The organism is Allorhizobium paknamense (assembly GCF_030815125.1).
Taxonomy (GTDB): Bacteria; Pseudomonadota; Alphaproteobacteria; order Rhizobiales; family Rhizobiaceae; genus Allorhizobium; species Allorhizobium paknamense.
Genome location: NZ_JAUSWH010000001.1, coordinates 1 through 56834, shown reverse-complemented (window position 1 = coordinate 56834; position 56834 = coordinate 1). Strand labels below are relative to the sequence as shown.

Here is a 56834-nt window from a genome sequence, read left to right as displayed (position 1 = left end):
CAGATGATGCGCGTCATCTCATCGCCGTCGAGATCGACGACCGGGTTTGCAACCTTGATCTTTTGCATAAATCTTCCTCACGCTTGGGAGCGGCCAAATGCCGCCCGGCTGTCTGGTTTGACCGCGTTTGCCTATAGCATTCTCAGCGGTGAAGGCAAACAGGAAGAGGCCTGCTTGCGTGAAATCCTGAGGTGCAGGGAATGCATTTCTCAAGACGGCGTGTTTCCAGGTTTTAAGCCCTGAAAATTGGCAGGGCCTTTTGATTTTTGCCGCCGTTTGTGCCAGTGAAGCGCCGGTTTCAAGAAATGGGCACGAACGCAATGGCAGGGACGAATAGCGAGCGCCGGATGATTGCCGAGGGACCGGCGATCATTCTGGTGGAGCCGCAACTGGGTGAGAATATTGGCATGGTGGCGCGCGCCATGGCCAATTTCGGGCTGGCGGAATTGCGGCTGGTCAATCCCCGGGACGGCTGGCCCTCGGACAAGGCGCGCTCCGCCGCCGCCAAGGCCGATCACGTCATCGATGGCACGCAGGTGTTCGATACGCTGGAGGAGGCGATTGCCGACCTCAATTTCGTCTATGCCACGACCGCCAGACAGCGCGACGGATTCAAGCCTGTGCGCTCCCCCGTGACGGCGGCTGAAACGCTGCGCAGCCGCTTCCGCACCGGCGAGCGCACCGGCATCCTGTTCGGACGGGAAAAATCAGGCCTGACCAATGAGGATGTGGCGCTGGCGGATGAGATCGTCACCTTTCCCGTCAACCCCGCCTTCGCCTCGCTGAATATTGCCCAGGCCGTCCTGCTGATGTCCTATGAATGGATGAAATCCGGCATGGACGATGTGACGGCAACGCCCTTCCAGGAGGTGGAGCAGGCGCCTGCCACCAAGGATGAGCTGATCGGCTTTTTCGAGCATATTGAAGAGGCGCTGGATGCGCGGGGCTATTTCCATCCGATCAACAAAAAGCCGAAAATGATCGACAACCTGCGCGCCGTGCTGTCCCGCAGGGCCTTTACCTCGCCGGAATTGAGCGTGATGCGTGGGGTGATCTCCTCGCTGGATCGCTTCCAGCGCCGCAGGCCTCATCCAGAGGCCGCGCAAGCAGGTGAGGGGCGGGAACCGGGGCATGACGACGACTGACGAAAAGCCGGTGCTGGTGTTCGATTCGGGCATTGGCGGTTTGACGGTGCTGCGCGAGGCGCGGGTGCTGATGCCGGAGCGCCGGTTTGTCTATGTCGCGGATGATGCGGCCTTTCCCTATGGAGACTGGGCGGAAGAGCCGCTCAGGGCGCGGATCGTTTCGCTGTTCGGGGTGCTGTTGCAGCGCCACCAGCCGGAAGCGGTGATTATTGCCTGCAATACAGCCTTTACACTTGCCGGGGCCGCCTTGCGGGCGGCCTATCCCGATATGCGCTTTATAGGCACGGTTCCGGCGATCAAGCCGGCGGCGGAGCGGACGCGATCCGGCCTGATCACCGTGCTGGCGACACCGGGTACGGTCAAGCGCGCTTATACACAGGATCTGATTGCTTCCTTTGCCAGCCGCTGTGCCGTGCATCTCGTCGGATCCCAGGGCCTTGCCCGGCTGGCGGAAGCCTATATTCGCGGTGAGGCGGTGGATGAGGCGGCCGTGCTGGCGGAAGTATCGCCGTGCTTTCAGGAGCAGGACGGGGCCAAGACCGACATCGTGGTTCTGGCCTGCACGCATTATCCCTTTCTTGCCAATCTCTTCCGCAAGCTTGCCCCTTGGCCGGTGGACTGGCTGGACCCCGCCGAAGCCATTGCCCGGCAGGCACGACGGCTGGTGCCCTGGACGGAGGAGGCAACCCATCCCGATGCGCCGGATGTGGCGATCTTTACGTCGGGACGCAGCGATTTCTCCACGCGGCGGTTGATGCAGGGCTTCGGTCTGACGATGACGCCGGAGATTTTTGAGGGTCAAGGGATGGCCTCTGTCACCAAGGCCGATATCGCAGGTTGAATATTGCTTGCCGAAATCTTGGTTCCGGCATTTGGAATGTGGCCGGAACTTGTGCTACAGCTTGAAGCCCGCCGCCATTGTGCGGTTCCTATGAGACCTAAAAACGCTTGTTTGCTGAAATCCTTATTGTTGTGCTGCTCACCTTCCTGAACGGCGTGCTGGCAATGTCTGAGCTTGCTGTTGTTTCCGCCCGCGCGGCGCGTCTGAAAGTTCTGGCCGAACAAGGCCATCGCGGTGCGGCAGTGGCCATCAGGCTCGGCGAAAATCCCGGCCGTTTTCTGTCTACGGTGCAGATCGGTATTACGCTTGTCGGCGTGCTCTCCGGCGCGTTTTCCGGTGCGACGCTGGGTGCGCGCCTGACCCAATGGCTTGTAACGCAAGGATTTTCCGAACCGCTTGCCAATGCGCTTGGCGTGGGGTCCGTGGTCGTTCTCATTACCTATCTGTCGCTGATCATCGGAGAGCTGGTGCCGAAGCAGATCGCGCTGCGCAATCCTGAAATGATTGCCGCCCGCGTGGCTGGTTCCATGCTGGTGATGTCGAAAATTGCCGCTCCCCTGGTCTGGTTGCTCGACAGTTCCGGTCGGGCCATGCTGGCGCTTCTCGGGCAAAAGGGTGCGGCATCCGGCACCGTCACGGATGAGGAAATCAAGACGGTTCTCGCCGAAGCGCAAAGCGCCGGTGTGATCGAATCCGAAGAATCGCAGATGATCTCCGGCGTCATGCGCCTGGCCGACCGCACCGCGCGCGGCCTGATGACCCCGCGCCGCGACGTTGAAACGATCAATACCGAAGACACGATCGAGGAAATCCGCGAAAAGCTTTCCGGCTCGCAGCATTCGCGCCTGCCGGTGCGCAACGGCAATTCCGACGAGATTGTCGGCGTGTTGCTGGTCAAGAATTTCTATGATGCTTTGGCCAAGGGCGCGGAAGTCGATATTCTGGCGTTGACCCATGAAGTGCCGATCGTCTCGGATCTGGCAGGCGCCATCGATATCATCCAGTCCATCCGCAAAACCACCATGCATATGGTGCTGGTCTATGACGAATACGGGCACTTTGAAGGGATCATCACCTCCGGCGATATTCTGGAAGCCATTACCGGCGCCTTTCAGGAGGATGGCGAGGATGAGCCGGCGCTGGTCATGCGTGAGGACGGCTCCTATCTGGTGGCGGGCTGGACGCCCATCGATGAATTCGTGGATCATATCCGCGTTCCGGTGGAAGACGATCCGGATTTCACCACCGTGGCCGGGTTCGTGCTCGACGAACTGAAACGCATTCCGGCGCTTGGCGAAAGCTTTGTAAAGAATGGCTGGAAATTCGAAGTGGTAGATCTCGACGGGCGGCGCATCGACAAGATTCTCGTATCCCCCGTACCGGTGGAAGAGCCGGATTGACGGACAGAGCAGGCCGCAGCGATGACGCTTATTCATAACGAGCGGACGAAATTCGTGGCCAATGCCTTTGATCGGGCTTCCACATCCTGTTTGACGGTTGGCGTGTTTGCGCCCATCGCCGCAGCGCTTTACACGCCGAGCAATGCCGTCTCGCACGTCCTTCCTTTTATTATTTCGGCGATCTGTTGGCTTTTTGCCGCCGCCGTATTACATTTATCAGGAAGACGTATTCTGCGGAGACTCCAATGAACGAATTGCAGATATTCGCGTTCGTGGTGCTGCCGCTGTCGATCGCAGCGGGTGGATGGGCTTATGCCTGGTTCTGGGAGCGACGCGACCGGGCCCGCCGCCGCATGCATCCGGGTGAATGATCCGGTTTCCCGGCAGTTTATTGCCTGTGGGTTTCGTGAAAAGCAGCCACTCTTTATGATGAAGATATGCTAAACACTGACGTCATTCATGGACAGTGACGGTTGGCGTTTGAAAGGGTGTTGGCGTGCAGGTCGGGATCGATATGGGAACCGTGGCGGGCGGTCAGCCTGCCAAGCTCGATATCGAAGAGCTTCTGGCAACCCGCCTTCTGGTGCAAGGCAATTCCGGTTCGGGAAAATCGCATCTGTTGCGGCGGCTGCTGGAGCAATCCGCGCCTTGGGTACAGCAGGTCATCATCGATCCTGAAGGCGATTTCGTTACGCTTTCCGATAAATACGGCCATATCGTCGTGGATGGCGATCGTACCGATGCGGAACTGATCGGCATTGCCACCCGTATTCGCCAGCATCGTGTTTCCTGCGTGCTGACGCTGGAGGGGCTGGATATCGAGCAGCAGATGCGCGCTGCCGGAACCTTTCTGAACGGACTTTTCGATGCTGAGCGTGAGTACTGGTATCCGGTCCTCGTTGTCGTGGATGAGGCGCAGATGTTTGCGCCATCGGTCGGTGGTGACGTTTCGGAAGATGCCCGCAAGCTCTCGCTGGGCGCCATGACCAACCTGATGTGCCGTGGCCGTAAGCGCGGTCTGGCCGGTGTTATTGCCACTCAACGTCTGGCCAAGCTTGCCAAGAACGTGGCCGCCGAGGCCTCGAACTTCCTGATGGGCCGCACCTTCCTGGACATCGACATGGCGCGCGCGGCCGATCTGCTCGGCATGGATCGCCGTCAGGCGGAAATGTTTCGCGATCTTAAGCGGGGCAACTTTGTGGCTCTCGGTCCCGCCATGTCGCGGCGTCCGCTGCCCATCGTCATCGGCCCGGTGGAAACCTCGGCCCGTTCGTCGAGCCCGAAACTGATGCCGCTGCCGGAAGCGCCGCAGGATGTGGAAGACCTGATCTTCACGCCCGATCCGGAAGAGTTCAACCGGCCCGTTGTCCGCCGCGCACCACCGGCACCGCGGCCCACAACAGATATTCTGGCGGAGCTTTCCAAGGCTACCCCTGCCGCCAGCGGTGAGGACATATCCGCCCCTCGCGCCCCGGCGCAGCCCGAATTGTCACCGGAAGAGCGGGAAGGGCGGCTTGCCGCCGTGCTTGCCGAAATTCTGGAAGATCCGCAGGCAGCCTATCGTACAGATTCCGTGCTCTATCAAGAGTTTCTGGTGCGCGCTCGCATGCGCCGCGTGACCGGCCCTCCCATGCCGATGGGCGAATTCCGCCGCCGGGTGGCCGTTGCGCGGGCCGGTGTGGACGAAGAGACAGCAGCATCGGAAAGCTGGCAAACTGCGCTGTCCTTGTCGCAGCGCGTGTCGGATGACCTGCAAGGCGTCTTCCTGCTGATGGCCAAGGCCGCCATTCGCAATGAGCCATGCCCTTCGGATCTGCGTATCGCCAAAGCCTATGGCACCCATTCCGCCCGCCGCGCGCGGCGACTGCTCGGCTACTTCGAGGAACAGGGCCTTGTCGTGGTCCACACGGATTTTTCCGGCAAACGCATTGTCGCCTTTCCCGATCTGGAAGCAGAAACCCTCCCGGGCGATCCAAACGCCACCGACGACATGGATATGAAAACGGCGGCGGAGTAAATATTTATAAAGGTATGCCCTGAACGCACGAGGGCTTTTGAGATTGTAGCAAGTCCACTGAATACGTTTGTACCGGACGTTGAGGTTAAGATTCGGCTGTGCTCATGTGTAGATGCAACCTGAGCGTTTTCCGTTTATTAAAGGAAATAGGTTTTCATCAGCTCACTTCAAATTTTGGAGGTGTTGATGAAGCTTAGCGTTCCGCCAGCTATAATTCAGATTCTTTCAGAGAATCCGAATAGAATTTTCAGTACTTATGAAATCGCCGATTGCCTTCGATCTAATTTCCCGGACCGCTGGGATATTATCAAGGAAAAAATTGCTGATAAGCCCGCATATACAGCTTACGCAGCAGTTGGAAATTTGCTTTCTGGTATGCAGAGGCGGGGGCAAATTATCTCGCATAAATATCAAGCTGCGCCTAAATTCTCAAAAACAAAAAGTTTGCAGACTTGGAGTCTAATAGGCGCGGATGGTTCGCAAAAAAGTCAGCCATCTGACAATTGTTTTGTTAAAGAAGCTTACGAGGAAGGATCTCCTTTTGTATGTGAGATCACTCGGTATGAACGAAATCGAAGAGCTCGCGATGCTTGTCTGAAATACTACGGATATAAGTGCGTCGTATGCGATGTGCTCCTTGAAGAGGTCTACGGCGCGCGGGGCAAGAACGTAATTCAGGTTCATCACATCAAGCCTATGTCCCAAATTCGTAGGGGGTATAAAGTCAACCCCATTAAAGATCTACGACCTGTATGTCCCAATTGTCATACGATCATTCATAACGGAGATGAAGTTCTATCGATTGATGAAGCCAGGTCCCTATTTCACGGCAAATAAGCTATTCTTTAACGGCCCGGTCCGCCCAGACCTTTACCAGTTCCACAATCGTGCGGCTGGACGTTTCCATGTCCTGCACGCTCACCCATTCCAAAGGGGAGTGATAGGCGTGGCCGCCGGTGTAGATATTGGGGCAGGGCAGGCCCATGAAGGAAAGGCGTGAGCCGTCCGTGCCGCCGCGAATGCTGGTGAGTTTCGGCTCGAGGCCGACGCGGCGTACGGCTTCGGCCAGATTGTCCATCACCTCGGGATGCTGATCGAGCACCATCTTCATGTTGCGATACTGCTCGCGAACCTTGAAGCTGTAGGAGGAGCCGGGATAGGCCTTCATCACCTCGCGGGTGATGTCTTCCAGCAGCTTTTCCTTGGCATGCAGGCCCTCCACTTCGAAGTCGCGGATGATGAAGCTGATCGTTGCGCCCTCCAGCGCGCCGTCGATTCCGGTGGGATGGATGAAGCCCTGCCGTCCCTCTGTGGTTTCCGGCGCCTGATCCTTTGGCAGGCGTGCAATGATGTCGCTGGCGATGCGGATGGCATTTTCCATGCGCCCTTTCGCCGTGCCGGGATGGATGGCGACGCCGGTGATGGCGATATCGACGCCGTCGGCTGAAAAGGTCTCGTTCTCGATTTCGCCGACCGTGCTGCCATCCATCGTATAGCCGAACGCCGCGCCGAGTTTCTTGAGGTCGACCTTGTCGGCGCCCCGGCCGATTTCCTCATCCGTGGTAAAGAGGATTTTGACCGTGCCATGCGGTATTTCGGGATGCGCCATCAGGAAGGCCGCCGCCGTCATGATTTCGGCCACGCCTGCCTTGTCATCTGCGCCAAGCAGCGTGGTGCCGTCGGTGGTGACGATATCGTGGCCGATCTGGTTCTTCAGTTCGGGATTGTCGCTGACGCGGATGACCCGGCTGGTATCGCCCGGCAACACGATGTCGCTGCCCTGATAATTGCGAACCACCTGCGGCTTGACATTGGTGCCGGTAAAATCCGGTGCGGTGTCCATATGGGCGCAGAAGCAGATGACCGGAACGGGCTTGTCCACCGTGGCGGGGATGGTGGCATAGATATTTCCATGTTCATCCATATGCGCATCGGCAAGGCCAAGGGCCTGGAGTTCCGAGACGAGAACGCGGCCCAGATTTTTCTGCTTTTCCGTCGAGGGCTGGCTTTGTGATTCGGGATCGGACTGGGTGTCGATCACCACGTAGCGAAGAAAGCGGTCCAGAATCGTATCGGGCATAGGCATGGTCCATAAAACGGGGGCTTTTATTATCAGGCTTTTACAAGAGATACGCACACTCCACCCATTCCACCCGTTCATCAAGTCATAAACGCGCAACCGGGCACAAAAAATCCTCTCATTTCTCTCTCGTGTTCTGCGTGTATTTTTCTGCTGCCGCGCAGCAATGGCGGGTCAGATTTTTAATGTGTGGAAACCGCACATTTTTGGGGGTATTTGATTATTGAGCGGACAGAAAAATACTTGACTTAAGTCATTTAATTGACTCAAGCCATTATAAATAATGCAATTTAAAATCCATCACCGTATGCGGTTCCGGGAATTTCAAGATCACATCGAATAAACAATATGTGATGAAAAACGGAAGTGCATCGCACAAAAAGCCATATTTCCGACCACTCCGCGCGACATCTTTTGGTTGTACATGTGGGTGACAATCGAAGCCGGCCAAAAGCCTTCGGGCGCACCGGCGTAGAAAAGGGAATTTTGTGATGAGCGACTTTGTGAAAAGACTTTCCAGTTTCCGGGAAGAGGTTTTCCCAACTCATTCGGGTCTCTACCGCAAGCTGGCGCGAGAAGGCCAGCAGCCACAGGCGCTGATGATTTCCTGCGCCGATAGCCGGGTCATGCCGGAGGTCATCACCCAGTCCGGTCCGGGTGAACTGTTTGTCTGCCGCAATGCCGGCAACATCGTTCCTCCCTTTTCCACCATGAATGGCGGCGTTTCCTCGGCCATCGAATATGCCGTGGTGGCGCTGGGTGTGCGGGATATCATCGTGTGCGGTCATTCCGATTGCGGCGCCATGAAGGGTCTGTGCAACCATGATCTTCTGGCGCCCATGCCGAATGTCGCGGCCTGGCTGCGCCATTCTCAGGCGGCCTATTCCATCGTCTGCCAGGCCTATCCCGAAAGCCTGCCGGAAAGAGACCGCGTGCGGGCCGTGGCCATGGAGAATGTGGTGATCCAGCTTGACCATCTGCGCACCCATCCTTCCGTCGCGGCCAAGCTTGCCACCAATGATATCACGCTGCATGGCTGGTTCTTCGACATCGAAACCGGTGAGGTGCAGGTCTATGATGGTGTGGAGCGGCGCTTCCAGGTGGTTGCGGGCGAGAAGCCGATGCCGGTTGCCGTAACGGGCCGGGCTACGCCGCATATCATGGACGATCCGCTGATGGCGGCGGAGTAGCATCATGACGGCAAAAGCTAACTCCGCCCTGACGCGGGATATCGCGTCCTCCATCGTTGTCTTCCTCGTGGCCATTCCTCTTTGCCTCGGCATTGCCATCGCCTCCGGCGTGCCGGTGGCCATGGGGCTGGTGTCCGGCATTATCGGCGGCATCGTTGTCGGCGTCATTGCAGGGTCGCCGCTTCAGGTCTCGGGGCCTGCGGCAGGTCTTGCTGTCATCGTTTTCGGTTTTGTCGAGGAATATGGACTGGCCCTGTTGGGGCCGGTGCTGATCGTTGCCGGCTTTTTGCAGATGCTGGCCGGTTATCTGAAGCTTGGCTCCTGGTTTCGCGCCATTTCACCAGCGGTCGTTCACGGCATGCTCGCAGGCATCGGCATTCTGATCGTGCTGGGGCAGGTGCATGTGCTGATGGATGCCAAGCCCGCCGCTGGCGGCGTTGAAAACGTCGCGGCCATGGATGAAACCCTGGGCAAGGTGCTGGGCGGCGGTATGAGCAATCATAGCATCGCCCTGATTGTCGGCCTCATCTCCCTTGTCGCCATGGTGGGCTGGGAAAAGCTGCGGCCCGCGCGGCTGAGGCTGGTGCCCGGGGCGCTGATTGGCGTTGCGGCAGGGACGGTCATCACCGTCGCTCTCGATCTGCCGATTGCAAGGGTCGTGGTGCCTGCAACGCTCCTGGAAGGCATCACTCTGCCAACGGCGGAAAGCTTTGCCGGTCTGCTGCAGCCGGGCGCAATCGCCACGGTTCTGGTGATTGCGGTGATTGCCAGTGCCGAAACCTTGCTGTCCGCCGCGGCGGTGGACCGCATGCATGACGGCGAGCGCACCCGCTTCAACAAGGAACTGGTGGCGCAGGGTGTGGGCAACAGTCTTTGCGGTCTGCTCGGTGCACTGCCCATCACCGGGGTCATCGTGCGGTCATCGGCCAATATCCAGGCCGGGGCCGCGACGCGGCGATCCACCATTTTGCACGGTATCTGGATCCTGTCTCTGGTGGCGCTTCTTCCGCAGCTTCTCGGCATCGTGCCACTAACCGCACTGGCGGCGGTGCTGCTGGTGACGGGCTGGCGGCTGGTGAGCCTGCAGCATGTTCGGCATCTCTTCGCCCATCACGGCTGGGTGCCGGTGGGTGTCTGGGCGGCCACGGTCAGCCTGGTCGTGGTGCAGGATCTGCTGGTGGGGGTGGCTGTCGGGCTTTTCCTGTCGTTGGCGGAAATCGTGCCCTTCCTGCGGCGCAAGCTGCATATTCACCAGCAGGAGGATGATGAGGCCATTTTGCTGAAGCTGAAAGGCGTGGGCACCTGCCGGGATGTTCCGGCCTTGCTCAACACGCTGGAAAGCTTGCCGGATGGCAAGAAGGTCTGCATCACCTCCGCCGGATTGCGCTATGTGGACCATACCTGCGCTGAAACCATTACCGAATGGGTGAAGCGTGAAAGACGGGCAGGGCGGCCTCTGGAGGTTCAGGCCCCGCCAAGTCCCGCGCCGAAGGTGGCACCCTTGGTAGAACGGCTGTCGGCAGAGGCGGCGTGACCAACACGATATCGAGAAGGGCGGCTTTCGGGCCGCCCTTTGCTTTTAGAGCGTTTCATTGTTTCACGGAAACATTGAAACGCTCTAAATGTTTGTTTCTACGCATTTCCGGACGGAAAACCGGTTTCCACTTTCCCTGGAAATGCTCTAAGCACTTGGATGAAATATCGCTCAAACCTGCTTTTGCGCTGCCTCGGCCACGTCATCCACCACTTCCGTTTCCGGTCGGTCGCCGCCATCGGCATGCTCCGTCTGCCAGCGTCCGTCGGCAAGCTGATAGCTGATTTCGGCGTCCTGACCCTCCAGGTGCTGACGTTCGGCAGCGGAGCGCGCAGCCCTCAGGGCGCTGTCGTGATCGGGAAAGGTTTCCGACCACACGTCCCGCAGCCGATAGGCATAGCCGCCGTCATGTTCACCGACATGATAGGTAATCTGCATTGAGCGATCCTCCTTGTTGTTCATCCCGTCAACAGGATCGGCAACGGCTTTGTTCCCGCAGGTCTATGCAAAAGAAAACGCCCGGCACCGTGGATCGTGCCGGGCGTCGGAACTACGGTCAAGCGCGCGGGCGCGAGCCCACCAGCCCGTAAAAGGCGATGTAGACATAGCAGAGGATCGGCATCAGGAAGGCCATGTGAATGCCGATGGAATCGGCCAGTCCACCCTGAATGACCGGCAGTATGGCCCCACCGACGATGGCAAGGCACAGAATGCCCGATCCCTGGCTGGTATGATGGCCAAGCCCCTTCAGCGCCAGGCTGAAAATGGTGGGGAACATGATGGAGTTGAAGAAGCCGACGGCCAGCACCGTCCACATGGCCACGTGGCCGGTGGTGAGCACGGTGATGAGCAGCAGGGCTCCGGCGCAGACGGCATTGATCGCCAATGCCTTGCCATCGCCGATATAGCGCATCGCAACCGAACCGATGAAACGCCCGACCATTGCGCCACCCCAGAAATAGGAGACGTAATGGGCGGCTTCCTGCTCCGAAAACCCGGCAATCGACGGTTCCGCGAGAAAGTTCACGAGGAAGCTTCCGACGCTGACTTCACCGCCAACATAGACGAAGATACCAATGGCCCCCAGCACCAGATGGCGGTACTGCCAGGCCGAGCCGCCGGTTTCACCCGCATGGGCCGGATCTTCCTCGCCTTCGACGGCGGGCAGTTTCAGCGCTGCAAAGATGGCGGCCAGAACCAGAAAGGTGGCTGCCAGCAGCAGATAGGGAAACTTCACGGCATCAGCCTCGGCTTCCACCGCCTTGGTGGCGGAAGAAAGAATGAGGATGGCGCCAAACAGCGGCGCAACCGTCGTGCCGAGAGAGTTGAAGGCCTGCGTCAGCGTCAGGCGGCTGGACGAGGTTTCCGGGGGCCCGAGCACGGTGACATAGGGGTTCGCCGCGACCTGCAGAATGGTGATGCCAGCGGCCAGCACGAAAAGCGCGCCGAGAAACAGCGCATAGATGCGCAGGCTGGCGGCTGGAATGAAGAGCGCGCAGCCAATGGCCGCAACCAGCAATCCGGTGACGATGCCCCATTTGTAGCTGATGCGCTTTACCAGCGCGCCAGCCGGGAGCGATACGATGAAATAGGCGCCGAAGAAGCAGAACTGGATCAACATGGTCTGCGTGTAGTTCAGCTGGAAAACATTCTTCAAATGCGGGATGAGAATGTCGTTGAGGCACGTAATGAAGCCCCAGAGGAAAAAGAGCGAGGTGAGCGCCACCAGCGGACCGGTATAGGACCGGCCGGACGTGGCTGCGGTGCCGGAGGAGGGCGCGGCACCCGTTTGAATTCCTGCCATGTGTTCGGTTCTTTTCTTGTGCGGCCCCGTGGGAGGAAGGGCCGCAGGTTGACGACATCGGCTGCAACGTTGGTTCAGCCAAAACGTTTCATGCGGCGGGCGACACGGTGGGAGGACCTGTCGCCGGCTGCGAGACGGGGACATACGCTTTATGAAAGGTTGCCACATCTGGAAGGTGACTTAGCGCGCGGGCATGATCTTCTCAAGAAGCGGAGCCGTTAAAGCTGTTTGCTTTTGCAGCTATTGTTTTTCGAGTTTTGCGCCGGAGGAAATAAATCCATCGAATGCTGGGAGGCGTGCCACTGAACCGTCATGAAGCCGTGCGCAATTTCATGTCTGTTCGATTCCTCCGCATGATCTAAACGAAATCGGCCTTGGCGCACTGTTCGATCATGCCTTCCTCATTTAAGGAGTTTTCATGCGTTCAGCCTTTCTGTCCCTGCCTTTTCTCGTGGCTTCAATGAGCTTTCCCTCTGCCGGACACAGCCAAGATCGTGCCGTGTGGCAGGATACGCCGGTCACGCGGCTTCAGGCGGAGGCGCTGTTGCAGGATCTCAATGCCCGGCTTTTGAGCCATGACAGCGCCACGCTGACGCTGGATCATTGGTGCGCCCGGCACGAACTTGCTCCCGGTCAGAAAATCGTGGCCGAGCGTGTGAAGGATATGGACAAGCCTGCCGGTGAGGAGGTGCGCGCCGCTCTCAAAGTTTCAATGGATGAGCCCGTCGGCTATCGCCGTGTGCGCCTCAAATGCGGTGACCATGTGCTGTCCGTGGCGGATAACTGGTACGTGCCCTCGCGCTTGACGCCGGAGATGAACAAGGTGCTCGATAGCACGGACACCGCTTTTGGCCGGGTGGTTCAGCCGCTGCATTTCCAGCGGCATACGATCAGCGCCGAGCTTCTTTGGCGGCCTCTGCCGGAAGCCTGGGAAATGGGTGCACCCATAGAATCCGAGAGCGGCCCGCTCCATATACCGGATGAGGTGTTGCAGCACCATGCGCTGCTGTCCGTGCCGGATGGCACGCCCATCAGCATGGTGGTGGAAACCTACACCAAGGAGGTTCTGGCTTTTCCTCCGCCCAAGCTGGTGGAGAAAAAGCCCTGAGGAATACCAAGCGTCATTGAAAATGACGCTTGGTATTCCCTTTCGAATATCTCAAGCCTTTGATGCATTTGAGATATTCGAAACTCTTTCAAGGCGGGGAGGCTGACGCATCTTCGAACCTTGATATACTTCCGCAATTCCTCGGGAATTGCGGTGAGACAAGCAGTTGGAGCGTTTTCAGGAGAAGTGGAAACCGGTTTTCCGCCCGGAAATGCGTAAAAACAAAGAGTTAGAGCGCCGATCTGATTCAATCAGATCGAAAAGCGCCGTAGAGGAGGCGTCTGATCATGGTTGAAGGCAAACACTATCCGGTGGATCATCTGGTGCTGCCGGTGCGCTCCCTGTCGGTGGGCAGAAGCCGCCTCAGCCAGCTTGGCTTTACTGTGGCTGCCGATGCGCAGCACCCCTTCGGGACAGCCAATGCCTGCGTTTTCTTCTCCGACAAGACCTATCTGGAGCCATTGGCCATTGGCGATGCCGCCATGGCCGCGGCGGCGGTGCAGGACGGCAATGTTTTCGTTGCTCGCGATCAGGCCTTCCTGACAGCAAAGGGCGAAGGGCTTTCGGCCATCGTGGCGCTGACGGATGATGCGGAGGCCGATCATCAGGCCTTCCAGGCCGCCGATCTTTCCGGTGGGCGGGTGCTGAATTTCGGCAGGGTGATGCGCCTTGCCGATGGCCGGGAGGTGGAGGCGAGCTTTCGGCTGGCTTTCTCCACCCATTCGCAGGCGGAGGAACTGCTGCTTTTCACCTGCCAGAGGATCAATCCGCTGCCCGCTGACCGGGGCAGCCTTGAGGCGCATGCCAATGCGGTCACCGGCATCAAGCGCATCGAACTTCAGGCTGCCGATCCGCAAGCCTATGTCGAGTGGTTCCGGCTGGTATTCGGTGCCACGGCACATGCTACGGCGGATGGGGCCACGGCGGATGAGCCCATGGCGGATGGGGTGGTGTTTGAAACGGCAAACCTGCCGATCCACCTTGCGCCGAGAGGCCGCGCCGGGCCGGAAGCGACGGCGCTCGTTCTTGCGGTCTCCGATCTTGAGGTGACAGCGGAAGTGCTGGCTGCTAATGGCGTGCGCTATGAGCGAGAGCCGCATGGGCTTTCCGTATCGCCGCAGCCCGGTCAGGGTCTGCGCTTTGTATTCGAGGAGAAGTGAAGATGACCTCCCCCAATGCCACCGTCACCGTCGGCGCGGGCGACAAGACCGTTTCCTTCAGCAATTCCAAGCGTTTTTCGCTGATTTGCGGCCCCTGCCAGATGGAAAGCCGGGAGCACGCCTTCATGATGGCGGGCAGCATCAAGGAAATCTGCGACCGGCTTGGCATTGGTCTGGTCTACAAGTCCTCCTTCGACAAGGCCAACCGCACCTCGCTGAAGGGCGGGCGCGGCATCGGTATTGAAAAGGGGCTGGAAATCTTTGCCGACCTGAAGAAGGAGTTCGGCTTTCCGGTGCTGACCGATATTCACACCGAAGAGCAATGCGCCATCGTGGCGGAGGTCGTGGATGTGCTGCAAATTCCAGCTTTCCTGTGCCGCCAGACGGATCTTCTCGTTGCTGCCGCCAAGACCGGCCGCGCCATCAACGTGAAGAAGGGCCAGTTCCTCGCCCCCTGGGACATGAAGAATGTGATGGAAAAGATCACGCTGTCCGGCAATCCCAATGTCATGCTGTGCGAGCGCGGCGCCTCCTTCGGCTACAATACGCTGGTTTCCGACATGCGCTCGCTGCCGATCATGGCGGGCATGGGTGCGCCGGTGATTTTCGATGCGACTCACTCGGTGCAGCAGCCGGGCGGGCAGGGCGGTTCCACCGGTGGCCAGCGCGAATTCGTGGAAACCCTGGCGCGCGCAGCCGTCGCCGTCGGCGTTGCCGGGCTTTTCATCGAATCGCACCAGGACCCGGACAATGCGCCGTCGGATGGCCCCAACATGGTTTATCTCGATAAACTCGAGGCTCTTCTGGAAAAGTTGATGGCCTTCGACGCCGTCACCAAGGCCGATTAAAAAGCCTCCGGAGACGGGCGGATTCATCCTGAATTCGCCCGTCTCCAGGTTTTTGGGCATCGTTTGTCTTTTCGGGAGAACCGGTTTCCCCTTTTCCCTGACAAACTTTAACCGATTTATCCCGGCACAAAACGGCAGAAGATCATTTAAATCGATTAGCTTTTGTCTTTTTACCGGTCAAACCGTCATTGTAATTTCCGTTTCATCGGATAAGACAAGGGACCTGAAGGCGGCGATGCCGCCCACACCGGGCCTTGGCCTTTCATTCAGCAGGGAGCGAACATGACTGCCATCACCGATATCATTGGCCGCGAAATTCTCGACAGCCGCGGTAATCCGACCGTCGAGGTCGATGTCTATCTCGAAGACGGCAGCATGGGCCGTGCGGCGGTTCCCTCGGGCGCATCCACCGGCGCGCACGAAGCCGTGGAACTGCGCGATGGCGGCAAGCGCTATCTCGGCAAGGGCGTGGAAAAGGCTGTCGAAGCCGTCAACGGCGAAATCTTCGACGCGATCGGCGGTCATGACGCTGAGAACCAGATCCAGATCGACAACATCATGCGCGAACTGGACGGTACGCCCAACAAGTCCCGCCTCGGTGCAAACGCCATTCTCGGCGTCTCACTCGCCGTCGCCAAGGCTGCCGCCGAAGCCTCCGGCCTGCCGCTCTATCGCTATGTCGGTGGCCCGAACGCCCGCGTTCTGCCGGTTCCGATGATGAACATCATCAATGGCGGCGCGCATGCCGATAACCCGATCGACTTCCAGGAATTCATGATCATGCCGGTGGGTGCGGAAAATATCCGCGACGCCGTTCGCATGGGTTCCGAAGTGTTCCACACCCTCAAGAAGGAACTGGCTGCCCAGGGTCACAACACCAATGTGGGTGACGAAGGCGGTTTTGCTCCGGGTCTGGAAAGCGCCCCTGCCGCGCTCGACTTCATCATGAAGTCCATTGAAAAGGCTGGCTATCGCCCGGGCGAAGACATGTATCTGGCGCTGGACTGCGCCTCCACCGAGTTCTTCAAGGACGGCAAATACGTGCTGGAAGGTGAAGGCCGCACGCTGGAGCCGGAAGCCATGGCCGACTATCTTGCCGAACTGGCTGGCCGCTACCCGATCATCTCCATCGAAGACGGCATGGCCGAAGACGATTGGGATGGCTGGAAGTCGCTCACCGACAAGATCGGCTCCAAGGTTCAGCTGGTTGGCGACGATCTGTTCGTGACCAATTCGGCTCGTCTGCGTGATGGTATCCGCATGGGCGTTGCCAATTCCATCCTCGTCAAGGTCAACCAGATCGGTTCGCTCTCTGAAACGCTGGACGCCGTGGAAACCGCACACAAGGCCCGCTACACCGCCGTCATGTCGCACCGCTCGGGCGAAACGGAAGATTCGACCATTGCCGATCTCGCCGTCGCCACCAATTGCGGTCAGATCAAGACCGGCTCGCTGGCCCGCTCCGACCGGCTCGCTAAATACAACCAGCTGATCCGCATCGAGGAAATGCTGGGCATGCAGGCAAGCTATGCCGGTAGCTCCATCCTGAAGGGCTGATAGTCTGGTCTTTTTCAATCACTGAACAACCGCCGCGCTCCCCAGGGATCGCGGCGGTTTTTTGTTGCGGATACGTCATGGTCAACGAACGGTTAAGGGTTCCGCTCTAATGTTTGGGTTAAGGGAGCCGTCTTCCCTCCGCTGCGCGGCTGGCGCAGTGGCAAAGGTCATGCGTACAAGGTCGCCGGGGCATGTGGACACGCCATCACAAGAACAGAAAATTCGGACGTCTCATCCTTCCCGCCATCACCGTCGCTTTCATCGGCTATTTCGGCTATCACAGCATTCATGGCGATTATGGCCTGCGCGCAGGCGAGCGCTTCGACCAGATCCGCGCCGAGCGGAACAAGGAGCTGGCCGATCTGGTTAAGAAGCGCAAGGCAATCGAAAAACAGGTTGAATTGTTGAGCGACGGTTCGCTCGAGCGCGACATGATCGATGAAAAGGCCCGCTATCAGCTCAACATGTCGCGCCCGGACGAGATCGTCATTTTCAATCGCTGAAAGCCTTTTGAAGTGACGGTTGCAGTGCACACAAAAAATGCTGCATTGCTCCCAGTATAAATCCGGGGAATTTAAATTAACTGGATTTCAGTTAATCGCAAAAAATGCTGTAATTCTCTATGTTTACAGCGAATGGAAGGCATGCATTTAGTGCATTGCGACTTCAGCCTTTCTTGAATATGGTGGTGCGCAATCAAGAACCCCAGCAAGTCAGGGAGGAATGAATGGCGCCGCGCACCAACGCGACCGCATCCGGTCGCAAGGCTCAGGCCAAGCCAGCTCAGGCCAAGCAGGCCAAGAGCAATTTCACGCAAGGGGCAATCGTCGAGCTTGATCGCGAGGAGGAGCTGAAGGCTTATCGCGAAATGCTCCTCATTCGCCGTTTCGAGGAAAAGGCAGGCCAGCTCTACGGCATGGGCTTCATCGGCGGCTTCTGTCACCTTTACATCGGCCAGGAAGCTGTCGTCGTCGGCATGCAGATGGCGCTGAAGGAAGGCGACCAGGTCATTACCGGTTATCGTGACCACGGCCACATGCTGGCCTGCGGCATGAGCGCCCGGGGCGTCATGGCCGAGTTGACGGGCCGCCGCGGCGGTCTGTCCAAGGGCAAGGGCGGCTCCATGCACATGTTCTCCAAGGAGAAGCATTTCTACGGCGGTCACGGCATCGTCGGTGCACAGGTTTCGCTCGGCACGGGTCTGGCCTTCGCCAACAAGTATCGTGGCAATGACAATGTGTCGCTCGCCTATTTCGGCGATGGCGCGGCCAACCAGGGCCAGGTCTATGAGAGCTTCAACATGGCTCGCCTGTGGAGCCTGCCGGTGATCTACATCATCGAGAACAACCGTTATGCCATGGGCACCTCCGTTTCCCGCGCCTCCGCGCAGACGGATTTCTCCCAGCGCGGCGTTTCCTTCAATATCCCCGGCATTCAGGTGGATGGCATGGATGTGCGCGCCGTCAAGGCTGCCGCAGATTATGCCGTGGAGCATTGCCGCTCCGGTCGCGGCCCGATCATTCTCGAAATGTTGACCTATCGCTATCGCGGTCACTCCATGTCCGACCCGGCCAAGTATCGCTCCAAGGACGAAGTGCAGAAGATGCGCTCCGAGCATGACCCGATCGAGCAGGTGAAGGCACGCCTGCTGGAACTGAACTGGGCCACCGAAGACGACCTGAAGCAGATCGACAAGGACGTGCGCGATATCGTGGCAGACAGCGCCGATTTCGCCCAGGCCGATCCGGAGCCGGATGTATCCGAGCTCTACACCGATATTCTGCTCTAAGGCGAAAGGGAGGGTTAGCCCATGCCAGTCGATATTCTCATGCCCGCCCTTTCTCCGACCATGGAGGAAGGCACGCTTTCCAAGTGGCTCAAGAAGGAAGGCGATAGCGTCAAGTCCGGCGATGTGATCGCTGAAATCGAAACCGACAAGGCGACCATGGAAGTGGAAGCCGTGGATGAAGGCGTGATCGGCAAGCTGCTGATCGAAGCCGGTACCGCAAACGTCAAGGTGAACACGGTGATCGCCGTGCTGCTGCAGGATGGCGAGAGCGCCGATGCGATCGCCGCACCCAAGGCTGCCGACGCCGATACCCCGGCTGCGACATCCGATGCTGCCGGCGGCAAGGCGCGCCAGTCCGTCGATGAGCCGTCTTCCAAGTCCGATAATACCACGCTTCCGGCTGCGCCGAAGGTGGAAGTTGCTGCCGATCCGGCCATTCCCGCCGGCACGGAAATGGTGACGATGACGGTGCGTGAAGCGCTGCGCGAAGCCATGGCCGAGGAAATGCGGGCCAACCCGGATGTCTTCATCATGGGTGAGGAGGTCGCCGAATATCAGGGCGCCTACAAGATCACGCAGGGGCTGCTGCAGGAATTCGGCCCCAACCGCGTTGTCGATACGCCGATCACCGAGCACGGTTTTGCCGGTATCGCTGTCGGTGCCGCCATGACCGGCCTGCGTCCGATCGTCGAGTTCATGACCTTCAACTTCGCCATGCAGGCGATTGACCAGATCATCAACTCCGCCGCCAAGACGCTCTATATGTCCGGTGGTCAGATGGGTGCGCCCATGGTGTTCCGTGGCCCGAACGGCGCGGCTGCCCGCGTTGCCGCCCAGCACAGCCAGGACTATGGCGCATGGTACAGCCATATTCCGGGTCTCAAGGTCATCCAGCCTTACACGGCGGCCGATGCCAAGGGCCTGCTGAAGGCTGCCATCCGCGATCCGAACCCGGTCATCTTCCTCGAAAACGAAATTCTCTACGGTCACTCCTTCGAAGTGCCGAAGATGGATGATTTCGTTCTGCCGATCGGCAAGGCGCGCATTCACAAGGCGGGCAAGGATGTCACCATGGTATCCTGGGGCATTGGCATGACCTATGCCGTCAAGGCTGTGGAAGAGCTGACCGCTGCCGGGATCGACGTCGAACTCATCGACCTGCGCACGCTGCGCCCGATGGATCTGCCGACCGTGATCGAATCCGTCAAGAAAACGGGCCGTCTGGTCACTGTCGAAGAAGGCTTCCCGCAGTCTTCCGTGGGCGATTTCATCGCCAACACCATCCAGCGCGAAGCTTTTGACTATCTCGACGCTCCGGTCATCACCATTGCGGGCAAGGATGTGCCGATGCCCTATGCGGCCAACCTCGAAAAGCTCGCTCTGCCGAATGTCGGCGAAGTGGTCCAGGCCGTCAAAGCCGTCTGCTACAAGTAAGGGGAGGCGAGGCTCATGCCGATCAACATTACCATGCCTGCGCTTTCTCCGACCATGGAAGAAGGCAATCTGGCCAAGTGGCTGGTCAAGGAAGGCGATACGGTCAAGTCCGGCGATGTGATCGCCGAGATCGAAACCGACAAGGCGACCATGGAAGTGGAAGCCGTTGACGAAGGCGTCGTTGCCAAGCTGGTCGTTCCGGCTGGCACGGCGGGCGTGAAGGTCAATTCGCTGATCGCCATTCTGGCAGCTGAAGGCGAAGACGTCTCTGCCGCCGCTGCTGGCGGTGGTGCCGCACCTGCCAAGGCCGAAGCGCCCAAGGAAGCCCCGAAGGCTGAGGCACCTGCCGCCAAGGCAGAAGCCCCCGCTGCCGCCCCGGCTCCGCAGGCTGCTGCCGCTCCGGCAGCTTCCGGCGACCGCGTTTTCTCCTCGCCGCTGGCCCGTCGTCTTGCCAAGGATGCCGGTCTTGATCTCAAGGCCATTTCCGGCACCGGCCCCAAGGGCCGCGTGGTGAAGAGCGACGTGGAAAAGGCCGTTGCCGGTGGTGGCGCCAAGGCGGCGTCCGCACCTGCCACCGCTGCCCCGGCTCCGGCCCTTGCCAAAGGCCCGTCGGAAGAGGCTGTGCTCAAGCTGTTCGAGCCGGGTTCCTACGAGCTTGTGCCGCATGACGGCATGCGCAAGACCATTGCCAAGCGCCTGCAAGAATCCAAGCAGACCATTCCGCATTTCTACGTCACCGTGGATTGCGAACTGGATGCGCTGCTGGCGCTCCGTGCCCAGCTCAATGCCGCTGCCCCTGAAAAGGATGGCAAGCCGGTCTACAAGCTTTCCGTCAATGACATGGTGATCAAGGCCATGGCGCTGGCGCTGCGCGATGTGCCGGATGCCAACGTGTCCTGGACGGATACGAACATGGTCAAGCACAAGCATGTGGATGTCGGCGTCGCCGTCTCCATTCCGGGCGGTCTGATTACCCCGATCATCCGCAAGGCCGAGACCAAGTCGCTCTCCACAATCTCCAACGAGATGAAGGATTTCGGCAAGCGCGCCAAGGAACGCAAGCTGAAGCCCGAGGAATATCAGGGCGGCACCACGGCTGTGTCCAACATGGGCATGATGGGCGTCAAGCACTTCGCTGCCGTCGTCAACCCGCCGCACTCCACCATCCTCGCCGTTGGCGCGGGCGAAGAGCGTGTCGTGGTGAAGAACGGCGAAATGAAGGTGGCCAATGTCATGACCGTGACGCTGTCCACCGACCATCGCTCCGTCGATGGCGCTCTGGGTGCCGAACTGATTGGCGCTTTCAAGCGCTACATCGAAAACCCGATGGGCATGCTGGTGTAATGAGATGAGGAGAGGTGGGTTTCCCTGCCTCTCCCCTCGTTTTCGGGAGGTGCGCCGCGCATGAAAACCATTCTCGCCTACGGCGACAGTTTGACCTGGGGCTATGATCCGGTTGGTCTTGGCCGTCACGCCCATGAGGATCGCTGGACCAGCGTGTTGCAGAAGGCGCTTGGCCACGGCGTCCGGGTGATTGCCGAAGGCTTGAACGGACGCACCACCGCCTATGACGATTATCTCGGCGATTGCGAGCGCAATGGTGTGAAGCTTTTGCCGACGGTTCTGGCGACGCACAAGCCGCTCGATCTGGTGATCATCATGCTGGGCACCAATGATCTGAAGCGTGGCATACAGGGCACGGCGGACGGTGCGGTGCAGGGTATCAAACGTCTGGTGCGGCAGGTTCAGACGCATGACTGGGGTTTTGATTTCGAGAGCCCGGATGTGCTGATCGTCTCGCCGCCACCGATTTGCGAAACGGCGCATCCGATGTTCGGCCCCATGTTCAATCGCTCCATTGAAGAAGGTGCGATGCTGGCGAGCCTGTACCGGGATGCGGCTGATGAACTGGGATGCGGTTTCTTCGATGCAGGCTCAGTGGCCAGGACCACGCCGCTCGATGGCATTCATCTCGATGCGGAGAATACCCGCGCCATCGGGCGCGGACTGGAGCCGGTGGTCCGGATGATGCTCGGCCTGTGACACGGCCCGGCCCATCAGGTTGATCGGAATCAAGGAGGTATGCTGCGGTGCGTTTAATCTGATCTTGCAACCGTTATTGGGGGAAAGATCATGGCCAACACACCGCATGAACTGGCAGAAGAATTTCCGGAATTCGTGCCGCTGATGCGGCATCTCAAAGAAACGGACGGTCATTTTGTCCGGCTTTTCGATGCCTATCACGAAGTCAACCGGCAGGTTCATCGCGCCGAAACCAATATCGAGCCGCTTGACGACTTCCATATGGAAGATCTTCGCAAGAAGCGCATGCGGCTCAAGGATGAAATCTACGGGATGCTGGTTCGACATGAACCGGAAGCCGAGACACCGGCAATCTGAGCCGGACGCGCTTCCAGTCCCGTTACGGGCAGATCCGAAAGGAACTGCCTCAAGGAAACCGAGGAGTGGAAGCGCCCATGTCGAATGCTTATGACGTCATCATCATCGGCTCCGGTCCGGGGGGCTATGTCACGGCCATCCGGTCTGCCCAGCTTGGCTTGAAGACGGCCATTGTCGAGCGCGAGCATCTTGGCGGCATCTGCCTGAACTGGGGCTGCATCCCCACCAAGGCGCTGCTGCGTTCGGCTGAAATTCTCGATCACGCCAACCATGCCAAGAGCTTCGGCCTGACGCTGGAAGGCAAGATGACGGCGGATGTGAAGGATGTCGTTGCCCGTTCGCGTGGCGTGTCCGCCCGCCTCAACGGCGGCGTCGCCTTCCTGATGAAGAAGAACAAGATCGACGTGATCTGGGGTGAGGCAAAGCTCACCAAGCCGAACGAGATCGTTGTCGGCAAGATGACCAAGCCGGTCGTCGAGCCGCAGAACCCGGTTCCGAAGGGTGTGCTGGGCGAGGGCACCTATACCGCCAAGCATATCATCGTCGCGACCGGTGCGCGTCCGCGCGCGCTGCCCGGTATCGAGCCGGATGGCAAGCTGATCTGGACCTATTTCGAAGCCATGAAGCCGGATTTCATGCCGAAATCGCTGGTCGTCATGGGCTCGGGTGCCATTGGCATCGAGTTTGCCTCCTTCTACCGCTCCATGGGCGTGGATGTCACGGTGGTGGAAGTCATGCCGCAGATCATGCCGGTGGAAGATGCGGAAATCTCCGCCATGGCCCGCAAGCAGCTTGAAAAGCGCGGGCTGAAAATCATTACCGATGCCAAGGTTTCCAAGGTCGAGAAGGGTGCAAATTCCATCACGGCTCATGTCGAGACCAAGGATGGCAAGGTGCAGCAGATTACCGCGGATCGCCTGATTTCGGCGGTCGGCGTGCAGGGCAATATCGAAAATCTCGGCCTTGAGGCCTTGGGCGTCAAGACGGATCGCGGCTGCATCGTCATCGATGGCTATGGCAAGACCAATGTTCCAGGTCTCTATGCCATCGGCGACGTTGCAGGCCCGCCGATGCTGGCCCACAAGGCCGAGCATGAGGGCGTTATCTGCGTCGAAAAGATCGCCGGCGTTCCGGGCGTTCATCCGATGGACAAGGCCAAGATCCCCGGCTGCACCTATTGCAATCCGCAGGTTGCCTCTGTTGGCCTGACGGAAGCCAAGGCGAAGGCGGAAGGTCGCGATATCCGCGTGGGCCGCTATTCCTTCGGCGCCAATGGCAAGGCTATTGCGCTGGGTGAAGACCAGGGCATGATCAAGGTGATCTTCGACAAGAAGAGCGGCGAATTGATCGGCGCGCATATGGTGGGTGCGGAAGTCACCGAACTCATCCAGGGCTTCGTGGTGGCCATGAACCTCGAAACCACCGAGGAAGAACTGATGCACACCATCTTCCCGCATCCGACGCTGTCGGAAATGATGAAGGAAGCGGTACTGGACGCCTATGGCAAAGTCTTGAACGCCTGACATTGCTCAAGAGAACCCGGCCTATTATATAGGGCCGGGTTTTCAGCTTGAAGCGAGGGTCACGGAATGGAAAATGTCGGCTGGCTTACGGCCATCATCGTGGGCGGGTTTGCCGGATGGCTGGCGGGCAAGCTCATGGATATGCGCTTCGGCATTTTCATGAATATCGTCATCGGCATTGTCGGTTCGGTGATTGCCAATGCCATCCTGCGGCGTTTCGATATCTTCGTGGCAGGGGACTGGCTGGGCTATCTGATCACCAGCTTCATTGGCGGCTGCATTCTGCTGTTCTTCGCAAAGCTGGCTCGTAAGTAGATTTTTGACGGTCGCCGCTCTGCGGCAAAGGAAACACGATGGTTACCATCCTCGACAGAACCCAACCGGGCGAAAAGCGCGTCCGCCACCCGGAAAAGGCCCATAAGCCGGATACGGAAGTGCTGCGCAAGCCGGAATGGATCAGGGTTAAGGCCCCGGTGTCCAAGGGCTATCAGGAAACCCGTGACCTCGTGCGCTCGCACAAGCTGGTGACGGTCTGTGAAGAGGCTGGCTGCCCGAATATCGGCGAGTGCTGGGACAAGAAGCACGCCACCTTCATGATCATGGGTGAGATCTGTACCCGTGCCTGCGCCTTCTGCAATGTGGCGACCGGCAAGCCGAATGCGCTGGATCAGGATGAACCCGCCAATGTCGCCAAGGCCGTGCGCCAGATGGGCCTGTCCCACGTCGTCATTACCTCTGTGGATCGTGACGATCTGGCCGATGGCGGTGCGGAGCATTTCGAAAAGGTCATCTGGGCCATTCGTGAAGCCTCGCCGCAAACCACCATTGAAATTCTGACGCCTGACTTTTTGAAAAAGCCCGGCGCACTGGAGCGCGTCGTGGCCGCCAAGCCGGATGTCTTCAACCACAATATGGAAACGGTGGCCGGGAATTATCTTACCGTTCGCCCCGGTGCACGTTACTTCCACTCCATCCGTCTTCTGCAACGGGTGAAGGAACTGGACCCCACCATGTTCACCAAGTCGGGCATCATGGTCGGCCTGGGGGAAGAGCGCAATGAAGTGCTGCAATTGATGGACGACCTGCGCACGGCGGATGTCGATTTCCTTACCATCGGCCAATATCTCCAGCCCACCCGCAAGCACCACAAGGTCGAGCGCTTCGTGACGCCGGAAGAGTTCAAGTCTTACGAAGATATCGCCTATACCAAAGGCTTCCTTATGGTCTCTTCCAGCCCGCTGACCCGCTCTTCGCACCATGCGGGCGAGGATTTCGCGCGGCTGAAGGCCAATCGTGAAAAGCTGCTCGCAACTGGTTGAGTAGAATTTTCCCTTATTTTTGAGGGGCGCCCCGTCAAGGGAGCGCCCTTTTTCATGCAGAGACGGTCACCCGGCGTGAGAGGATGACCAGCGTGATGGCGGATAGGGCGGAAGCGCCCATCATGTACCAGGCGACCGAAGCCGCATTGCCGGTGGTTGCCACAAGCCATGATGTGATGATCGGCGTCAGCGCGCTCCCGAGAACGCCTGCCAGCATGTAGCACAGCGAAAGCCCGGTATAGCGCAGGCCTGTTTCGAAGAGTTCCGCCAGGAAGGTGGCGATCGGTCCGAAATTGGCGGCAAAGGCGCTCATCATCAGCAGGAAGCCGAGAAGCACGCCTGGCAGCCCGCCATTGTCCATCAGCCAGAACATTGGAAAGGCAAAGAGAATTTCCGCAATAATCCCGGCCAGGATCACCTTTCGCCGGCCGATCCGGTCGGAAAGTCTGCCGAAGAAGGGCAGAAGGGGTACGCAAAAGGCGCAGGCGATCAGGATCATCGTCAGCACATCCTGCTTGGGCAGTTTCAGAGTCTGCGTGCCGTAGGAGAGGCCGAAGACTGCTATGAGATTGAAGGAGGAGCCGATAGAAAGCGTCGCCACGCCGCCCAGCAGCACAGTTCCCCAATGCTTGCGCAGCAGATCGGCAAGCGGAATCCGGTGCTTTTCAGCCTGCTTTGCATAACTGGCAAAGCTTGGCGTTTCCGTCACGCTCAGGCGCACATAAAGCCCGATTGCCACCAGGAGAATACTGACGAGAAACGGCAGCCGCCAGCCCCAGAGCAAAAAGCTCTCCGGCGGCAGCAGGGCGGACATGATGAGAAAGGCGGAATTGGCCAGAAACGTGCCAGCGGGCACGCCGATCTGCACCCACGACCCATAGAGACCGCGCTTGTCCTTCGGCGCATGCTCCACCGCCAGCAGCACCGCGCCGCCCCATTCTCCGCCAAGCGCAAGCCCCTGCAATAGTCTCAGCACGACAAGCAGGATGGGCGCCCATGCCCCAAGCGTATCATAGCCGGGAAGCAGGCCGATGGCGAAGGTGGCAAGACCCATCAGGCTGAGCGATATCATCAGCGTGGATTTTCGCCCCAGCCGGTCGCCGAAATGCCCGAAAAGCGCCGCGCCCAGCATGCGCGACAGATAGGCGGAGGCGAATGTGCTAAAGGCCAGAAGTGTCCCCGCCAACGGATCGAAGCTTGGGAAAAACACCTTGTTGAACACCAGCGCCGAGGCGGTGGCGAAGATGAAGAGATCGTACCATTCAATGGTCGTGCCGATCACGCTGGCCAGCATGATGCGGCGGAGATCCAGTTTTTTGGCGTTTGGTGCGCCGGTTGCGCCGTGTTCGGCAATGGGTGTCGCCATAAATGTCTCCAGTCGAAATTTATATTATTATTGAATGAGATAGTTGTTCTGTGGAGAAGGCTATCATGGCTGTTATACGCCTGCCACCAACCAGAATTATGCAATGGCGGGCTTTTGAATTTAGAGCGCTTTTCGATCTGATTGAATCAGATCGGCGCTCTAAGATTCTCTTTTTGAAGCATAATCTTGTCGATCCTCGTTTCACTCCGGTCGGATTATGCTCTAGGGTGTGTGGACATTCGGCTTTGGGCGTGGCGAAAACGGTGATTTTCGAGAACCGGAGCGGAGTGTACTTGAGTACATGAGCCTAGGTAAGCGCAGGAAATTGCCGTTTGCAGCCCGCTCAAGGGCGAATGTCCACACACCCTAGACCAAGGCATCGAAGATGCGTGCGCCTCCTTGCCTTGAAAAGGTTACGAATATTTCAACTGCGTCAGAGGCTTGAGATAATCGAAAAGAGAATACCAAGGTCATTTTCAATAACACTTGGTGTTACCGGCGCCACCAGCCTGCACTGCCATCGGCGAGATTGATGTCCGAGGCGTCCACAGTCCCAAGCCACTCGCTGATGGCTTTCTCAGCGATGACATGATCCGGCGCGATATCGGCCAGTGGCTTCAGCACAAAAGCACGCTCCAGCATGCGCGGATGCGGGATGTGCAAATGGTCTTCCGCGACCACCCGATCACCGTAAAAAAGAATATCGATATCGAGCGTCCGTGGCCCCCATCGCTCCAGCCGCACGCGCTTCATCGCCCGCTCCAGGTCGAGACAGCAATCCAGCAGATCCGAAGGGGATAGCGTCGTTTTGACCAGTGCACAGGCATTGAAGAAGTCCGCCTGATCGGTCTTGCCCCAGGGTGGAGTGCGGTAAAGACCGGAAACGGCCAGCATGGCGCTGTCCTCCCGCCGATCCAGCGCCTGCAATGCCCTGGCCATGGCTTCCACCGGATCGCCGAGATTGCCGCCGAGGCCCAGCGCCGCCACCACGGGCAGCGGATCAGCGCACGTGGTCAACGCACACCTCGACATAATCCAGCAGGCCGCGAATGGGAGCGCTGGGCTTGCGCACGGTAATCCTGGCCCGCAACACAGCATCGAAGTGGTCGCAAAGCGATTTGGCAATATCCAGGGCTAGGGCTTCGATGAGATAACGCCGCCGCCCGGTCACGATCTCTTCGATCACCTGGAAAACCTTGCCGTAATCCACCGTGCCCTCAAGCTCATCCGTTTCCAGGGCCTGCGAAAACCGGATTTCCAGTTCGGCATCGATAAAGAACCGCTGGCCCAGAAATTCCTCCTGGTCATGCACGCCATGGCGCGCGAAGAACCCGCAATTCTTGAGGGTAATTCGGTAGGTATCAGCCATGGAAATGTCCTTTTCCCAAGCGAGTTTCAAGAGCGAGCATAGCATCGGCCACGGCCAGAGCGTCCCGATTGATCGCGACATTATGAATACGAAACACGCTTGCTCCCTTGGTCCTTGCAATCACCGAAGTCGCCGCCGTCGCGGCATCGCGATCTGCGGCCTCCCGGCCCGTCAGCGTCCCGAGAAAGCGTTTGCGCGAGGTGCCGACCAGCAATGGAAAACCAAGGGACTGAAGCTCCGGCAGTCGCGCCAGAAGTTCAAGATTGATCTCCGTGGTCTCCTTGGCAAAGCCGAAACCGGGGTCCAGCAGGATTGTTCCGGGATGTACTCCGGCCCGCCGGGCAATGGCAAGCGAGGTTTCGAAAAAGGCGTTCTGATCCGCGATCACATCCGCCAGACGCTGCCGGTCGCGGCCCGTATGCATGATGCAGAGCCCGGCGCGATGCTCTGCGGCAACGGCCGCGATCTCCGGCTCCCGCTGCAGCCCATGCACATCATTGACGATATGTGCCCCCGCCTGAAGGGCGGCCCGTGCGGTTTCGGCCCGGTAGGTATCGATGGAGATCAGGGCATCGGTTTCACGCGTAAGCCGCTCGATCAGCGGCAGCACACGATCCTGCTCTTCCGCCGTAGAGACAGGCAGCGCGCCTGGACGAGTGGATTCCCCGCCAATATCGAGAATATCCGCCCCCTCTTCCAGGCAGGAAAGACAGTGGCGGAAGGCCGTCTCCAGCGTGTCGTGCCGTCCGCCATCGGAAAAGGAATCCGGCGTGACGTTGACAATCGCCATCAGGCGGGCTTTTTCGCCCAGTATAAGGCTGCGTTCCCGCGCCAGTAGCCACCTGTGCTGCTGATTGCTCACCTGTCCCTCGATCCCGGGAAAAATACGGGTTTCCCTTGAAACTCGCCCGGCTATGCCCCAAACTCTAAAGGAATTCAATGATGCGGATGGATTGCATGTGGAAATGGGCCGGAGCAGCACTTGCCATTATGGCACTCAGCACCGGCCAGGCCAGTGCCGAAACCCGTATCCGCAAATCCTACAGCTATTTTCCGATCAGCGGGCGTACCGCAGCCGATCTTGACCGCGAACTGGAGCGAAAGGGGCCGCACACCAACGCGACCGGCATGCGCCATCCCGGTGCCACGCGCATCAAATTCGGCGGCACGATCAACTATCTCCGCTCCGCCAATCGTTGCGCGGTCGGCGATGTCACGGTCAAGCTCAACGTAACGATCATCATGCCGCGCTGGAAAAACCGCGCAACAGCCACACCGGAACTCGGCTTCATCTGGGATACGCTGGCCTCCGACATCAAGCGTCACGAAGAACGCCATGCCGAAATTGCCGTGCAGCATGCTCGCGGTCTCGAAACAACGCTGAAAGCGCTGAAGCCGGAAAAAAGCTGCGAAATCCTCCAGGAACAGGTGGCAATCGCCACCGACAAGGCAACCGACGAGCATGAGGCAGACCAGGTGCGCTTCGACCGCATCGAAGCTGTGAACTTCAACGCCCGCATCCTGCGCCTCCTGCAATATCGCGCAGGCAAGCAGGCGCATCGGTAAGGCCAAATCTCATCTGGCAGGACCGCCAGCCTCGCGCAACCACGGCCTGCGGCCTTCATGCTACAGCAAACATATCCGCGAAATCACCCGTAATTTCTCGGAGTGGTGCACATCCCGAAGATGTATTAGATTAGAACATAGCAAGCACCCTATGCGCTTGCTGTTCTCTGTTCCTCCTGGTGCGTCACGCCGCCGGTTCCCCCTCCCTTTACCGGCGCGGATCGCACCCTGTTGCCCCGCACGTCCCCCAAGGATTTGCGGGGCTTTTTTAGCTAATGCTTAATTGCTTAATCAGATTTAAAGTTTTATAGCGCCGTGCGTATGGTAAAACGCACGGCGCTATAAAACTCGCAAATTGGCAAACGCGACCGCGGTTACGGATCTTATCCCTGCCGTTCAGGCACGTGCACAACTAATCCGTCCAGCGCCGGACCGACCTTGATCTGACAGGAAAGCCGCGATGTAGGCCGCACGTCGGAGGCAAAATCCAGCATATCCTCTTCCATCGGCTGCGGAGCGCCGACCGTCGCGGTCCAGGCATCGTCTACATAAACATGACAGGTGGCACAGGCACAGGCGCCGCCGCATTCGGCATCGATCCCCGGCACGGAATTGCGCACGGCGTTTTCCATCACCGTGGAGCCGTCGGCTGCGTCGAGGTCGTAACGAGTGCCGTCAAAGGCAACAATCGTGATTTTTGTCATGTCTTTTGCATCCGGATGTGTTTGTCAAACGTCTGTCCGTCTTCCAACAAATCCGAAAACCAGTCAACCTAAGATCAGACGAGCCGAAAACCCCGGCGCAGACGAAGCACCGGGGCCTTTCTGAGGCCTTGTTCCTATCGAGATCTCGTGCGCAAAAACACCCGGCAACGAAGGAGAGGGATCGGTAATGACGACAACAGTGCTGGACATTGCCGAAGCGGCAGATCTGGTCGCCAAAAGCAGACGGATCGTGGTGACCGGCTGCTCCGGCAGCGGCAAGTCCACGCTTTCCACTGCCCTTTCGAGGCGGTTTTCCCTGCCTTACATCTCGCTGGATCGCGATGTTTTCTGGCTGCCCGGCTGGAGGCTCAGACCACGCGAAGAAGCCATTGAGTTGATGACGGCGCATGCGCAAGGTGAGCGCTGGATCATGGATGGCAACAGCCCCCGCACCATGAACATTCGCCTGAACCGCGCGGATCTGGTCATCTGGCTGCGCCCGCCGCGTCATGTTTCTGTTTCGGGCATTCTGCGGCGCTGGTGGCGCTATCGCGGGACGGTGCGCCCCGGAATGCCGGAGGGCTGTCCGGAAAAAATCGACTGGGCCTTCTTTTCCTATGTCTGGAATTTCGAGAGGAACGAAGTTCCGAAGTTCATGGCTGCCTTCGAGGCGGCAAGGGCGGACCTCCCCGTGGTTATCCTGAAATCACATCGCGACACCGCCAAACTCCTTGATCTTGCCGGTGTCCCGTCTTAAGTCCGCATCATGCCCAAGTTCGAAACTCGCCGCCTCGTCAATCACTCCCCCCAGCGCATGTATGATCTTGTCGCGGATGTGGAGCGCTATCCGGAATTCCTGCCGCTTTGCGAGGAATTATCCATCCAGTCCCGCAAGGAGCGGGATGGCAAGACCCTGCTCGTCGCGCATATGACGGTGGGATACAAGGCGATCCGCGAAACCTTCACCACTCAGGTTCTGCTCAACCCGGCAGAGCAGGCCATCGACGTCAAATATATCGAGGGTCCATTCCGGTATCTCGACAATCGCTGGCGATTTGAGGACGCGGGCGAGGGCAAGTGCGCCGTGGTGTTCTTCATCGATTACGAATTCAAGAGCATGATTCTCGGCGCGGTGATGGGCTCTATGTTCGACCGCGCCTTCCGCATGTTTGCCGAAGCCTTCGAGGCGCGGGCCGACAAGCTTTACGCCTGAGCAGCCTCGATCAGCATTTCGAGCGCGGTGTGCAAAGTTGCCATCCGAACGCCTTCGCGTCCAAGGTCGCCATACTGCATTTCCCGATGCTTGGTCGCCCCGTGACGGTTCATGGCCGCCAGATGCACCAGCCCCACGGGTTTCTCCACCGAACCGCCCCCCGGGCCTGCAATGCCGGTGACCGCGACCGACAGCGCTGCGCCGGAGCGGTATAGCGCCCCATGGGCCATGGCGAGCGCCGTTTGCTGCGATACGGCACCGAAAATCTCCAAGGTCACGGCAGGCACGCCCAGCATGTCCATTTTAGCCTGGTTGGAATAGGTGACGTAGCCGCAAAGCACGACGGCAGAGGAGCCTGCGATTTCGGTGAGAGCCCCGGCAATCAGCCCGCCGGTGCAGGATTCCGCCGTGGCAATGGTCAAGCCGCGGACGCTGAAATCAGCAATAATTGCCTTGGCCTTCTCTTCGATTGCCGATGGAAAAAGGCTCATTCGCCGTCTCCCCGATAGACAACGGTGGCCGTGGCAATGGCGGCTATGCCTTCGCGGCGGCCAATGAAGCCGATCTTCTCGTTCGTCGTCGCTTTGACCGAGCAGCGCTCCAGCGAGATGCCGAGGATCTCCGATAGTTTTTCCCGCATGGTCTGCCGGTGCGGGCCGACTTTCGGGGCTTCGGCAATCAGCGAAATATCGGCATTCATGATCGTGCCGCCCGCCTTGCGAACGATGTTTGCCGCATGCTCCAGAAAAATGCGTGAGGGTGCGCCACGCCATTGCGGATCGGAGGGAGGAAAATGATCGCCGATATCGCCCGCGCCGCAGGTGGCCAGCAGCGCATCCGTCAGCGCATGCAGCGCCACATCGGCATCGGAATGACCTTTCAGCGCCTGATCATGCGGAATGAAAACGCCGCAGAGCGTTACGCCTTCGCCGGGTTCAAGCTGGTGCACGTCATAGCCGTTACCGGTGCGCACATCGGGAAGAGGGACGGGCATCAGGCGGGCATCGGCCATTTCGATATCTCTTTTCAGCGTCAGTTTTACATTGTCGGGCGAGCCCTCCACAAGGCTTACCGAAAACCCGGCCCATTCGGCAATGGCCGCATCGTCGGTAAAGTCATCCCGCCCTTCGGCGGCGGCGGCCAGATGCCCCTCCAGAATGGCTGGAAAGGCGAAGCTTTGCGGGGTCTGGGCGGCATAAAGCCGCTCGCGCGAAACGGTGTCGATCACCTGCGCTTGTGCGTCGCCACGCTTCAGCGTGTCCGTAACCGGCATGGCAGGGAGAATGGCTTTCGCACCGGCATCATAGGCAGCAATGATCCGCGAGAGCATGGCGGCATCGAAAAACGGCCTCACCGCATCATGGATCATCACCAGATCCGGCTGGTGAACGGCGGCAGCTTTCAGCCCGGCCAGCACCGATTGCTGGCGGGTGCGCCCGCCCTCTGTGACGGTTACGTCCTGACGCGAAAGTCCGCCCTCCGAAAGCGCCCGATCCAGAAGGTCATGATCATCCGCGTGAATGACGAGGATAAGATGCGCATCGGGCAGGAAGCGCCGGAAGCGCTCGATGGTGTGGAGAATCACCGCTCTGCCGCCAATGCGCCGGTATTGCTTTGGCCCTTCCTGCGAATATCCGGCCCGCTCGCCGCGTCCGGCGGCCACGATGACAACTGCGATTGACCTGGACCCGTCCTTGCCGTTATGCACGTTTTCTATCCATAATGAGGGCTCGTTCGCGTCTCTCTAGCCTTCAACCCGAAAATATTCCAGCATTTGCCCAGGAATTTGTCGTTGCGGGCGCTAAGACGACTTGGCAAGCACCATTTTCCTGTCTAAAAATCGGGCAAACTGGTTTCTTGCCTGAAAGATAGACATCTTGACCATCCCGTCTCTCGATCATGCCTTCAGCATTGGCGGCGTCGCGATCAAAAATCGCGTCGTGCTCGCGCCCATGTCCGGTGTGACGGATCTGCCTTTCCGGCAGTTGGCGGCACGCTTCGGCGCAGGCCTGGTGGTGACGGAAATGGTGGCCAGCCGCGAACTGGTGTTCAATGCGGCGGAAAGCTGGTCGCGCCTCAAGGGAGCGGGACTTAAGCCGCATATGGTGCAGCTTGCCGGTCGCGAGCCGCGCTGGATGGCGGAAGCCGCCCGCATTGCCGAGGCCAATGGCGCGGATATCATCGACATCAATATGGGGTGTCCCGCCAAGAAGGTGATTGGCGGCTATGCCGGCTCGGCCTTGATGCGGGAGCCGGAAACGGCGCTTGCGATCATCGAGGCCACCGTCAACGCCGTGAAGGTGCCGGTTACCGTGAAGATGCGGCTCGGCTGGGACGAGACCTCGAAAAACGCGCCGGAACTGGCCAAAGCGGCGGAAGAGGCTGGCGTGCAGGCCGTGACCGTGCATGGCCGCACGCGCATGCAATTTTACGAAGGCCGCGCCGACTGGGATGAGATTGCCCGCGTCCGCGCCGCCATCCGCATTCCACTGATCGCCAATGGCGATGTGAAGAGCCGCGCCGATGCCGAGGAGATCCTTAAGCGTTCCGGCGCGGATGCGGTGATGCTGGGCCGCGCCTGTCAGGGCAGGCCATGGCTGGCGGGCATGATTGCCGGTCATCCGGGGCCGGTGCCTCGGGAAATCCCGGCGCTGGCGGAAGACCATTACCGGATGATGCTGGATCACTACGGGCCGGATGTGGCCGTGCGCCATGCCCGCAAGCATGTGGCCTGGTATCTGGAGTGCCACGGCGCGGTGCTGAGCGATGGCGAGCGTCAGGCCATCATGACCTCGAAAGATCCGGAATTCGTGGCGGCACGCCTGCATAAGGCTCTGTCGCTTGCCCTGAATGAACAATGTGAGGAAGCGGCATGAGCGGTGATGCGCCGGGTGCGGCAGGCAATAACGCGCTGGCCATGGCAGTGCTGAACGCCATACAGAACCCTGTGGTCATGGTGGATCAGGAAGGTTTTATCGCCTTTGCCAATTGGGAGGCGGAGGCGTTTTTCGGCGCGAGCGCCAGCCATCTGGCGCGCTACCGGATCAACACTTTCATTCCCTTCGGCAGCCCGCTTCTGTCGCTGATCGAACAGGTGCGTGAACGCCGCGCCCCGGTCAATGAATATCGCGTCGATCTGAGTTCGCCCCGGCTTGGCCAGGAAAAACTCGTGGACCTCTACGTTGCCCCGGTGATCAGCGAAACGGGGGCGGTGGTCGTGGTCTTTCAGGAGCGGTCCATGGCCGACAAGATCGACCGGCAACTGACCCATCGCGCCGCTGCGCGCTCCGTCACCGGTCTTGCTTCCATGCTGGCGCATGAGATCAAGAACCCGCTTTCCGGCATTCGCGGTGCGGCCCAGCTTCTCGAAAGCTCGGTGCCTGACGAAGACCGCCCGCTGACCCGGCTGATCTGCGACGAAACGGATCGCATCGTCTCGCTGGTGGATCGCATGGAGGTCTTCTCCGACGAGCGCCCGGTGGATCGCACCTCCATCAACATTCACTCCGTTCTCGACCATGTGAAGGCCGTCGCACAGGCGGGCTTTGCGCGGCATCTGAAGATTACCGAGAGCTACGATCCCTCGCTGCCGCCTGTTTTTGCCAATCGCGACCAGTTGGTCCAGGTTTTCCTCAACCTTGTGAAAAACGCGGCGGAGGCCGTCGGCGACAGACCCGATGGGGAAATCCAGCTGACCACAGCCTATCGTCCGGGCATTCGCCTTTCAGTGGCCGGTGCGCGGGAAAAGATTTCGCTGCCGCTGGAATTCTGCGTGCATGACAATGGTCCCGGCGTGCCGTCGGATCTTCTGCCGCATCTTTTCGATCCCTTCATCACCACCAAGACCAACGGCTCGGGCCTCGGGCTGGCACTGGTGGCCAAGATCATCGGTGGCCATGGCGGCATTGTCGAATGCGACAGCCAGGGCAGCCGCACCACCTTCCGCGTTCTCATGCCCGTTTCCAAGGAAACGCCGGTGGAAGACGCTCCTCACGCGAAATCGACGGGAATATCCAGATGAGCGCCACGATCCTTGTCGCCGATGACGATGCCGCGATCCGCACCGTCCTCAACCAGGCCCTGAGCCGGGCGGGCTATGATGTCCGCATCACCTCGAATGCCGCCACGCTGTGGCGCTGGATTTCGGCAGGTGAGGGTGATCTGGTGGTCACGGATGTGGTCATGCCGGATGAAAATGCCTTCGATCTCCTGCCGCGCATCAAGAAGGCGCGGCCTGATCTGCCGGTTCTGGTGATGAGCGCCCAGAACACCTTCATGACGGCCATTCGCGCCTCGGAAAAGGGCGCGTATGACTATCTGCCCAAGCCTTTCGACCTGACGGAACTGATTGCAATTATCGGTCGGGCGCTGTCGGAACCGAAGAAGAAGCCGGCCCGGCTGGACGATGACATGCAGGACGGCATGCCCCTTGTCGGCCGTTCTGCCGCCATGCAGGAAATCTACCGCGTGCTGGCCCGCCTGATGCAGACGGATCTGACGCTGATGATCACCGGCGAATCGGGCACCGGCAAGGAACTGGTGGCGCGCGCCCTGCATGATTACGGCAAGCGCCGCAACGGGCCATTCGTCGCGATCAACATGGCCGCCATTCCGCGCGACCTGATCGAATCCGAGCTGTTTGGCCACGAAAAGGGTGCCTTCACCGGCGCGCAAACCCGCTCCACCGGTCGCTTCGAGCAGGCAGAGGGCGGCACGCTCTTTCTCGATGAAATCGGCGATATGCCGATGGATGCGCAGACGCGGCTTTTGCGCGTGTTGCAGCAGGGCGAATATACCACTGTGGGCGGGCGCACGCCGATCCGCACCGATGTGCGCATCGTTGCCGCCACCAACAAGGATCTGAAGCAGTCCATCAATCAGGGCCTGTTCCGCGAAGACCTTTATTATCGTCTCAATGTGGTGCCGCTGCGCCTGCCGCCGCTGCGCGACCGCGCCGAGGATATTCCGGATCTGGTACGCCATTTCATCCAGCAGGGTGAGAAGGAAGGCCTGGATTCCAAGCGGTTCGACCAGGAAGCTCTGGAACTGATGAAGGCCTATGCGTGGCCGGGCAATGTGCGCGAACTGGAAAATCTGGTGCGCCGTCTGATGGCGCTTTACCCCCAGGATGTGATCAGCCGCGAGATTATCGAGCAGGAGCTGCGCTCGGATATTGCCGACAGCCCCATCGCCAAGGTGGGTACGGCTGGCGGTTCCATGACCATCGCCCAGGCGGTGGAGGAAAACATGCGCACCTATTTCGCCAGCTTCGGCGATAGCCTGCCGCCGCCCGGTCTTTACGACCGTGTGCTGACCGAAATGGAATATCCGCTGATTCTCGCGGCCCTGACCGCCACGCGCGGCAATCAGATCAAGGCTGCCGATCTTCTTGGCCTCAACCGTAACACGTTGCGCAAGAAGATCAGGGAGTTGGGGGTATCCGTCTATCGAAGCTCCCGCAGCGCTTGACATTCGCGGCTCCAGCGTTGCAATTTCGCCACAATGCGTTGCTCAATAGCAACGCGGGGAGCGATTCCATCAGCTGGAGGAGGATGCACGCATCTGTTGTGCGTACATAGCCTTTGCCGATTGCGTCGCCCGGAACCGAGAGGCAACGCAGCCTGACCGGATGGCGGGGTGTGGCAGCATTGAAAAGATCGCGGATGAGCCGAAGGGCAAAAGATACGGAAGAGGCTTTGGCCCTGCTTCAGGACCGGCGTTCTTCCTTTAACTGGCAGGGACTGGCACTGGCGGGCGGCGCGCTCGCCTGTGCCGTCTTCACGCTGCCGGTACTGCTCGGCCTCACGCCGATTGCTCCGACCTCCAATGTGCTTATCGCCTCTGCGGCTGTGAACTCCCTCTTCGTGGTCGGCCTGATGTTCCTGATCGGGCGCGAGGTCAGCCGTCTGGTCAAGGCAAGACGGCGGGGCAGGGCGGCGGCGCGGCTGCATGTGCGCATTGTCGGGTTGTTCTCCATCGTCGCGATCACGCCGGCCATTCTGGTCGCCATTTTCGCCACGATCACGCTGAATGTCGGGCTGGATCGCTGGTTCTCCATCCGCACCCAGTCGATCATCAGTTCGTCCATGAATGTCGCCCAGGCCTATATGCTGGAAAATGCCAGCTATCTTCAGGGCCAGACGATTTCCATGGCGTCGGACCTTGAGCGGAACCGGGCGCTTTTCTTTCTGGATCGCAGCGGCTTTGTGGATTTGATGACGCGGCAGGCCAAGGGGCGCGGTCTTCTGGGCGCGTTTCTTGTGCGCAGTGACGGGACGGCCATCGTGCAGGCCGATATTCCGACGGACAAGCCGCTTCCGGCCATCCCGCAGGACGCACTGGAAAAGGCTGCTGCCGGTCAGCCGACGCTGATTCCGCCGGGGGTCACCAACCTCGTCGGCGCTATTATCAAGCTCGATTCCATCACCGGGGCTTTCCTTTATACGGTCCGCGCCGTCGATCCCAAGGTCATGCTGGCCATGCGGGAGATGGAGGACAATACGGCGGAATACAAGGCGATGGAGGCGGGCCGCACGACATTGCAGATCGCCTTCGCCGTGCTCTATCTCGGCTTCGCGCTGATCGTGCTTCTCGCCGCCATCTGGACTGCGATTGCCGTGGCGGACCGGATCGTGCGCCCGATCCGGCTGCTGATCGGCGCGGCGGATAATGTTGCCTCCGGTAATATGAACGTCGTGGTGCCGGTGCGCGCCGCCGACGGCGATGTCGGCAGCCTGTCACGGACCTTCAACAAGATGATCTCGCAGATCAGGACCCAGCGCGACGAAATTCTGGAAGCCAAGGACGAGGTGGATGACCGCCGCCGCTTCATCGAAGCCGTGCTTTCGGGCGTGAGTGCGGCGGTGATCGGTGTCGAAAGCGATGGCCGCATCACCATCGTCAACTCCTCCGCCATGATCTTTCTCGCTCAATGCGAGGAGCAGTTGATTGGCCAGCAGCTGGATGCCATCGCCCCGGAAATCAATGCCGTTTTTGCCGAGGCAGCTCTTCGCCACAGGGGCGATTTTCGCAAGCAGGTCAACCTTGTGCGGGGCGGCAAGGAGCGAACGCTTTCCGTGCAGGTGACGCGCGAGGAGGCTCGAAGCGGCACTGATTCCTACGTGATCACGCTGGATGATATTACCGATCTGGTCATTGCACAGCGCTCCACCGCCTGGGCGGATGTGGCGCGGCGTATTGCGCATGAAATCAAGAACCCGCTGACGCCTATCCAGCTTTCGGCAGAGCGCCTGAAGCGTCGCTATGGCCGCCAGATTGCCGATGATGATCGCGCCGTTTTCGACCAGTGCACGGACACCATTGTGCGGCAGGTGGAAGATATCGGCCGCATGGTGGATGAATTCTCCTCCTTTGCCCGAATGCCGAAGCCCACCAAGCAGCCGGGCGATCTGCGCGATATTTTGCGGGATGCCGTGTTCCTGAGGGAAATGGGCAATACCGAATACAGCTTTATCCGCGATGTCGGCGATCAGCCGCTGCAAGGCTCCTTCGATTCCCGCATGCTGTCACAGGCTTTCGGCAATCTCATCAAGAACGCCGTCGAAGCCATCGAGGCCGTGCCCTCCGACCAGCCACGCCTGCCGGGCAAGGTCTGGGTCCGGGCAAGGGTGGATGAGGCGCGTGACGGCTTCATCGTTGACATCATCGATAACGGCAAGGGCCTGCCGGTGGAAAACCGCCACCGGATTCTGGAGCCCTATATGACGATGCGGGAAAAGGGCACCGGCCTTGGCCTCGCCATCGTCAAGAAAATCATTGAGGAGCATGGCGGCCAGTTGGAACTGCACGACGCGCCGGCGGAGTTTGACGGCGGGCGCGGTGCGATGATCCGCGTCGTCCTGCCCAAAACCCCCGCCGCCGTCATCGCTGCCGCGGAAAATGACAGGGAAGCAGCCTATGGCGTCTGATATTCTGGTCGTTGATGACGAAGAGGACATTCGCGAGATCGTCTCCGGCATCTTGAGCGATGAGGGGCATGAAACCCGCACCGCCCATGATGCCGATAGTGCCCTGGCGGCGATTTCCGACCGCGTGCCCCGGCTGATTTTCCTCGACATCTGGATGCAGGGCAGCCGCCTGGACGGGCTGGCGCTGCTGGACGAGATCAAGGTTCGCCATCCCGATCTGCCGGTGGTGATGATTTCCGGTCATGGCAATATCGAAACGGCGGTTTCGGCCATCAAGCGTGGCGCATTTGATTTCATCGAAAAGCCGTTCAAGGCAGACCGGTTGATCCTGATTGCCGAGCGGGCGCTGGAAAATTCCAAGCTCAAGCGTGAGGTGTCCGAACTCAAGCGCCGCACAGGCGATTCCAACGAGTTGATCGGCGCGTCAGTGGCCGTCTCGCAATTGCGCCAGACCATTGAAAAGGTCGCTCCGACCAACAGCCGCATCATGATCGTCGGCCCTTCCGGCTCCGGCAAGGAGCAAGTGGCGCGGATGATCCACAAGCGCTCCAATCGTGCAGGCGGCCCCTTCGTGACGCTGAATGCAGCAGCAATCACCCCGGATCGCATGGAGGTGGCGCTGTTCGGCACCGAAGGCAGCCCGGGTCAGCCCCGGCGGATCGGGGCGCTGGAAGAAGCGCATCGCGGCATTCTCTACCTCGATGAAGTCGGTGAAATGCCGCGCGAGACGCAGAACAAGATCCTGCGCGTGCTGGTCGACCAGCAGTTCGAGCGCGTCGGCGGCTCCAAGCGCGTGAAGGTGGATGTGCGCATCATCTCCTCCAGCGCCTATAATCTGGAAAGCCTGATCGCCGAAGGGCGCTTCCGGGAGGATCTCTTTCACCGTCTAGCGGTGGTGCCCGTGCGCGTTCCGGCGCTTGCCGAGCGGCGCGAGGATATTCCTTTCCTCGTGGATATGTTCGTGCGTCACATTTCCGAGCAGGCGGGTATCCGTCCACGCAAGATCGGAGAGGACGCCATGGCGGTTCTGCAGGCCCACGACTGGCCGGGCAATATCCGCCAGTTGCGCAACAATATCGAACGGCTGTTGATCCTCGCGCAGAGCGACAGTCCAGATCAGCCGATCAGCGCCGATATGCTGCCGAACGATCTGGGGGAAATGCTGCCCAAGGTCTCCGGCAAGAGCGATTACCAGATCATGACGCTGCCGCTCAGGGAAGCGCGCGAAATGTTCGAGCGGGACTATCTGATCGCCCAGATCAACCGTTTCGGCGGCAATATTTCCCGCACGGCGGAGTTCGTGGGCATGGAACGCTCGGCGCTGCACCGCAAGCTGAAATCGCTGGGGGTCTGAGGGGAGCGCGGTTTACCCGCTCCATCGCATTTCGCTTGAATATGCAGGCTTTTCCAGATTGCGGAACACACGCTGATTTGATACCACTTTTGCCCTAGGGGCATTGGGGCAACATGTCCAGAAACAGATAGAAAATTTAACCGGCAACCCCGACCGGCAAACAAAATAGAAAGAATCGGCGCCATGGCGGAACGGTCTCAAAATTTGCAGGACCATTTTCTCAATCAGGTTCGCAAGCAGAAAAACCCGCTCACAATTTTTCTCATCAATGGTGTCAAGCTCACCGGCGTGGTAACGTCTTTCGATAACTTCTGCGTCCTGCTGCGCCGGGATGGTCATTCCCAGCTCGTGTATAAGCATGCGATCTCGACGATCATGCCCAGCCAGCCGTTCCAAATGTACGAAGGCGAAGAAAACGCGTCCTGATTTCGGACGCCTTTCATCAGGATAACGGCTATCTCCACACGCGACACCACATCTGATTCCATCATTCCGGAGCAGGAAAAGCACCGCGACGATATGCGCGCCGTGGTGCTGGTGCCTGTGCTGAAACCCTCCAGAGCAGCAGAGCGCGCGTCACTGGATGCGGTCGCGCCTCCCGCACGCAGCAATGAAAGCCGTCTGGAGGAAGCGGTGGGTTTGGCGCGCGCCATCGATCTTACCATTGCGCAAGGGTTGATCGTTCCGGTGAACCAGCCGCGCCCTGCGACGCTGATCGGAACCGGCAAGATCGAGGAGATCAAGGCGCTGCTGGAAGAGCAGGATGCTGGTCTCGTCATCGTCGATCATCCGCTGACGCCGGTTCAGCAGCGCAATCTGGAGAAGGAATGGGGCGCCAAGGTCATCGACCGCACCGGCCTCATTCTCGAAATCTTCGGCCGCCGCGCCTCCACGAAGGAAGGCACGCTGCAGGTCGATCTTGCCCATCTCAATTACCAGAAGGGCCGGCTGGTCAGAAGCTGGACCCACCTTGAGCGCCAGCGCGGCGGCGCGGGCTTCATGGGCGGTCCCGGTGAAACGCAGATCGAAGCCGACCGCCGCCTTCTTCAGGATCGCATTGTCCGTCTGGAGCGGGAACTGGAGCAGGTGGTGCGCACCCGCCAGCTGCACCGCGCCAAGCGCCGCAAGGTGCCGCATCCGATCGTGGCTCTGGTTGGTTATACCAATGCGGGGAAATCGACATTGTTCAACCGCATCACCGGCGCTGGCGTTCTGGCAGAGGACATGCTGTTTGCCACGCTCGACCCGACCCTGCGCCGCATGAAGCTGCCGCATGGCCGCACGGTCATTCTGTCCGACACCGTCGGCTTTATCTCCGATCTGCCCACCCATCTGGTCGCCGCCTTCCGCGCCACGCTGGAAGAGGTGCTGGAAGCCGATCTCATCCTGCATGTGCGTGACATGTCAGATCCGGACAACGCCGCGCAATCGGCGGACGTGCTGCGTATTCTGGCCGATCTCGGCATTGATGATAAGGAACGAGACGAGCGCATTATCGAGGTCTGGAACAAGATCGACCGTCTCGATGCGGAGACGCACGACGCACTGATCCAGAAGGTTGCCGCGCGCGACAATGTCATTCCGGCTTCAGCCTTGAGCGGCGAAGGCGTGGATCGGCTGATGGAGGTGATTTCCGAGCGGCTTTCGGGCGTGCTGACGGAAACGACCGTGGTCATTCCGGCAGACAAGCATTCCATCGTGTCCTGGGCCTATGAAAATGCGGTCGTCGATGGCCGTGAGGACCATGAGGACGGTTCTGTCAGCCTTGATCTCAGGCTGACCGAGCGTCAGGCCGCCGAACTGGAACGCAAGCTGGGCGTTCAGCCGCAGCGCCCGAAAGAAGATTGGGAGCGTTGAGCTCTAACTCTTTGTTTTCACGCATTTCCGGACGGAAAACCGGATTCCACTTTTTTTGGAAATGCTCCAGATGTGAGCATTTTCAGGAAATTTTGCGTGTGGTTTACCCCCTCTGCCATGCCTTGAGGGGGTAGACTGCACGACATACCGTGCTGTCGTGTATTACAGCGCCGTGCGTTTTATCAAACGCACAAAGGACGCTGTAACACTTTAAATCTGCTGCATAATTTTCACCTTAAATCGATTCCGATTTAAGGAATTATGCAGTAAGGTCTCAGACAAAACGGTCGATGATGCTGATGCCGCTTTCACGGAAGCTATCCATAGCGGGCAGGGCGATGGCTGCATCCGAAAGGCTGATATGGCGGCCAATGAGTTTTTCCGGTGCGAGCGTTCCGGCCTCGATCATTCCCAGCATGGCGTCATAACGCCAGGCCTGCATGCCGTGGCTGCCGTAGATTTCCAGTTCATGGGCAATGACCCGCGCCATCGGGATTTGCGGCGTTGCGTGGTCTGCTAGCATCAGACCAACCTGCACATGCCGTCCACGGCGCCTGAGATTGGAAATGGAATTGCAGCAGGTTTGCGGATGGCCCAGCGCATCCACGGAAACATGGGCACCGCCGCCGGTCGCGTCTCGTACCGCTTGCGCCACATCCTGAACGGAGCGGCTGTTGATGGTGATCTCTGCGCCCAGTTCCTGCGCCAGCGCCAGCTTGTCCTCTGCGATATCAATTGCGATGATCCGCGCGCCCAGCCCCTTGCCGATCATGATGGCCGAAAGCCCTACACCGCCGCAGCCATGCACCGCCAGCCATTCCCCACCTTTCAACCGGCCTTGATCCACCACGGCGCGGAAGGATGTGGCAAAGCGGCAGCCGAGGCTGGCGGCCGTGGCATAGGTCATGCTTTCCGGCAGATGCACCAGATTTTGCTCGGCATGATCAATCGCAACATATTCAGCAAAAGAGCCCCAATGGGTGAAGCCAGGCTGAAACTGCGTTTCGCAGACCTGTTGATTGCCGGAGCGGCATTCATGGCAATGGCCGCAGCCGGACACGAAGGGCACGGTAACGCGATCCCCCACCTTGAAACGGCGCACATCACGCCCCACGGCAGCAATAACACCTGCAAATTCATGACCCGGCACATGGGGCAGGGCAATGTCGGTATCGTGACCCATCCAGCCATGCCAATCGCTGCGGCAAAGACCCGTCGCCTTCACTTCAATGACCACGCCGCCAGCGGTCGGTTCCGGATCGGGAAGGGTGGCAACTTTGGGCGTTTCCCCGAAATGTTCGAAATAAAGGGCGCGCATGAAAAACTCCGTTTCTTGAGCTAGCATCAGTAAAATGTTCGGGCGCTTTTGAAAAGCCGCCCCTGTGCTGACCCGACCAGGCTTTTGTTATAAAGGCATCAAAGGTATAGAGTGGCGCACAAGGCTCGGACATACGTCAACAAGACGGAGAAGAAGCGATTGCAAGACGCTGAAAGAAAACGAGAAAAATGCTATTTCAAAGCACCCGTCTTCGCCGTGGCGCCGATGATCGACTGGACAGACACGTTCTGTCGCCGGTTTCACCGGTTGCTCAGTCGCCATGCGCTGCTGTTTACCGAAATGGTGGTGGCAGATGCGATCATCCACGGCAAGCGCGACAAGCTTTTGGACTTTGACACCAGCGAACATCCCGTCGCCCTGCAATTGGGTGGCTCCGATCCGGCAAAGCTTTCCGAAGCTGTGCGGATTGCCAATGACTGGGGCTATGACGAAATCAACCTCAATGTGGGCTGCCCGTCGGATCGTGTTCAGGCAGGCACGTTCGGCGCTTGCCTGATGCGAGAGCCGGAAACGGTTGCTGCCTGCGTGAAAGCCATGAAGCAAGCGTCTTCGGTGCCAGTCACAGTCAAATGCCGGATTGGGGTTGACGATCAGGAGCCGGAGAGCGTGCTGCCGGATTTTGTGGATCGGATGGTGGATGCCGGCGCGGATGCGCTGTGGATCCATGCCCGCAAGGCCTGGCTGCAGGGGCTGAGCCCCAAGGAAAATCGGGAAATACCACCGCTCGATTATCCGCTGGTTTACCGGATGAAAGAACGGCATCCGCAGTTTTTCATTGGAATCAATGGGGGCATTACCAGCCTGGAAGAAGCAAGCCGTCATCTGGAGATCATGGACGGGGTGATGCTGGGCAGAGCCGCCTACAACAACGCTACGCTGCTCACCGGTGTTGACCATGCCATCTATGGCGAGCCGCTTGCCGCGCCGGATTGGGATGGTGTGCGCGATGCCATGATGGAGCATGCCGCTCGCCATATCGCCGAAGGTGGCAGGCTGGTGCATCTCACCCGCCACATGGTGGGGCTGTTCCAGGGTTTTGCAGGTGCACGGCGCTTTCGCCAGATTCTCTCCGCCGACGCAACGCGTCCGGGAGCAGGGCCGGAGATTGTCGCTGCTGCCTTTGCAGCGGTTGATGTGGCGGCAGGGCCGGTTCGGGCGGCCTGAAGAAGCTATCCATAAACAGAAACAGCGCCTCTAGGGCGCTGTTTCCGGAAATCACTGCGCCAAAATCAAGCGGCGCGGATGTTCACTGCCTTCGGGCCCTTGCCCATGCGATCCGGCTCGGTGTCGAAGGTCACCTGCTGGCCGTCCTTGAGGGTCTGCAGGCCGGCAGCCTGAAGAGCGGAAATGTGAACGAAAACGTCCTTCGCGCCGCCTTCCGGGGTGATGAAGCCGAAGCCCTTGTCCTGATTGAAGAATTTTACGGTGCCTTTGGTGGCCATGGGATAAGTCCTTCCCTTGAGTTTGTAGAATGCTGCCTGTCGGCAGCAAAGAGCGTGGATCGCCTGCGACAGGCGGATCGGAAGTCCGATAACGGGGAAAGAACATCTACAGCCGGTGGTACAGCCACCACGACCCTGCCAAACGGCTCGGTCAGTACGATCAGTCCAGTCTCCGGGATCATAATGCCCGAACACATGCTTGCTTACAGGAAGCACAGATTTCCGGCAAGCGAAAACCATAAGCATGATGGACTTGCGCTTTATCAAGTTTGTTTTCACGCGGTCTGCGGCGTCACAAGATGTTGAAGCGGGTGTGAACGATCAAAAAAAAGCCAAAAAATCAATGGGCACCGATGAAACCTGTCTTGAAGATGAACGTTTTCATCAGCCGAAGTTCATCAAGCGGGATCTAGAACGGTCTTATCGGCGGTGCTCAGGTGCAGATGAAAACACCCGGCCACCGGCCCGGTTTTCCGGACACCTGACCCACCTTCGGTGGATCGCTCGTAACCTGAAAAATCAGGAGGAAACATGAAAAAGTTTATCGTCGCCTGCCTCATCGGCCTTGGAAGTTTCGCAGCTACGGCAGCACCGAGTGCCGCCCAGGGTGCATCCGTGACGGTTATCCAGGATGGCGGCTATCGCCACGGCCCAGATTGGCGCCGCGACCATCACGACCGCCGCGACTGGCGCCGCCATCATCGTCCGCGCTGCTTTACCAAGGTGGTCCGTACCCGTCACCACGGCGAGGTGATCATCCGCAAGACGCGCGTTTGCCGCTGATATGCGGCCATCATTTACAATTTTACATCCTCGCTTCACAGCGGGGATGTTTTGTTTTTGTGTGGGAAAAAGTGGTGAGCGCGCAGGGATTCGAACCCTGGACCTACTGATTAAAAGTCAGTTGCTCTACCGGCTGAGCTACGCGCTCCCGAGGGTGTTGAACCACCCCGTTGGAAGTGCGCGGAACATATGCAGGGGGCCGCGCCCGGTCAACCCAAAAATGTCGGTAAAATCAAAATTTCACAGCCTTTCCCCTGCGACGAAAAGGTGATTGGTTTGCAGGGGGCAGGTTGGCTATAGGCCGTGTTATAACGCCTTTGCCGAGCTGCTGTGGAGTGCTGCCAACGTGTCGATTGCTGAAATCCCGTTTCTGACGGCTCTTTTCGCGGGTGCCTTGTCGTTTCTGTCGCCCTGCGTGCTGCCTCTGGTGCCGCCCTACCTTTGCTACATGGCGGGAATCAGCGTGGAGCAGTTTCGCGGAGCGGGGCAAAGCCCTGTGGACCGGCGCGCCCGGGGGGCTGTGGTGCTCTCGGCTCTCTGCTTCACGCTCGGCTTTGCCACGGTTTTCGTGGCGCTCGGGGCAGGGGCATCCAGTATCGGCATGATGTTGCGCCAGCATCTGGATGTGCTGGCAAAGATCGGCGGCCTAATCATCATCGTCATGGGCCTGAATTTCCTTGGCGTGTTCCGCATTGGCTTTCTCGCCCGGGATGTCCGGTTTTCAGGCGGGGGAAAGCCGGCAACGGCCAGTGGTGCCTATGTCATGGGCCTTGCCTTTGCCTTTGGCTGGACGCCGTGCATCGGTCCGGTTCTGGGGGCTATTCTGGCAGTGGCGGCGGCAAGAGATACCGTGGGGCAGGGCGCTTTGCTGCTGTCGGTCTATTCGCTCGGTCTTGCCGTTCCGTTCTGGATCGCAGCCGGATTTTCCGGCGCTTTCATGCGGTTTTTAGCCTCTTTCCGCCGTCATCTCGGGTGGGTGGAAAAGGCGATGGGGCTCTTGCTTATTGCCACAGGGCTTGCCTTCATCCTCGGCTATGTGTCCGATCTTGCTATCTGGTTTCAGCAGAGTTTTCCGATTCTGTCGCGGATCGGTTAAGCCCACGTCTTCTACCAATGGTCATTTCACGACCCTTGATTTCTTACTGAGGTTTTTTGCCCGGCTTCCATTCAGGCATCACCAGACCGCCCGAAATCAGGAGTTTCGCACCTTCTTCCGGTGTCATATCCAGAACTTTCAGCTTGCTGCGCGGCACGAACATCAGGAAACCGGCGGTTGGCACGGGGGTCGGCGGCATGAAGACGGCGACCATTTCCTCGCCATCCTCATTGAGCCGGGCGGCGATTTCGCCGCTGACATCGGTGGCGATGAAGACCAGAACCCAGGTTCCGGGATGCGGAAATTCGATCAGTCCGACCTTCTTGAAGGAGTTCGATTGTTCTTTCAGCACCGATTCGAAGATCTGCTTGACGCTTTTATAAATGGAGCGCACCAGCGGCATGCGATGGACGATACGCTCGCCGAAATCCACGATGGAGCGGCCGATCAGGTTCGTCCCAAGAAAACCGATCAGGGTAATCGTCACTACGGCGACCAGCAGGCCCACGCCCGGAACGTAGTATTTTAAATAGTTTTCAGGATTGTAACGGGCGGGAATATAGGGCGTTACCCAGCTATCCGCCCAGTTTATAAAAGTCCAGGTAAGCCAGAGCGTGATGGTGATCGGCGCGCAGATGACCAGCCCCGTGAGAAAATTATTCCTGAGCCGGGTGGCAAAGGATGGCTTTGGCACGGGCGGGGTCATGTCACTCCGTTTTCATCGTGGCCGATTCCCGGATGTTGCAAACAGTGGGACTCGGCAAATCATACTCTTGCCTTGAAACTATTGCGGTCGAAAGCCGGTCAATACAAGCGCCCACCCGTTCACGAAACCGAAAGCGGGCGGGCTTGCCTCATTCCACCGTGACCGATTTTGCGAGATTGCGCGGCTGGTCCACATCCGTCCCCATGAAGACGGCAGTGTGATAGGCCAGAAGCTGGATGGGCAGCGAAAACACCATCGGCGACAGGATTTCATCGACATTGGGCAGAATGATCGTTGCCATCGTCTCCAGCTTCGATGCGGCTGCGCCATTCTCATCGGTGATGAAGATGATGCGGCCGCCGCGGGCGGCGACCTCCTGCATGTTGGAAACGGTTTTCTCAAAGAAGCGGTCATGCGGTGCGATGACGATGACCGGCATGTTTTCATCGATCAGCGCAATCGGCCCATGCTTCAACTCACCCGCCGCATAGCCTTCCGCGTGGATATAGGAGATTTCCTTGAGTTTCAGCGCCCCCTCCAGCGCCAGCGGGAAGCTGGTGCCACGCCCGAGATAGAGCACATCCTTGAACTTCGAAAGCTCGCGGGAAAGGTTCTCGATCTGCGGCTGGATGAGGTTGGCGACCGCGCTCATGATACGCGGCAGCTCAGCCAGATGCCGCACCATGGTCTTTTCCTGGGCGGCATCGATATGGCCACGCGCCTTGCCGGCCTCGATTGCCAGCGATGCCAGCACGGCCAGTTGACAGGTGAAGGCCTTGGTGGAGGCGACGCCGATTTCCGGACCCGCCAGAATAGGGAACATCGCATCCGCTTCCCGCGCAATGGTCGATTCGCGCACATTGACGATGGCGCCGATCTTCAGCCCCGCTTCCTTGCAGTAGCGCAGCGAGGCGAGGGTGTCCGCCGTCTCGCCCGATTGCGAAATGAAGAAGGCAGCCTGATCGGTGGAAAGCGGCATTTCCCGGTAGCGGAATTCCGATGCCACATCGATTTCCACGGGAAGGCGGGCATAGCGTTCAAACCAGTATTTGCCGATCAAGCCCGCCAGATAGGCTGTGCCGCATGCGGAGATCGCAAGACCGCGCAGCTTGGCAAAATCGATGTCGTGACCGGTCTGCTTGATTGTATGCGCGCCAAGATCGACGTAATGCGACAGCGCGTGGGATATCACCTCGGGCTGTTCATAGATTTCCTTTTCCATGAAGTGCCGGTGATTGCCCTTGTCCACAAGGAAGGCGCTGGCCTGGGAGATCTGGCTGGCCCGCTTCACCGGCCTGCCCGTGTAATCCATGATCTCGGCGCTGCGGTGGTTGATGATCGCGCAGTCGCCATCCACCAGATAGGTGATCTTGTTGGTAAAGGGCGAAAGCGCAATGGCGTCCGACCCCAGGAACATTTCCCCGCGGCCATGGCCGATGGCCAGCGGAGGCCCGAAGCGGCCTGCATAGAGATGGTCTGCGTCATCGGCAAACATCACCACCAGCGCATAGGCGCCGCGTACCCTGTTCAGCATGGCCAGCATTGCGGCCTTATGGTCCATGCCCTCACGGCGGAAGCCTGCGAGGAGATGGGCCACCACTTCTGTATCCGTTTGCGTGGTGAACACGGCGCCTTCTGCCGTCAGTTCATCCCGCAGCTCCGAAAAATTCTCGATAATGCCGTTGTGAACGACCGCAACGCCTTCAACGAAATGCGGATGCGCATTGGTTTCATTCGGCACGCCATGGGTCGCCCAGCGGGTATGGGCAATGCCCAGCGTGCCGGGCAGGGGCTGTTCGGAGAGAATTTTTTCAAGGTTGAACAGCTTGCCTTCGGCGCGGCGGCGGTCCATCAGGCCGTTTTCCAGCGTTGCCACGCCGGCAGAATCATATCCACGATATTCCAGCCGCTTCAGCGCATCGACAAGACGCCCTGCCACCGGCTGAGTGCCGACAATGCCGACGATTCCACACATGCCATTCTCCTTTAGAGCATTTCCGGGAACCGTTTCGTTGCGGTCTTCCAACCGGAAATGCATAAAAATAACAGGCTAAAGCACGTTGCGGCTTATCAGCCTCATGCAACGTGCTTTACGTTCTTGTGTTAACGCATGTCGTTATCGCAAAACCGCTGCGCACTTTTGCGCGACATGCTTTAGGCCACATGAGGACGTGGCCCGGCGCCCACATTCGGGCGAGGGTAGTCGTACTTGTTCCGCCGTATTTCGCAACGGCGAAGCAGGTCAATTTCGATTTCGTGACGTTACGAAAAAGAGCGTGATCATTTCCCGCTTTTTTTCATCGCCTTAATGGCAAGATTACGCTCGCGGATCGCCTTGGCGCGCTCAGGCTTGACCTCCTGCCGTGCACGGCCGAAAGCCAGCGCATCGGCTGGAACATCCTCGGTGATCACGCTGCCGGAGGCAATCAGCGCCCCATCGCCAATCGTCACCGGAGCCACCAGGGCGCTGTTGGAGCCGATGAAGGCGTGCGCGCCAATATGGGTTTCGTGCTTGTTCACCCCGTCATAATTGCAGGTGATGGTGCCCGCACCAATATTGGTTTCCGCGCCCACGATGGCATCGCCGATATAGGTCAGGTGATTGACTTTGGCGCCTGCGCCAATGTCGGCCTTTTTCACCTCGCAGAAATTGCCGACCTTTGCGCCTTCGCCGAGATTGGCGCCCGGCCGCAGCCGCGCGAAGGGGCCAACCGTTGCGCCGCCTGCCACATGCGCACCTTCCAGATGCGAAAAAGCGTGAATGATGGCACCGCTTTCCACGGTCACACCGGGGCCGAACACTACATTCGGCTCGATCAGCACGTCCTGCCCGATCACCGTATCATGGCTCAGAAACACGGTTTCCGGTGCGATCATACTCACACCGGAGAGCATGATGTCGTGACGGCGGCGCTGCTGCCAGACTTTTTCGATAGCGGCCAGTTCGGCGCGGGTATTGCAGCCAGCAAGCTCCGCTTCCGGTGCCTCGACCGCCACAGCGCGTCCGCCGAGCGAGCGGGCAATTTCCACCAGATCGGTCAGGTAATATTCGCCCTTGGCATTGGCATTGCCGATGCGTGAGAGAAGATCGAGTGCTTTCCTGCCATCGATGGCCATCAGCCCGCTATTGCACCAGGTCACGCGGCGCTCTTCCTCGCTCGCATCCTTTTCTTCGCGGATTGCAATAAGCTCGCCATTTTCCACCAGCAGACGCCCGTAACCGGTGGGTGTACCGGTATGAAAACCGATGACGGCAAGGTCATTTCCATTAGCGAGCGCCGCGCGCGCTGCCAGCAGCGGACCCTCGGTAATCAGTGGCACATCGCCGTAAGCCACCAGAATATCGTCATAGCCCCGTGCGATGGCCTCGCGGGCTGTCAGCACGGCATGGCCCGTGCCAAGCCGTTCGGTTTGCAGGAAGGATGATATGGCAAGTCCCGGCAGGCTAGCCGCCGCCGTCACGGCATCGGCGTCGCGTCCCACCACCAGTGCAGCATCGGCAATGCCGCTTGCCTTGATCGCCCGCATCACATGGGCAATCATCGGCAAGCCCGCGACCGGGTGCAAAACCTTGGACATGGATGATTTCATCCGCGTGCTGTCGCCAGCGGCCAAAATCACGGCAAGGCAGGAGCGTGTCATCAGGGCAATCTCCGTAAAAACAGATTGGGCGGAGTGAGAGCATTTCCAGGAAAAGTGTAGTCGCGGTTTTCCGTCCGGAAATGCGTCAAAACAAAAGCTTAGAGCAGGTCAGGAAAAGAACGCGTTCCGATGATCTAATTTTTTGTTTTCGCATCGGATTTTCCGAAAACCGGTTTCCACTTTTCGGTCCGATGCTCTATCACGCCGCAGACGTGATCTGCAAGGCAGGGCAATTAATCCTCGCCTTCTTTGGGCAGCGTCGACGCGGCTGTGGGCGCTAGCGAGGGCGGGAGGGCAACGCCACGCTTCTTTTCCCGCAGGACCGTAATCAAACCGGAGCCGATGATCAGTACAATCCCGAACATCATGGGCAGATCGACGCCATCGCCGAAGATCAGATAGCCGAACAGAATGGCCCACAGCATTTGGCTATACTGGATGGGTCCCAGCAAGGCGGCGGGCGCGTGCCGCGTTGCCAGCATCATCAAGACGGTGGCGAGAGCGGCAAACAAGCCATAGCCCGCAAGAAAAGCCCAATCGATGCCTTCGGGCCAGCGAAATTCCGGCATCATGGCAATGCCACAGAGACAAAGAGTGCCCAGCACCCCCGCACCGTAAAGGGAAATGCCTTTTTCGCGCGGACCGATGGCCCGGTAACAGACAATGGATATGCCTCCACCCAGCCCGCCAATGACAGCCCCGAAATGCCCGATGGACAATTCGCGGAAGCCGGGTCTCAACACAACCAGCACGCCAAGAAAGCCAATGATGACCGCACTCCAGCGACGGACTCCCACCTGTTCCTTCAGAAACACCACGGACATGATGGTGACGAAGGACGGCAGCAGGAAGATCAGGCAAAAGGCCTCCGCCATGGACAGATGCGTAAAGGCCGTGACGGCGCCCGCCGTGCTGGCGCCCGACGATACGAATCGCAGCAGCCACAGCGGTCGGTGCGTGGTGCGGACGATATCCAGCAGCCGGTCGCCCGATTTCATCAGGAAGGGCAGGGCAGCCAGCCCGAAAACCCCGCCAAAGAAAGCTGATTCGTAAGGCGTTACCCGTCCCTCCACCAGTTTCACGCTGGCATCGGAAAAGGCATAGGCAGCAAAGGAGGCAAAGGCGAGAAACACGCCGCGAAGAGTGGTGTCGGGGGTCACGAAAACAGTCCTGGGGAAGGGGGCTTGACGTTCAGGAGCCTCCCTCTCATAGAGCATTTCCAGCAAAAGTGGAAGCCGGTTTTCCGTTTGGAAATGCGTAAAAACAAAGAGTTAGAGCGTTTCGGTGTTCCGGGAAACAATGAAACGCCCAGGGTGTGTGGGGATTCAGTTTTGGGTGAGGCGAAAACGGTGATTTTCGAGAACCGGAGCTTAAGTAGTACTTACGGTACATGAGCCTAGGTAAGCGCAGGAAATTGCCGTTTGCAGCCCGCCCAAAGCTGAATACCCACACACCCTAATACGGCGCTACGTGGGCGTCAGTTCAGCTTGCGCTGTTCCTCGGCCTTTTCGGCCGCGATTTCACGGAAAGCGTTGGCCAGCACCTGCGCCGGCTGGGCACCACTGACGGCATATTTCTGATCAATGATGAAGAAAGGCACGCCGTTGACGCCCATCTGCTGCGCGGCATCGATTTCCGAAAGGATAAGATCGCGATCCGCGTCGCTTTTCAGCAACTGCTCGATCACCTTGCGATCCAGACCGGCGGCGGCGGCAATATCCAGCAATACGGCAGGATCGCCTACGTTCAGCCCCTGTTCGAAATTCGCCTTGAACAGGCTGGAGACCACCATTTCCTGTGCCTCGCGGCTTTCCGTTCCGGCCCAGTGGATCAGCCGGTGCGCGTCCATGGTGTTCGGCCCGACGCGGATGGCGTCGAAATCGAAGGCAATGCCGACTTCCTTGCCAAGCTCGGTCAGTTGAGCGTGGGCGCGGTCCATATTTTCCTTGCCGCCCAGTTTTTTGGCGAGTTCCGCCTGCTGGTCCACGCCCTCCGGCGGATAGTCCGGGTTGAGCCTGTAGGGCCGCCAGTTGATGTCGACGCTCACCTCGTCCTGCACCTCGGCAATAGCGAGCTCCAGCCGGGCCTTGCCCAGATAGCACCACGGGCAGACGACGTCGGAGACGAGATCGATGACCAGTCTTTGCATGAAATTCTCCAACCCGTCCAATCCGGACGGGCATTGCTGTTGTCATTGTACGCGGGCATCCCACCAGACGGGAAATTGATAGCCCAGCAGCGGCGTCTTTTCCGGGCGGGCAATATGCTTCCACCGCGCAACCCAGATCTCCGGATTATAATAGAGCGGCACGACGTAATGCCCTGCCACCAGCAACCGGTCCAGCGCGCGCACGGCAGCCTGGAAATCTTCCTGGCTGCGGGCATTGACCATGCTGGTCAGAACGCGGTCGATATCGGGGCTGGCAACGCCTGCATAGTTGAAACTCCCTGCCTGATCACGGGATGCCGAGCCCCAGCGATTGAACTGCTCAAGCCCCGGCGAAAGCGTCGAGGTGTAGGACTTGACGATCATGTCGTAATCGAAGCTGTTCGAACGGGCCTGATATTGCGCATCATCCACGGTGCGGATGGTCATGTTGATACCGATCAGCCGTAGCGTGCGCTGATAGGCGACCGCCATTTTTTCCTGACCTTCATTCTGGGTCATGACCTCGAAGGAGAGGGGACGTCCCTGGGCATCGACCATGCGGCCGTCATTGATGGAATAACCGGCCTGACTGAGCAAGGCGACCGCCTGGCGCAGCACATTGCGATCAGCCCCCGATCCATCGGAAATCGGCAGCGTATACGTGCCCGCCAGAATTTCCGGGGCAATCTTCTCCCGCGCCTGCCCCAGCAGGTTCAGTTCCCGGTCATCGGCGGCATAGCCATAGGCGCCCAGCGCGGAATTCTGCCAGAAGCTCTGGCTGCGCTTGAAGGCATTCCCGTAGAGGTTCTTGTTCACCCATTCAAAATCGAAGGCCAGCGTCAGCGCCTCGCGCACCTTGGCATCGGCAAAGATCGGGCGGCGCGTGTTGAAGACGAAACCCAGCATGCCGGTGGGCTTTTCCGAGGTAAAGGTTTCGCGCACCACATCGCCATTATTGGCGGCCGGAAAATTATAGGCGCGCAGCCAGTGACTGGCGTCACCTTCGGGATAGACATCCACATCGCCTTTCTTGAAGGCCTCGAACAAGGAGGATTCCTGCAGGAAATAGCTGATGCTGATTTCGTCATAATTGTCGAAACCGCGTTTCGATGGCAGATCCTTGCCCCAATAGCCATCGTCGCGCTGATAAGTGATGCGCTCGCCGGGCCTGATTTCCTTGATCCTGTAGGGACCGGAGCCGATGGGCACCGTCAGCGACGACTGCTCGAACGTATCCGGATTGATCGCGTGCTTCGGCAGGATCGGTGTTGCAAACGCGATCAGCAGCGGCGTTTCGCGATCGGCCTTGTCGTTGAAGGTGAAGCGCACGCTGCGCTCGCCGACCTTTTCCATCTTTGCCACCGTATTCAGCCGCGAACTGAACGGCGGTCGGCCCTTTTGCTGCAGAATCTGGAAGGTAAAGATCACATCGTCAGCGGTGACCGGTTGGCCATCATGCCAGTGTGCCTTGGGATTGAGATTGAACTGGATATAGCTGCGCGCATCATCCATTTCGACGCTTTCGGCCAGCAGACCGTACAGACTGTAAGGTTCGCCCGCAGAGCGCGTCATCAGGCTTTCATAGAAAAGATTGCCGAAATCCGGATCCCAGATACCACGGGCCGTGGTGCGCATGCCTTTGAGCACGAATGGATTGAGCGCATCGAAGGTGCCGACGACACCATAAGCGATTCGCCCGCCCTTCTTGACCTGCGGGTTGACGTAGGGAAAGTTCTGATAGGTGGCGGGCAGGGCAGGCTGGCCGTACATGGCAACGCCATGCTGAGCTTCGGCTCCCGCTGGCGCGGCAGCCAGAAGTGCATAAAGCGGCAGAACCATAAGACAGAAGAGAAGGCGCTGCACACCTGTTCCTTTTCGAAGGCAATTTTCAAATTCGCGGCAAATTATCATGACCTGCCGGAAATCCAACAAGAATTGGTGTAAAATGAGCCCGAGATGGCCGAAGGCTAAAGAAGCACTGGATATTCCCGGATACACGCTGTAACAGGTGTGGCAATCGCGCCGGGCCATCTATTTGCCTCATTCGACCCACAGGGGATGAGGCGATTTAAGTGAATCGGCCCGGACGAACCCCGGTTCACAGGCGAATTTCAGGAGACGGATCTCGTTATGATGTTCAACACCACCAAAGCCGCGCGCGCTGCTCTTTCTGCTCTTATGCTGTCCACCAGCTTTGCCGGCGTATCCTTTGCCCAGCAGGCTGGCGCTGACCTGCCGCCGCAGGGCTGGTTCAAGACCTGCGCCAAGCAGGAAGACAACGATATCTGCACGGTGCAGAACATCCAGGTTGCCCAGAACCGCCAGATGATCATTGCCGTTGCGATGATCTCCATCGATGGCAAGGGCGGCAACCGCAAGATCATGCAGGTTTCGGTTCCGTCCGCTCGCATGATTGCGCCGGGCGTCGTCATGCAGATCGATGGCGGCAAGGGTCAGAAGCTGGACTACGCCGTTTGCTTCCCGGACCGCTGCACGGCCGAAATTCCGCTGACCGACGCCATGATCGCCAGCCTGAAGAAGGGTCATGAGGTTGTCTTCACCTCCATGAACTTCCGCCGCGCTCCGAACCCGATCAAGATTTCGCTGGACGGCTTCACCGGCTCCTATGACGGCCCGGCCATCACCCAGTCGCAGGCTCAGGAACGCCAGCGCCTGCTGGAAGAAGCCATGCAGAAGAAGAATGAGGAAGCCCAGAAGGCTCTCGAAGACGCTCAGAAGGCTGCAAAGCAGAGCCAGTAAGCTCCGCTGTCTTGCTGGACTTCAAACCCGTCGGTCATGCCGACGGGTTTTTTTTACGCAAACATGCCTCACGGTGGTCGATGTTGTCATATGATAAGGCGGATAGGCAGGACACAGAGGCTTCCGTAATTTGATCTATTAGTTCCATAATCCATCTTATCTGATTTTGATGTATGGCCGGGTGGGTTCAAGGATGAAGTGCGACTTGCGAATGATACCAATGGGTTGTCACTCGCAAGGAGAATGCAATGGTACGCACCTACTCCCACATTGACCTCGATGAACGTCGCAAGATTGCTCGCTGGAGAACGGCTGACCTCAGTGTCGAGGTGATCGCCGAGAAACTTGGTCGACATCGCTCTACGATCTTTCGAGAGCTCAAGCGCAACATGTTCGTCGACAAGGTCGTCC

General features: G+C 59.0%; 57 protein-coding genes and 1 tRNA gene (1 of these 58 running past the window's edge). 38 read left to right on the top strand and 20 right to left on the bottom strand.

From position 1 onward, the window contains the following. Positions 1-68, bottom strand: the beginning of a protein-coding gene (locus QO005_RS00290; RefSeq protein WP_307155981.1) for an NADP-dependent isocitrate dehydrogenase. It extends 1147 nt beyond the left edge of the window; the window shows 68 of its 1215 coding nt (coding positions 1-68); it begins with the start codon at positions 66-68; the stop codon falls past the left edge of the window. Positions 69-320: 252 nt separating this feature from the next. On the opposite strand from QO005_RS00290, the gene QO005_RS00285 reads away from it, so the two are divergent. The 7 genes from QO005_RS00285 (at position 321) to QO005_RS00255 (ending at position 6240) form a co-directional block, all read left to right on the top strand. Beyond that, on the top strand, positions 321-1145 hold the full coding sequence (locus tag QO005_RS00285) for an RNA methyltransferase (RefSeq protein ID WP_307155980.1): 825 nt from the start codon (positions 321-323) through the stop codon (positions 1143-1145). Next, positions 1132-1986: a glutamate racemase gene (gene murI / locus QO005_RS00280; RefSeq protein WP_307155979.1), complete on the top strand. Its 855-nt coding sequence runs from the start codon at positions 1132-1134 to the stop codon at positions 1984-1986. The genes QO005_RS00285 and murI overlap by 14 nt, the downstream gene beginning before the upstream one ends. A 107-nt stretch (positions 1987-2093) precedes the next feature. Then, complete coding sequence (locus QO005_RS00275; RefSeq protein WP_307155978.1) at positions 2094-3386, top strand: hemolysin family protein; 1293 nt, start codon at positions 2094-2096, stop codon at positions 3384-3386. Positions 3387-3407: 21 nt separating this feature from the next. Continuing rightward, on the top strand, positions 3408-3635 hold the full coding sequence (locus tag QO005_RS00270; RefSeq protein WP_307155977.1) for a hypothetical protein: 228 nt from the start codon (positions 3408-3410) through the stop codon (positions 3633-3635). Continuing rightward, entirely contained in the window at positions 3632-3757 is a 126-nt protein-coding gene (locus tag QO005_RS00265) for a hypothetical protein (RefSeq protein ID WP_307155976.1), read from the top strand. The genes QO005_RS00270 and QO005_RS00265 overlap by 4 nt, the downstream gene beginning before the upstream one ends. A gap of 125 nt (positions 3758-3882) precedes the next feature. Next, the gene (locus tag QO005_RS00260; RefSeq protein WP_307155975.1) at positions 3883-5403 is read left to right on the top strand and encodes a helicase HerA domain-containing protein; all 1521 of its coding nucleotides are present in this window, start codon (positions 3883-3885) and stop codon (positions 5401-5403) included. Positions 5404-5589: 186 nt separating this feature from the next. After that, positions 5590-6240, top strand: a complete 651-nt coding sequence (locus QO005_RS00255; protein WP_307155974.1) for an HNH endonuclease — start codon at positions 5590-5592, stop codon at positions 6238-6240. A gap of 1 nt (position 6241) precedes the next feature. Here QO005_RS00255 and pepT read toward each other — a convergent pair whose 3' ends face one another. After that, positions 6242-7483, bottom strand: a complete 1242-nt coding sequence (gene pepT, locus QO005_RS00250) for a peptidase T (protein ID WP_307155973.1) — start codon at positions 7481-7483, stop codon at positions 6242-6244. A gap of 491 nt (positions 7484-7974) precedes the next feature. On the opposite strand from pepT, the gene QO005_RS00245 reads away from it, so the two are divergent. Next, the gene (locus tag QO005_RS00245; RefSeq protein WP_307155972.1) at positions 7975-8673 is read left to right on the top strand and encodes a carbonic anhydrase; all 699 of its coding nucleotides are present in this window, start codon (positions 7975-7977) and stop codon (positions 8671-8673) included. Between the two features lie 4 nt (positions 8674-8677). Then, positions 8678-10207, top strand: a complete 1530-nt coding sequence (locus QO005_RS00240; protein ID WP_307155971.1) for a SulP family inorganic anion transporter — start codon at positions 8678-8680, stop codon at positions 10205-10207. A gap of 171 nt (positions 10208-10378) precedes the next feature. Here the strand turns inward: QO005_RS00240 and QO005_RS00235 are convergent, their stop codons facing one another. Further along, entirely contained in the window at positions 10379-10645 is a 267-nt protein-coding gene (locus QO005_RS00235; protein ID WP_307155970.1) for a DUF2188 domain-containing protein, read from the bottom strand. A gap of 118 nt (positions 10646-10763) precedes the next feature. Next, complete coding sequence (locus tag QO005_RS00230) at positions 10764-12011, bottom strand: sugar MFS transporter (protein ID WP_307155969.1); 1248 nt, start codon at positions 12009-12011, stop codon at positions 10764-10766. A 418-nt stretch (positions 12012-12429) separates the two neighbouring features. Here QO005_RS00230 and QO005_RS00225 point away from each other — a divergent pair, with 418 nt between their 5' ends. The 13 genes from QO005_RS00225 to lipA all read left to right on the top strand — a co-directional run bounded on the left by QO005_RS00225 (position 12430) and on the right by lipA (position 25149). After that, the gene (locus QO005_RS00225) at positions 12430-13119 is read left to right on the top strand and encodes a hypothetical protein (protein ID WP_307155968.1); all 690 of its coding nucleotides are present in this window, start codon (positions 12430-12432) and stop codon (positions 13117-13119) included. A 287-nt stretch (positions 13120-13406) separates the two neighbouring features. Further along, positions 13407-14279: a VOC family protein gene (locus QO005_RS00220; protein ID WP_307155967.1), complete on the top strand. Its 873-nt coding sequence runs from the start codon at positions 13407-13409 to the stop codon at positions 14277-14279. A gap of 2 nt (positions 14280-14281) precedes the next feature. Then, positions 14282-15127, top strand: a complete 846-nt coding sequence (kdsA, locus tag QO005_RS00215; RefSeq protein WP_307155966.1) for a 3-deoxy-8-phosphooctulonate synthase — start codon at positions 14282-14284, stop codon at positions 15125-15127. A 282-nt stretch (positions 15128-15409) separates the two neighbouring features. Beyond that, positions 15410-16684: a phosphopyruvate hydratase gene (eno, locus tag QO005_RS00210; RefSeq protein ID WP_307155965.1), complete on the top strand. Its 1275-nt coding sequence runs from the start codon at positions 15410-15412 to the stop codon at positions 16682-16684. A gap of 191 nt (positions 16685-16875) precedes the next feature. Then, positions 16876-17187 carry an FtsB family cell division protein gene (locus tag QO005_RS00205; protein WP_307155964.1) on the top strand — a complete coding sequence of 104 codons (312 nt, stop codon included), beginning with the start codon at positions 16876-16878 and terminating at the stop codon, positions 17185-17187. Positions 17188-17411: 224 nt separating this feature from the next. Continuing rightward, positions 17412-18473: a pyruvate dehydrogenase (acetyl-transferring) E1 component subunit alpha gene (gene pdhA, locus QO005_RS00200; protein ID WP_307155963.1), complete on the top strand. Its 1062-nt coding sequence runs from the start codon at positions 17412-17414 to the stop codon at positions 18471-18473. A 21-nt stretch (positions 18474-18494) separates the two neighbouring features. Continuing rightward, a complete protein-coding gene (locus QO005_RS00195) occupies positions 18495-19907 on the top strand; it encodes a pyruvate dehydrogenase complex E1 component subunit beta (RefSeq protein ID WP_307155962.1) in 1413 nt (470 codons plus the stop codon). Positions 19908-19922: 15 nt separating this feature from the next. Beyond that, complete coding sequence (locus QO005_RS00190) at positions 19923-21251, top strand: pyruvate dehydrogenase complex dihydrolipoamide acetyltransferase (RefSeq protein ID WP_307155961.1); 1329 nt, start codon at positions 19923-19925, stop codon at positions 21249-21251. Positions 21252-21311: 60 nt separating this feature from the next. Further along, entirely contained in the window at positions 21312-21950 is a 639-nt protein-coding gene (locus QO005_RS00185; protein ID WP_307155960.1) for an SGNH/GDSL hydrolase family protein, read from the top strand. A 90-nt stretch (positions 21951-22040) separates the two neighbouring features. Next, positions 22041-22307, top strand: a complete 267-nt coding sequence (locus QO005_RS00180; protein WP_307155959.1) for an HP1242/YdcH family protein — start codon at positions 22041-22043, stop codon at positions 22305-22307. Positions 22308-22384: 77 nt separating this feature from the next. After that, a complete protein-coding gene (gene lpdA, locus QO005_RS00175; protein WP_307155958.1) occupies positions 22385-23830 on the top strand; it encodes a dihydrolipoyl dehydrogenase in 1446 nt (481 codons plus the stop codon). A gap of 66 nt (positions 23831-23896) precedes the next feature. After that, complete coding sequence (locus QO005_RS00170) at positions 23897-24145, top strand: GlsB/YeaQ/YmgE family stress response membrane protein (protein ID WP_307155957.1); 249 nt, start codon at positions 23897-23899, stop codon at positions 24143-24145. Positions 24146-24183: 38 nt separating this feature from the next. After that, positions 24184-25149: a lipoyl synthase gene (lipA, locus tag QO005_RS00165; RefSeq protein ID WP_307155956.1), complete on the top strand. Its 966-nt coding sequence runs from the start codon at positions 24184-24186 to the stop codon at positions 25147-25149. 52 nt (positions 25150-25201) lie between these two features. On the opposite strand, the gene QO005_RS00160 is transcribed toward lipA, so the two are convergent. The 4 genes from QO005_RS00160 to folP all read right to left on the bottom strand — a co-directional run bounded on the left by QO005_RS00160 (position 25202) and on the right by folP (position 28746). Further along, positions 25202-26515, bottom strand: a complete 1314-nt coding sequence (locus QO005_RS00160; protein ID WP_307155955.1) for an MFS transporter — start codon at positions 26513-26515, stop codon at positions 25202-25204. Positions 26516-27007: 492 nt separating this feature from the next. Continuing rightward, positions 27008-27532, bottom strand: coding sequence for a 2-amino-4-hydroxy-6-hydroxymethyldihydropteridine diphosphokinase (gene folK / locus QO005_RS00155; RefSeq protein ID WP_307155954.1), 525 nt, complete (start codon positions 27530-27532; stop codon positions 27008-27010). Beyond that, positions 27516-27884 (bottom strand): dihydroneopterin aldolase, encoded by a 369-nt coding sequence (folB, locus tag QO005_RS00150; protein WP_307155953.1) that lies wholly within the window; start codon positions 27882-27884, stop codon positions 27516-27518. Before folB ends, folK begins: the two co-directional genes overlap by 17 nt. Then, the gene (gene folP, locus QO005_RS00145) at positions 27877-28746 is read right to left on the bottom strand and encodes a dihydropteroate synthase (RefSeq protein ID WP_307155952.1); all 870 of its coding nucleotides are present in this window, start codon (positions 28744-28746) and stop codon (positions 27877-27879) included. Before folP ends, folB begins: the two co-directional genes overlap by 8 nt. 95 nt (positions 28747-28841) lie before the next feature. On the opposite strand from folP, the gene QO005_RS00140 reads away from it, so the two are divergent. Then, positions 28842-29450 (top strand): DUF922 domain-containing Zn-dependent protease, encoded by a 609-nt coding sequence (locus QO005_RS00140; protein ID WP_307155951.1) that lies wholly within the window; start codon positions 28842-28844, stop codon positions 29448-29450. Positions 29451-29833: 383 nt separating this feature from the next. Here QO005_RS00140 and QO005_RS00135 read toward each other — a convergent pair whose 3' ends face one another. Further along, positions 29834-30154: a 2Fe-2S iron-sulfur cluster-binding protein gene (locus QO005_RS00135; protein ID WP_307155950.1), complete on the bottom strand. Its 321-nt coding sequence runs from the start codon at positions 30152-30154 to the stop codon at positions 29834-29836. A 187-nt stretch (positions 30155-30341) separates the two neighbouring features. Between QO005_RS00135 and QO005_RS00130 the strand changes: the two genes are divergently transcribed. Together QO005_RS00130 and QO005_RS00125 are read left to right on the top strand one after the other, a co-directional pair. Beyond that, positions 30342-30911 (top strand): P-loop NTPase family protein, encoded by a 570-nt coding sequence (locus QO005_RS00130; RefSeq protein ID WP_307155949.1) that lies wholly within the window; start codon positions 30342-30344, stop codon positions 30909-30911. A gap of 9 nt (positions 30912-30920) precedes the next feature. Further along, complete coding sequence (locus tag QO005_RS00125) at positions 30921-31367, top strand: type II toxin-antitoxin system RatA family toxin (protein WP_307155948.1); 447 nt, start codon at positions 30921-30923, stop codon at positions 31365-31367. Here the strand turns inward: QO005_RS00125 and QO005_RS00120 are convergent. Both QO005_RS00120 and QO005_RS00115 read right to left on the bottom strand, forming a co-directional pair. Further along, positions 31358-31858, bottom strand: a complete 501-nt coding sequence (locus QO005_RS00120) for a CinA family protein (RefSeq protein ID WP_307155947.1) — start codon at positions 31856-31858, stop codon at positions 31358-31360. The two genes, QO005_RS00125 and QO005_RS00120, sit on opposite strands and share 10 nt — an antisense overlap. Beyond that, positions 31855-33075: a bifunctional 2-C-methyl-D-erythritol 4-phosphate cytidylyltransferase/2-C-methyl-D-erythritol 2,4-cyclodiphosphate synthase gene (locus tag QO005_RS00115; RefSeq protein ID WP_307155946.1), complete on the bottom strand. Its 1221-nt coding sequence runs from the start codon at positions 33073-33075 to the stop codon at positions 31855-31857. The genes QO005_RS00120 and QO005_RS00115 overlap by 4 nt, the downstream gene beginning before the upstream one ends. Positions 33076-33244: 169 nt before the next feature. On the opposite strand from QO005_RS00115, the gene dusB reads away from it, so the two are divergent. From dusB to hflX, 7 genes are all read left to right on the top strand, one after another. Beyond that, a complete protein-coding gene (gene dusB, locus QO005_RS00110) occupies positions 33245-34243 on the top strand; it encodes a tRNA dihydrouridine synthase DusB (RefSeq protein ID WP_370877971.1) in 999 nt (332 codons plus the stop codon). Further along, on the top strand, positions 34240-35388 hold the full coding sequence (locus tag QO005_RS00105) for a two-component system sensor histidine kinase NtrB (RefSeq protein WP_307155945.1): 1149 nt from the start codon (positions 34240-34242) through the stop codon (positions 35386-35388). Before dusB ends, QO005_RS00105 begins: the two co-directional genes overlap by 4 nt. Beyond that, positions 35385-36836 (top strand): nitrogen regulation protein NR(I), encoded by a 1452-nt coding sequence (ntrC, locus tag QO005_RS00100; protein WP_307155944.1) that lies wholly within the window; start codon positions 35385-35387, stop codon positions 36834-36836. The genes QO005_RS00105 and ntrC overlap by 4 nt, the downstream gene beginning before the upstream one ends. A 194-nt stretch (positions 36837-37030) precedes the next feature. Next, positions 37031-39295, top strand: a complete 2265-nt coding sequence (locus tag QO005_RS00095; protein ID WP_307155943.1) for a sensor histidine kinase NtrY-like — start codon at positions 37031-37033, stop codon at positions 39293-39295. Beyond that, positions 39285-40649, top strand: coding sequence for a nitrogen assimilation response regulator NtrX (ntrX, locus tag QO005_RS00090; protein ID WP_307155942.1), 1365 nt, complete (start codon positions 39285-39287; stop codon positions 40647-40649). Before QO005_RS00095 ends, ntrX begins: the two co-directional genes overlap by 11 nt. A gap of 183 nt (positions 40650-40832) precedes the next feature. Next, positions 40833-41075, top strand: a complete 243-nt coding sequence (gene hfq / locus QO005_RS00085; protein WP_307155941.1) for an RNA chaperone Hfq — start codon at positions 40833-40835, stop codon at positions 41073-41075. Positions 41076-41096: 21 nt separating this feature from the next. After that, entirely contained in the window at positions 41097-42506 is a 1410-nt protein-coding gene (gene hflX / locus QO005_RS00080; protein WP_307156556.1) for a GTPase HflX, read from the top strand. A gap of 274 nt (positions 42507-42780) precedes the next feature. Here hflX and QO005_RS00075 read toward each other — a convergent pair whose 3' ends face one another. Continuing rightward, on the bottom strand, positions 42781-43824 hold the full coding sequence (locus QO005_RS00075; protein WP_307155940.1) for a zinc-dependent alcohol dehydrogenase family protein: 1044 nt from the start codon (positions 43822-43824) through the stop codon (positions 42781-42783). A gap of 159 nt (positions 43825-43983) precedes the next feature. Here QO005_RS00075 and dusA point away from each other — a divergent pair, with 159 nt between their 5' ends. Next, positions 43984-45009 carry a tRNA dihydrouridine(20/20a) synthase DusA gene (gene dusA / locus QO005_RS00070; RefSeq protein ID WP_307155939.1) on the top strand — a complete coding sequence of 342 codons (1026 nt, stop codon included), beginning with the start codon at positions 43984-43986 and terminating at the stop codon, positions 45007-45009. A 65-nt stretch (positions 45010-45074) separates the two neighbouring features. Here the strand turns inward: dusA and QO005_RS00065 are convergent, their stop codons facing one another. Beyond that, positions 45075-45287: a cold-shock protein gene (locus QO005_RS00065; RefSeq protein WP_027486412.1), complete on the bottom strand. Its 213-nt coding sequence runs from the start codon at positions 45285-45287 to the stop codon at positions 45075-45077. 244 nt (positions 45288-45531) lie between these two features. Between QO005_RS00065 and QO005_RS00060 the strand changes: the two genes are divergently transcribed. Together QO005_RS00060 and QO005_RS00055 are read left to right on the top strand one after the other, a co-directional pair. Continuing rightward, positions 45532-45822 carry a hypothetical protein gene (locus QO005_RS00060; protein ID WP_307155938.1) on the top strand — a complete coding sequence of 97 codons (291 nt, stop codon included), beginning with the start codon at positions 45532-45534 and terminating at the stop codon, positions 45820-45822. Beyond that, a complete protein-coding gene (locus tag QO005_RS00055) occupies positions 45819-46070 on the top strand; it encodes a hypothetical protein (protein WP_307155937.1) in 252 nt (83 codons plus the stop codon). The genes QO005_RS00060 and QO005_RS00055 overlap by 4 nt, the downstream gene beginning before the upstream one ends. A 72-nt stretch (positions 46071-46142) precedes the next feature. Here the strand turns inward: QO005_RS00055 and QO005_RS00050 are convergent. Next, positions 46143-46218, bottom strand: a tRNA-Lys gene (locus QO005_RS00050). A 198-nt stretch (positions 46219-46416) separates the two neighbouring features. On the opposite strand from QO005_RS00050, the gene QO005_RS00045 reads away from it, so the two are divergent. Further along, positions 46417-47166, top strand: a complete 750-nt coding sequence (locus QO005_RS00045) for a cytochrome c biogenesis CcdA family protein (RefSeq protein WP_307155936.1) — start codon at positions 46417-46419, stop codon at positions 47164-47166. A 43-nt stretch (positions 47167-47209) separates the two neighbouring features. On the opposite strand, the gene QO005_RS00040 is transcribed toward QO005_RS00045, so the two are convergent. The 6 genes from QO005_RS00040 to QO005_RS00015 all read right to left on the bottom strand — a co-directional run bounded on the left by QO005_RS00040 (position 47210) and on the right by QO005_RS00015 (position 55502). After that, a complete protein-coding gene (locus QO005_RS00040) occupies positions 47210-47872 on the bottom strand; it encodes a DUF502 domain-containing protein (protein ID WP_307155935.1) in 663 nt (220 codons plus the stop codon). 148 nt (positions 47873-48020) lie between these two features. Then, positions 48021-49847, bottom strand: coding sequence for a glutamine--fructose-6-phosphate transaminase (isomerizing) (gene glmS / locus QO005_RS00035; protein WP_307155934.1), 1827 nt, complete (start codon positions 49845-49847; stop codon positions 48021-48023). Positions 49848-50152: 305 nt separating this feature from the next. Continuing rightward, positions 50153-51514: a bifunctional UDP-N-acetylglucosamine diphosphorylase/glucosamine-1-phosphate N-acetyltransferase GlmU gene (gene glmU, locus QO005_RS00030; protein ID WP_307155933.1), complete on the bottom strand. Its 1362-nt coding sequence runs from the start codon at positions 51512-51514 to the stop codon at positions 50153-50155. Between the two features lie 233 nt (positions 51515-51747). After that, positions 51748-52674 (bottom strand): DMT family transporter, encoded by a 927-nt coding sequence (locus QO005_RS00025; protein WP_307155932.1) that lies wholly within the window; start codon positions 52672-52674, stop codon positions 51748-51750. 317 nt (positions 52675-52991) lie between these two features. Beyond that, entirely contained in the window at positions 52992-53663 is a 672-nt protein-coding gene (locus tag QO005_RS00020; RefSeq protein ID WP_307155931.1) for a DsbA family oxidoreductase, read from the bottom strand. A gap of 42 nt (positions 53664-53705) precedes the next feature. Further along, positions 53706-55502 (bottom strand): extracellular solute-binding protein, encoded by a 1797-nt coding sequence (locus QO005_RS00015; protein WP_307156555.1) that lies wholly within the window; start codon positions 55500-55502, stop codon positions 53706-53708. A gap of 291 nt (positions 55503-55793) precedes the next feature. Here QO005_RS00015 and QO005_RS00010 point away from each other — a divergent pair, with 291 nt between their 5' ends. Further along, complete coding sequence (locus QO005_RS00010; protein ID WP_307155930.1) at positions 55794-56423, top strand: invasion associated locus B family protein; 630 nt, start codon at positions 55794-55796, stop codon at positions 56421-56423. Between the two features lie 248 nt (positions 56424-56671). Continuing rightward, positions 56672-56834: helix-turn-helix domain-containing protein (locus QO005_RS00005; RefSeq protein WP_307156554.1), on the top strand; the 163-nt coding region annotated here is incomplete at its 3' end.

Excerpts from the sequence above, each read along its gene's own strand:
- QO005_RS00285 (WP_307155980.1), top strand. The coding sequence starts at position 321 with ATGGCAGGGACGAATAGCGAGCGCCGGATGATTGCCGAGGGACCGGCG.
- murI (WP_307155979.1), top strand. The coding sequence starts at position 1,132 with ATGACGACGACTGACGAAAAGCCGGTGCTGGTGTTCGATTCGGGCATT.
- QO005_RS00270 (WP_307155977.1), top strand. The coding sequence starts at position 3,408 with ATGACGCTTATTCATAACGAGCGGACGAAATTCGTGGCCAATGCCTTT.
- QO005_RS00265 (WP_307155976.1), top strand. The coding sequence starts at position 3,632 with ATGAACGAATTGCAGATATTCGCGTTCGTGGTGCTGCCGCTGTCGATC.
- QO005_RS00255 (WP_307155974.1), top strand. The coding sequence starts at position 5,590 with ATGAAGCTTAGCGTTCCGCCAGCTATAATTCAGATTCTTTCAGAGAAT.
- pepT (WP_307155973.1), bottom strand. The coding sequence starts at position 7,483 with ATGCCCGATACGATTCTGGACCGCTTTCTTCGCTACGTGGTGATCGAC.
- QO005_RS00245 (WP_307155972.1), top strand. The coding sequence starts at position 7,975 with ATGAGCGACTTTGTGAAAAGACTTTCCAGTTTCCGGGAAGAGGTTTTC.
- QO005_RS00240 (WP_307155971.1), top strand. The coding sequence starts at position 8,678 with ATGACGGCAAAAGCTAACTCCGCCCTGACGCGGGATATCGCGTCCTCC.
- QO005_RS00235 (WP_307155970.1), bottom strand. The coding sequence starts at position 10,645 with ATGCAGATTACCTATCATGTCGGTGAACATGACGGCGGCTATGCCTAT.
- QO005_RS00230 (WP_307155969.1), bottom strand. The coding sequence starts at position 12,011 with ATGGCAGGAATTCAAACGGGTGCCGCGCCCTCCTCCGGCACCGCAGCC.
- QO005_RS00225 (WP_307155968.1), top strand. The coding sequence starts at position 12,430 with ATGCGTTCAGCCTTTCTGTCCCTGCCTTTTCTCGTGGCTTCAATGAGC.
- QO005_RS00220 (WP_307155967.1), top strand. The coding sequence starts at position 13,407 with ATGGTTGAAGGCAAACACTATCCGGTGGATCATCTGGTGCTGCCGGTG.
- kdsA (WP_307155966.1), top strand. The coding sequence starts at position 14,282 with ATGACCTCCCCCAATGCCACCGTCACCGTCGGCGCGGGCGACAAGACC.
- eno (WP_307155965.1), top strand. The coding sequence starts at position 15,410 with ATGACTGCCATCACCGATATCATTGGCCGCGAAATTCTCGACAGCCGC.
- QO005_RS00205 (WP_307155964.1), top strand. The coding sequence starts at position 16,876 with ATGTGGACACGCCATCACAAGAACAGAAAATTCGGACGTCTCATCCTT.
- pdhA (WP_307155963.1), top strand. The coding sequence starts at position 17,412 with ATGGCGCCGCGCACCAACGCGACCGCATCCGGTCGCAAGGCTCAGGCC.
- QO005_RS00195 (WP_307155962.1), top strand. The coding sequence starts at position 18,495 with ATGCCAGTCGATATTCTCATGCCCGCCCTTTCTCCGACCATGGAGGAA.
- QO005_RS00190 (WP_307155961.1), top strand. The coding sequence starts at position 19,923 with ATGCCGATCAACATTACCATGCCTGCGCTTTCTCCGACCATGGAAGAA.
- QO005_RS00185 (WP_307155960.1), top strand. The coding sequence starts at position 21,312 with ATGAAAACCATTCTCGCCTACGGCGACAGTTTGACCTGGGGCTATGAT.
- QO005_RS00180 (WP_307155959.1), top strand. The coding sequence starts at position 22,041 with ATGGCCAACACACCGCATGAACTGGCAGAAGAATTTCCGGAATTCGTG.
- lpdA (WP_307155958.1), top strand. The coding sequence starts at position 22,385 with ATGTCGAATGCTTATGACGTCATCATCATCGGCTCCGGTCCGGGGGGC.
- QO005_RS00170 (WP_307155957.1), top strand. The coding sequence starts at position 23,897 with ATGGAAAATGTCGGCTGGCTTACGGCCATCATCGTGGGCGGGTTTGCC.
- lipA (WP_307155956.1), top strand. The coding sequence starts at position 24,184 with ATGGTTACCATCCTCGACAGAACCCAACCGGGCGAAAAGCGCGTCCGC.
- QO005_RS00160 (WP_307155955.1), bottom strand. The coding sequence starts at position 26,515 with ATGGCGACACCCATTGCCGAACACGGCGCAACCGGCGCACCAAACGCC.
- folB (WP_307155953.1), bottom strand. The coding sequence starts at position 27,884 with ATGGCTGATACCTACCGAATTACCCTCAAGAATTGCGGGTTCTTCGCG.
- QO005_RS00140 (WP_307155951.1), top strand. The coding sequence starts at position 28,842 with ATGTGGAAATGGGCCGGAGCAGCACTTGCCATTATGGCACTCAGCACC.
- QO005_RS00135 (WP_307155950.1), bottom strand. The coding sequence starts at position 30,154 with ATGACAAAAATCACGATTGTTGCCTTTGACGGCACTCGTTACGACCTC.
- QO005_RS00130 (WP_307155949.1), top strand. The coding sequence starts at position 30,342 with ATGACGACAACAGTGCTGGACATTGCCGAAGCGGCAGATCTGGTCGCC.
- QO005_RS00125 (WP_307155948.1), top strand. The coding sequence starts at position 30,921 with ATGCCCAAGTTCGAAACTCGCCGCCTCGTCAATCACTCCCCCCAGCGC.
- QO005_RS00120 (WP_307155947.1), bottom strand. The coding sequence starts at position 31,858 with ATGAGCCTTTTTCCATCGGCAATCGAAGAGAAGGCCAAGGCAATTATT.
- QO005_RS00105 (WP_307155945.1), top strand. The coding sequence starts at position 34,240 with ATGAGCGGTGATGCGCCGGGTGCGGCAGGCAATAACGCGCTGGCCATG.
- ntrC (WP_307155944.1), top strand. The coding sequence starts at position 35,385 with ATGAGCGCCACGATCCTTGTCGCCGATGACGATGCCGCGATCCGCACC.
- QO005_RS00095 (WP_307155943.1), top strand. The coding sequence starts at position 37,031 with ATGAGCCGAAGGGCAAAAGATACGGAAGAGGCTTTGGCCCTGCTTCAG.
- ntrX (WP_307155942.1), top strand. The coding sequence starts at position 39,285 with ATGGCGTCTGATATTCTGGTCGTTGATGACGAAGAGGACATTCGCGAG.
- hfq (WP_307155941.1), top strand. The coding sequence starts at position 40,833 with ATGGCGGAACGGTCTCAAAATTTGCAGGACCATTTTCTCAATCAGGTT.
- QO005_RS00075 (WP_307155940.1), bottom strand. The coding sequence starts at position 43,824 with ATGCGCGCCCTTTATTTCGAACATTTCGGGGAAACGCCCAAAGTTGCC.
- QO005_RS00065 (WP_027486412.1), bottom strand. The coding sequence starts at position 45,287 with ATGGCCACCAAAGGCACCGTAAAATTCTTCAATCAGGACAAGGGCTTC.
- QO005_RS00060 (WP_307155938.1), top strand. The coding sequence starts at position 45,532 with ATGATGGACTTGCGCTTTATCAAGTTTGTTTTCACGCGGTCTGCGGCG.
- QO005_RS00055 (WP_307155937.1), top strand. The coding sequence starts at position 45,819 with ATGAAAAAGTTTATCGTCGCCTGCCTCATCGGCCTTGGAAGTTTCGCA.
- QO005_RS00040 (WP_307155935.1), bottom strand. The coding sequence starts at position 47,872 with ATGACCCCGCCCGTGCCAAAGCCATCCTTTGCCACCCGGCTCAGGAAT.
- glmS (WP_307155934.1), bottom strand. The coding sequence starts at position 49,847 with ATGTGTGGAATCGTCGGCATTGTCGGCACTCAGCCGGTGGCAGGGCGT.
- glmU (WP_307155933.1), bottom strand. The coding sequence starts at position 51,514 with ATGACACGCTCCTGCCTTGCCGTGATTTTGGCCGCTGGCGACAGCACG.
- QO005_RS00020 (WP_307155931.1), bottom strand. The coding sequence starts at position 53,663 with ATGCAAAGACTGGTCATCGATCTCGTCTCCGACGTCGTCTGCCCGTGG.
- QO005_RS00015 (WP_307156555.1), bottom strand. The coding sequence starts at position 55,502 with ATGGTTCTGCCGCTTTATGCACTTCTGGCTGCCGCGCCAGCGGGAGCC.
- QO005_RS00010 (WP_307155930.1), top strand. The coding sequence starts at position 55,794 with ATGATGTTCAACACCACCAAAGCCGCGCGCGCTGCTCTTTCTGCTCTT.